We start from the raw sequence: 57,671 nt of genomic DNA, 5'->3' as shown, positions 1-57,671 counted from the left end.
TATTATAGTAATGATATTCAATGGGCACCGGATAGCCGGAAATTGGCTACAGTAAAAACACAAAAAATAGAGATCAGACAACTGACGCTGATCGAATCTTCCCCTAAAGATCAATTGCAGCCAAAGATTCAGACACGCGATTATGTCAAACCTGGTGATGAATTAGCGCAAAAACTACCCGTTTTATATGATCTCGAAAAAGATAAACTGTGGGTATTTGATGCAGAGCTTATACCGAATCAATTTTATGTTTCGGATTTATCCTGGCGAGATGACAGTAGGGCATTTACTTTTGAGTATAACAAACGCGGGCATCAAGTCTATGGCGTCATGCAAATGGATGCCAATAGCGGTATGTCCAGTTATTTGATCCGAGAACAAAATAAGACCTTTATCGATTATAGCGGTAAGAAATATCGGGAGGATCTAGCCGATGGAAAGGAAATTGTGTGGGCTTCTGAACGCGATGGATGGAACCACCTGTATCTTTATGATGGATCTACCGGAAAAGTGAAAAATCAAATAACGAAAGGAAATTGGGTTGTCCGGAAAGTTGTACATGTCGACGCTGATAAACGAACCGTCATTTTTGAGGGTAGTGGCATGAATGCTGTGGAAGATCCCTATTTGATCCATTATTATTCAATCGGTTTAGATGGAAAGGGCTTAAAACTGCTGACAGAAGAAAATGCAAATCATCAAGCTTTTTTCAATAAAGACTATTCCCAATTTGTGGATATATATTCCCGAGTCGATCAGCCGCCAATTTCAGTATTGCGCGACAACACTGGTCGTCTTATGATGGAACTGGAGAAAACAAACAGTAGTCAATTAGAAACGGTAGGCTGGCGTGCTCCGGAAGTCTTTAAAGCCAAGGGACGTGATGGTGCAACGGATATCTGGGGTATTATTATTCGACCGACCAATTTTGATCCAGCGAAAAGTTATCCTGTCATCGAATATATTTACGCGGGCCCGCATAGCTCTTTCGTGCCCAAATCATTCTACAGCAACCCGAGCGGGATGTATGAATTAGCAGAATTGGGCTTTATCGTGGTGCAGATCGATGGAATGGGGACGTCAAATCGTTCAAAGGCTTTTCATGATATCTGTTGGAAAAATCTGAAAGATGCGGGTTTTCCCGATCGGATAGCCTGGATGCAGGCTGCTTCAAAACAATACAAATACATGGATATCGGTAGGGTAGGGATCTATGGTACGTCGGCTGGCGGTCAAAGCTCGACGGGCGCGCTGTTATTCCATCCGGAGTTTTACAAAGTTGGCGTTTCCTCCTGTGGCTGTCACGATAATCGAATGGATAAAATATGGTGGAACGAGCAATGGATGGGTTGGCCTGTAGGACCTGAATATGCAGCGAGCTCCAATATTGAAAATGCCGCTAAACTGGAAGGAAATCTTTTATTGATTGTAGGTGAATTGGATGATAATGTGGATCCTTCATCCACTTTCCAATTGGTTGATGCCTTAATCAAAGCACGTAAGAACCATGATTTTATTATGGTTCCCGGGATGGGACATTCCTCTGGGGGAGATTATGGTGAACGAAAAAGAAGGGACTATTTTGTCAAACATCTACTTGGCGTAGACCCGCCTGCCTGGAATCAGTATTGATCTTTTCAATAGGATAATGATCCTATAAGGTAGGCCTAACGCCTGTTTTTCTGACAGTGTCCGATCTTATTGGTTAGAAAGAACCTTCAGTTTGCTTTCATTGCTGTTCGTGTATGCGAAGTCATAAAAGTTTTATTCCAATTGGGAATACAGATGAAGTGATAGGAATGCTTCAATAAATACAGCGCCCCGGAANNTTCCGGGGCGCTGTATTTATTTTATGTCTGTAACCTTGAAACCGTTTTTATTCGACCAATACGCCGACATAATAGTTGAACGTATCGATATCAATATTATCTTTCGTTAAACCGGCTATTTTAATCGGTCTGAAACGTTGATCCAATTGGATAAGTTCTCTTTTTTGACCTTTTACCCCAATATGTATAGGCATATGGAAGCCTTTGACTTCACTGATCCATCGGCCCAAGACTCTCCCTGAAGGATCTTGCTTGATTTCCAGTGTAGGAATGGCGCTATGCTGTACATACTGCTCAAATACTTTTAAAAGGTCTAAACCGGATTGCTGGTTTACGTAGTTGACAATATCATTATAATCGACTTGCTGATGATAAAACTTGCTGTTTAATCCCCGGAGAATATTTCGCCACTTTTCATCATTGTCCATCATCGTACGGATCATGTTGAGCATAACACCGCCTTTAGGGTACATATCGCCAGATCCTTCTTTATTGACGTGGTAGGGGCCCTGAATGGGGCTGTCATTTTGGATTCCACTTCGGATACCATGAGCGTACGCTTGGCTAGCTTCTTTGCCATAGAAATAGTCGATAAATAAACCTTCAGAATAATTCGTGAAGCTTTCATGGATCCACATATCGGCCAGATCAGCGGAGGTTATATTGTTGCCAAACCATTCGTGGCCAGATTCGTGGACCACAATAAAATCCCATTTATGTCCCCAGCCAGTTCCCGACGCATCCCCGCCACGATAGCCATTTTGATAATGGTTTCCATAGGCGATGGCACTTTGGTGTTCCATGCCTGTATGGTAGGTTTCAACAAGCTTATAGCCATCTTCATAGAACGGATATGGACCAAACCAATGTTCAAAAGCCTCTAAGGTCTGGTTGGCATTTTTTTGAAGATGAGCTTTCTTTTCTGCCGTATCATTTTCGCGCAAGATATAGTAATCTATATCCAATGGTCCTTTTTCACCTTTATATTTTTCTTTAAAATGAACATAATCGCCGATATTGATGGCGACATTGTAGTTGTTGATCGGATTGGCGACTTTCCAATGGTATTTGGTATAACCATCCTTCATTTTTTCTACTTTGACCAGGCGACCATTGGATACATTCATCACCTCTTTTGGGACGGCAATGGAAATCATCATACTATCCACTTCATCGGATTGATGGTCTTTGTTTGGCCACCAGACACTCGCGCCCATACCCTGGCATGCGGTTGCTACCCACGGTTTGCCCTTGCTGTCTTTTTTCCAGTCAAAGCCACCATCCCATGGAGCTTTAACCGCCTCTGTAGGATGACCTTCATAAAACACGGTAAATTCATCCTGTGTCCCTTTCTTGATCGCAGTAGGAAATTCGACAAAGACCGCATTGTGCTCTCTGGTAAAGGAAAGTTCTTTCCCTTTATAAATGACTTTATTTACTTTTAAATTTGCAAAAAGATCAAATTGCAGGCGGTTAAAATCAGTCGTGGCCTTGAAACGGAAAAGGTTTGAACCTGAAATATATTTATTATCTATATCCACCTTAACATCCAGATGATAGTATTGGATGTCGTAGCAGGTGCGTAGTGGTGTTAGGTATCCGCGCAGTGAATCCGCTCTGGTGAATTCATTTTTTTCTTTCATCAGCTGCGCTGCCGATTGCTGTATACCTGCGGTCAATAGACCGCAGGTACCCAATGCATATAACAGTATTTTTTTCATTTTTAAATAATAACGATTCAGTCTATCTTCCTCCCGGAGGACAATGTAATTTTAGATAGTTTGTAAATAATGTCCTTAAATGCTCATGTGTGCCCTGTCCCTCGCTAATTGAATGGCTGCGGTTTGGATAAGACATCAGCTGGAACTGCACGTTATTTTTGATCAGTTCATTGATCAGGACTTCGGCATTTTGATAGTGCACATTGTCGTCTCCAGTTCCATGGATGTAGAGTAGGTTGCCTTTGATATTTTTTGCATATTTCAGTGGCGAGCCGTTTTCAAAGTCCGCCAGATTTTCTTGCGGAAGGCCCATGTAGCGTTCCTGATATACATTGTCGTAAAGTAACTGATTGGCTACCGCGGCAATGGCAATACCGGTTTTATAGATCTGCGGATATTGCCCCAATAGGTTAAGCGTACTCGATCCGCCACCGCTCCAGCCCCAAACGGCCACGCGTGAATTGTCGACAAACGGCCATTTCAGTATTTCTTGCGTTGCTAAAGCCTGATCGCGAATATTGAGCTGTCCGATATTGCGGTAGATGCTTTTTCGCCAAGAGCTGCCTTTAGGAGCAGGCGTTCCGCGATTATCCAACGAAATATAAATATAACCGTCCTGTGCCATATTTCCTTTATATAGACTGTTATAACCTGCACCAAAATTGTCTATCACAGTTTGCGATGCGGGTTCGCCATAAACCATAAAGACAACAGGATACTTTTTATTGGGATCGAAATCCAGGGGCTTTACCATCCAGCCATCTAATTCAATGCCGTCGGTGGTTTTAACTTTAAAAAATTCCGCAATGCCGTCGCTGACTTTCTTTTCACGTTTCAGTTCAAAGTCGACGCGTATTTTGTGGGTCGGTAATTCAATAACGGCATTGTGCTGTAATGTTGTCCGGTTGCTAAAGTTGAAGATGGCGATTTTACCGTCTTTTGAAATATCATAATCGCAGGTTCCTTCGTATGAGGCTGGTGTAAGTCGTTTTGGAACGCCACCTTTTGTAGACACGCTGTAAAGATATTTTTGTGTCGCATTGCTTGGCGAGGCCGTAAAATAAATGGTTTCATTTTTCGGATCGAAAAAATCAAGATTGATCATATCATAATCGGCTTTCATAACCAGCTTCTCATTTCCTGCTAGATCGATCTGGTAAATTTTGCGCCAGCCGTCCTTTTCAGATACCCAGATGAAGGCCTTGCCGCCTTGAACCCAGTCCCATCCGGAAGGATCGTTGTTGTTCCACCGTGCTTTGATATCAATCCACGAATCGCTTTGCTCCTGATGTATGTTCTGCGCTTTATTATCGGAGAGTGCAATAGTGTAGATCTTGCTCTCATTCTGTTTTCTATTGAGCTGCTCCAGAATAAGTTGTTTGCTATCAAGGCACCACTCCATACGTGGGATGTAATGCTGGTTGGGATCTCCCGGGATATTGATCTGTGTGTTCTTGCTATTTGCAAGTTCATAAGTCCATATGGAGCAGGAACTCGGTGATTGTCCAACTTTAGGATACTCTACGGGAATGGTGTAGGAGTAGAGGCTATCGGTATTGTTGATCATTAGAAAATTGCGGATGTTGCGGGCGTCAAGTTTCCAATAAGCAAGGGAAGTGCCATCTGGAGACCAACGGAAACCATCTTTACAGCCAAATTCTTCCTCATACACCCAGTCGAAAGTACCATTGATTAAACGGTCTGTTCCATCGTTGGTAACCGAAACAATGCTGCCATTGGCGAGATCCTCGAGGTAAATATTATGGTCAGCTTTGTTCACGTAAGCTACTTTATCTGCTTGCGGGTTAAACTTCGCAAACATCAGTTGCGAGGCTGGGAATTTCTTGCCTAGTTGCTGCAATTGATTGGTCTTCTTGTTGTAAACCCAATAATCACCGCGCGTATTCTCTCGCCATACTCTTTTGCTATTGGTATAGATCAAAATAAGCTCCTTATTTTTGGAGATGGAAAAATTTTCGACCTTTAAGGCCGCCGTCGCGCCTTTTGGAATAAGTAATTGTTGCGAAAGGAAGACTGTCCGCATGCCATTTAGCGGATTTACCGTTTCTATTCCCTTGTCGGAAAATTCATAATACTGGTCACCCTGATCTGTCCACAATCGCTGTGCAACAAGTAAATTTGGCGCATAAAAAACCAGTATAAGGATAATAAAGATTAACTGTTTAATTCTGTTCATTTGTTTATCTGTTTTTTTTAAGAATCCCCAAGAAAGATTTCAGTTCACTTTCAAGGTTTTATCACGAGTTTATTTAGTCAATTGGATTGTCTTTAAGCTGATAGATTTCCTGGATTTCACGTTCAAGGTATTGTCCGAGACGTCGGTATCCATTCTGCTCGATCAAGTAATTGTCTTCAATACGAACCCCACCAAAATCAAGGTGTTTATTTAAGAAATCATAGTTGATAAATTCTTTGTGTAAATTTTGTTGCTCCCAAAGCTGCGTTAGTTCTGGAATAATATAGATGCCAGGTTCAACGGTTAGCACATTACCAGCTTCCAGTTTCTTACCGAGCCGCAGCGATTTAATGCCAAAAGTTTGGGTATCCTTTGGTTCTGCTTCGGTATATCCAACATATTGCTCGCCGAGATCTTCCATATCATGTACATCGAGGCCGAGCATATGGCCGAGTCCACATTGGAAGAAAAGTGCATGGGCATGGTTCGCGACAGCATCTTGCGTATTCCCTTTCATAAATCCTGTTTGTATAAGTCCGTCTACAAGCGCTTCACAAGCTTTTAAATGAATTTCTTTAAAGTGGATTCCGGCAGTCAGGAGCTGCTCTGCCGTTTTAAACGCATGTAAAACAATCTGGTATATTTCCTCTTGTAACGCAGTGAAACGTTTTCCTACAGGAAAGGTTCTGGTCAAGTCTGACGCATAGCCCATAGCGGTTTCGACGCCCGAATCATTGAGAAGCAGATCACCTGCATAAAGTTGGTGAAATTGCATATGATTGTGTAGGATTTCACCACGTTTTGTAACTATCGGTGGATAGGAGAAGGAGGTACCCTGATCTTGCGCAAAATGCTGCATGGCATTACTGATCTGATATTCGTAACAATCAGGTTTTGTCATACGCATAGCGATACGATGCATCTCAACGGCAATATCTACCGCTTTCTCCAGTTCGAGGATTTCTTCTGCCGATTTAATGCTTCTTTGTGCGACGACTGCTTTAATCAAAGCCACAGAGGGGGTGAGCTGATTTGCAGTACGGCCGGTTAGCTGCTCAAGTAATAATTTATTATGCGACTGATAAGGAGGAAGATAGTGAATATCCTCCTGTTTTCCTTTGCTAAGGTAGTCGAAAAGTTGATTGAAAGGCAGGATTTTGTCGATACCCGACAGGTCTGCCTTTTCAGCTAAAGTTTGCTGTTGACCCATCCACACAATATCATCGATTGTCATTTCGTCGCCAAATAATATGGTCTCGTTTTTTTCAGCATCCAATACGGCCGCCAAACGTGGACTTTTGATACCTATATAATATAAAAAGCTGCTGTCTTGACGAAATGGATAGGTATTGTGCTCAAAATTGATCGGATTTTCAATGTTACCTAGCAAAAGAATTTTGCCGGTTGTGAACTTTGATAATAGATTATTTCGGCGATTAAGATATACTTCTTTTTTGAACATAAGTTTTGGGAATTATTTGAAGTTGGATTGTCTAATTAGGTGCCTATTGTGTAATACGAATATCGTAAAATTTATGCGCTTCAAAATGATTTATTTAAAAGGTCTTTCTTTAATGTGTAGTGTTTGTTCTTGTTACAAATGATATGTTCTCCGTTTTTTATACTAAAAAGTGCTAAAAACGAAATTTAATAAAGTTCAATCTTTCTATTGAATAATAATTATCACAATTTATCAAAGTCTAATTGTATTTTAACCCATTTTTCCAATATAAATGGGTTTTTATTGTCAATTCGTTGTTTTGTGCGTGGTATTATTAGAGGATTATTAAATATTGTCGAATACTAAACATATTTTAGTATAGTATTTTTATGTTTTATTTCCAAGTCGTGTTGTTGCTTTGGAGTTGTTATATTTATGTTACTAAACAGTAAACATAAAACTAAACAAACCTATATGAAAACGCTCCAATTTAATGTGCCGACCATGCGAGGACAGAGTCTAACAATTCAAGAAGATATATTGGAAACTTTTTATCCTCATTTCCATCGACATCAAGAAGCTCAATTAATGTGGATAAAAAAAGGTAAGGGAGTTTTGATTGTGGAAGATACCTTACATCCCTTTAAAGAAAATGATATTTTCTTTTTGGGCGCGAATCAACCACACGTATTTAAGTCCGCTTCTCAGGACGGGTTTTCAAATGAGTCGCGCTCTGTTTCCATTTTTTTTGATCCAAATGGTAAGCTTAAATCCCTGTTTTCTTTGGACGAATTTGAATCGCTGAATCAGTTTATCTATAATAACTCTAGAGGATTTAAGGTGCCGGAAACGTATTTTGAGCAGATATCGGGACGGGTTTGTCAATTGAAGTCCGCTGATCAGATGGATAAGTTAATGCACTTTTTCTATTTATTAAGAGCATTGGCAAATATTTCACGGGAGGCGGAAGCACTTTGTAACGAACGGGTGGAAGTTGCCTTTGATACGATGCACGGATCAAATCGCATTAATTTCATCTGCAACTATATTAAGGAGCACTATAAAGACGAAATTACGTTGGAAGATGTTGCTGATCATGCCAATCTTACTCCGCAGGCATTTTGCCGTTATTTTAAAAAGCATTGCGGTGTTACTTTTGTTACCTATCTCAATAGAATACGCGTCAAGGAAGTATGCAACCAGTTAAATGAGGATCACTTGGATAGTGTTTCTTTTATTGCTTATAACTGTGGATTCAACAGCATCACTAATTTTAATCGGGTTTTTAAACAAATCGTAGGCTGCAATCCTAAGGAATATGTGCAGCAGTATAAACAAACACTCTATTCTGTTATTTAGTTCAAGAAATTCCGATGGAGAATTAGATTGTTCCGGAATAAGTAATACGAGTAAATAAGTCTAGATTTCTTAATTAATCTCGCTAGCGGCTCGGTTGGCTAGACTTTTAAACTATATGAATTCGGAAGTAAAATTCTGCTAAGAATGGAACGCATATGGCTATTCTTGGCAGAATTTATTCTTTTTTATTTAGATGTCTTTTTTCTTTCCTATGTACCTAAACTTTTTTAAAAGCTATTTATTTTAAGTTTTTTTGAAATATCTTGTGAAAAATGCAGGTAATTCTCTTTTTTTTTGGTTTTTATTTTGGTTTTTTAAAGTTCTTTCCAATAAAATTCCCAAAAAATGTAGTAAAATAAATTAGATTAATATATTTCTGTGGTTTTACTTGTAAATCGGTGTGTGGGGGGTGGATAGGTAGGCTATTGTTGTGAAGATGGGATTATGTGAAATTTCTTTTTGTGGAGATTTGGATGTTGATTTCAATTATTTAACACTTAGGGTTAATAATTGGGCAATACTGGTCAAAATTCGGTTAACAATGAAAGCGTTGTGCTTATAACTTAGTTATTACAAAAAGCACTATAAACTAATACATCTGAAACTAAACTTATGAACAGAAAAAGTATTGCTATGCTAGCTGCTACCTTCTTGGTAAGCTCGGCAGTATACGCACAGACAGTTTTGAAGGGGAAGGTGGTCGACCAAGACGGGAAACCTATCCCTGGAGTTACAATCACGCTAAGAGATGGAACAGCAACCCAGAGTGGACAAAATGGTGAATTTACGATTAATTATAAGCAGGCGGGGACATTAAGTGTTTCGGCAGTGGGTTATGACCGTAAAGTGGTAAATTTGACCAATCAGACTACGCTTCAGGTCACGCTTTTATCGGATGAGACAAATTTGGACGAAGTTGTTGTAACGGCAATGGGAATCACGAGAGACAAAAAATCCCTGGGGTCTGCGGTTCAAGAGGTAAAAGCTAAGGAACTAACGGATGCTGGTCAATTGAGCTTAACAGGTGCACTTTCCGGAAAAGTTGCAGGGGTACAGGTTAATCAATTTGGTGGTGCTGTTGGGGCCTCCGCTAGGATATCGATTCGTGGTAATTCCTCGCTTCTTTCAGATCAACAGCCCTTAATTGTTGTTGATGGTGTACCGATTTCCAACAATGCCGTTCGTTCAGGTGACAATACATATTCTGGTGTAGATTATGGATCCGGATTAAATGATATTAATCCGGAAGATATCGAAAGTGTTGTTACCTTGAAAGGAGGTTCAGCTGCCCTGTATGGTATGCGAGCTGGTAAAGGTGTTATTTTAATTACGACAAAATCTGGGAAAAGAGCCAAGGATGGTGTTCTTTTGTCGTATGATGGGAATTTTTCAATAGATCGAGCGTCCACTATTCCAAAATATCAAAACTCATATGGTCAAGGGACCCGAGGAGACGAATATCATTATAATTCGTTAGGCAGCGGTTTAACCTATCAGCAATATGCACAGCAAAAATCTTTTAGTTATAAAAATGGAGCAGGAGGCGGTGTTAACGATGGCTTTGACGAATCATGGGGACCTCGGTTGGATATAGGATTACAATTGCCTCAATTCAATAGTCCTGTGGTGAATGGCGTTCGACAAGCGACTCCATGGATATCACATCCCAATAACGTGAAAGATTTTTTCCAAACTGGATACTCTCAGAATCACAACCTTTCCTTGTTAGCGAAAAATGAAAGATCCTCTACTCGTGCTTCGTTGTCTTTTCGTGATCAAAAAGGAACCGTGCCAAACACGGATCAAAAAAAGTATTCAGCTCAATTGAATAATGAGTACAAGATCAACGATAAATTTTCTTATGATATCATGTCCAATTTTACCAGAACAGAAAGTGGTAATTTAATTACGCAAGGATATGATGGCGCAAATCCGATGAATGGTTTGATTTGGTTTGGTCGCCAGGTGGATATGCAAGATCTGAAGAAAAATTGGAATGAAAGGGATGCTCAAGGAAATTATACCTATTATAATTGGAATTCTAATTATCATATGAATCCTTTTTATACCATGCATAATTCTTTGAATTCATTGAAGACCAATCGGATTTTTGGAAAATCATCCCTATACTATCAACCGTATGAATTTTTAAAATTTGAAGGAAGAGTAGGATTGGATTATTACCATACGAATATCTTCGAACGGAACTATTATAATTTTGATCACCCACTAGGAAGTTTCAATGAAATTAAAAGCAGTAATTCCGAGTTCAATGCGGACTTCTTGGCCAACTTTAATAAACAATTTGGTGATTTCAATATATTAGCGATAGTAGGTGCCAATTACCGAGATAATCAGTATGAATCAAATAGTTTGGGAGCCAGTGGACTAAATGTTTTAGGTGTTTATACAATTACTAACAAAATAGGAGATGCGGTAACAAATATGGATCATGCACATAATCGTTCCAATTCCGTTTATAGTCAGGCTTCGATTGGATGGAAAGACCAGCTTTATCTTGATGCGACGGCGCGTAATGATTGGTCTTCAACAATTACAAAATCGTTTTTCTATCCTTCAGCAAGTTTAAGTTGGATTCCAACAACGTCCTTTTCTAATTTAAAGGGAAGCGCGTTGTCGTTCTGGAAACTTAGATTGAATGTCGCTAAAGTTGGAAATGCAACAACTCCGTATAGAAATGGGAATTACTACTATGCGCAACCAAATGCTTTTAACGGTATTGCGCAGATGTATAAAAGTATGACCTATGCAATTAATAACTTGGAACCTGAAGCAATTTATTCTTGGGAAACTGGTACGGAGATCGGATTTTTAAATGACCGTATTCATGCTGATTTCACGTATTACCATAAGAATGCGAAGAAGCAAATTCTTCCCGTAACAACGTCCAATGTGGTCGGATTTAGTAGTATGGTATTAAACGCTGGTAACATCGAAAGTAAGGGAGTCGAACTGCAGTTGAGGGGGGATATCCTAAAAAATGAAAATGGCCTGAATTGGACCACAACCATAAACTATTCAAGAGATCGCAATAAAATTTTGGAATTGTATCCTCAGTTAAATTTAACAACCTATCAGTTAGGTTGGACTTGGGGTATCGCAAATACAGCAACTGTTGGAGAAGCTTGGGGTGCGTTGAGAAGTACTGGATATGACCGTGTGGAAGATGGAGCGATGAAAGGTGCGATCAAGGTCAATGAAAGTGGATTAGTTATGTCTAAACCGAATCAGATTATTGGAAATGTTACGCCAGACTATCTAGCAAGTATGCGGAATGATTTCAGATATAAGGATTTTAGCTTTGGTTTTATGCTTGATTTTCGAAAAGGTGGAGATATTTGGTCACAAACAATGAGCCATGCATATACAACCGGGGTTGCTGAAATCACGGCTGCCAACGGAATCCGTGAACGGGCTATTGTCGCTGGAAAAGACGTCATGAGTAATGAACGGTTTGCAATGTCGGATGGTAAAGGTGGTTGGATTGCCAATACCATTGAAACAAATGCACAAGATTGGTTCGAATCCGGAGGTATTGCAGAAAGCTATGTGTTTGATGGCTCATTTCTAAAATTGCGTGAAGCCTATTTGACTTATACGATTCCTTCACATCTTTATAGCAAAATTAAAGGAATTAAACGGGCAAATGTCTCATTAATTGGTTCCAATTTGGCATTGTTGTGGGTACATAAATCAAATACAATGCGTTTAGACCCTGAAACCAGTGGAGTCTCAAGCGATAGCCGCGGTGTTGGTTTTGAACAGGCTACAGTGCCTTCTTCAAGAAGTATTGGATTTAAATTAGGATTTTCATTTTAGTGTAATTAAAAAGTAACTCGTATAGAATTACTCTGGATAAGATAGAAACTATGAAAAGTTTATTTATAAAATTAAGTATACCTGCCTTGGCATCAATGATGTTTTTTTCGGGGTGTACCAAGAGTTTTGATGAGATCAATGTTGATCCAGATGCATTGCCAAATGTACCCCCAGGAAATATGTTGACCAATGTATTAAGAAATACAGCGGAATCCTTCGGAGGGGATGTGGATGGTTATGGAACGTTTGCTGGCTATATTGTGAAAATTCAATATATGGACTATATGTCCGGCTTAATCCCAACGAATAACACCTACGGGAATCGTTGGTATAGTTGTTATTATAATAATACCCAAATCAAAGATTTGCTGGCCAAAACCGAAGATAAGGCCGAAGCATTTAAAAACGTGCGGACCATTGGCAGAATTTGGCAGAATTACATGTGGTTTTTGTTGACAGAAGGCTGGCGCGATGTTCCTTATTCCGAGGCACTTAAAGGTCTTCCAAATGAAGGAAGTATCTTGCTCGCAAAATATGATAAACAAGAAGATATCTACCCTGCCATCATGGCTGACCTGAAAAAGATTTCAGATGAAATGGCTGCAGGAATAGGGACTGACGATGTTGGTGATTTTGACGTTATTTATGGTGGGGATATGGCAATGTGGAAAAAATTCTGTAATTCATTGCGATTGAGAATGGCAATCCGTATCTCTGGGGTTTCTTCCAGTTTAGCTAAATCTACAGTAGAAGAAATCGCAGGCAATCCAACTAAGTATCCATTAATCGTGAGTAACGATGAAAATTGTTATGTTGATTTTCCTGGTACATTACCTTATTTTGAACCGTGGTATAATTCGGGTATCTATGGAAAGCGAATTGATAACTGGGCATTGTCAGATATTTTTATAGATCATATGGTTACCACAAAAGATCCACGGATAGCTGCTATCGCTCAGAAGACCGATGCAGATACTTATAAAGGATATCCAAATGGGGCGAAATCAGGACCAGAGGTATTACGGTCTGTTTCATGGATTGGAGAGAAATATATGGGTGATCCTGCCGGGTTTATTCCTTTCTATAAATCTTGTGAAACGTATTATAGTTTGGCTGAAGCAGCAATGTTAGGTTATAATGTGGGTATCACAGCAAAAGATGCTTATGAAAAAGCAGTAAATCTTTCTATGAAAGAAAATGGGGTCTCTCAGACTGGAATAGATACCTACCTAGCCGGTGCTGGAAAATGGAATAATACAAAAGAACGTATTTGGTGGGATGAATGGGTAGCACTTTTTAAAGAAAATTATGAGGCTTGGAGTTTATATCGAAGAACAGGTGTGCCGACAACAAATTACCCTTCGTTGAATTCGGTATATGGTTCAGCGCATAATGATCAGCCATGGAGGGCACCTTATCCTAATAGCGAATATCAAAATAATAAACTCAATGTGGAAGCGGCAGCCACTAAAGTAAAAGATTTTGTTTGGGGTGAACAGATGTGGTGGGATAAACGGACAGGAAAATTTTAGTTTCATATGTTTATTTTTACGCAGCGAGGCAACTTCAGTTGTCTCGCTGTTTTTTTATAGCCCTTAAATCACATCTGTAAATCGATATTTTGTTGACTACATTTTGAATTCAAATGTGCGTTTAAGACAGTTAAAATGTCTTCTCTTTGATAATGACCAATTGTGAATCGCCTTCTATACACTGCAGACCTTTTACGGATAACTAACCACGGGTTCCCCCCAAAACTAAGCTTAGGAATACCAAGGGGATGCCGTAAAATGCAACAATGGGTAGAACTGAAATCATGGGATTTTTTTAAGCAAATACGGTTCAAGTAGAAATCAAATTATCTCTTTAGACAGTACTTGTTCAGTGATCGTTCAGTGCTTGTTCAGTGATCACTCAGTAGAAACTGAATAACGAGTGACGAATCACTGTCTAAAAATTGATTGAAAATTGTGATTAGCTATAAGTTGATATGCAGATGTGATGCTAATTCTATACCCATTCGACTCCTGGAAATAAACCTAAAGACCTTCAAACAGGAATAACGATTCAAAAAAGCAGATCTATACGTGCAATTGATGAAAAAAATAGGCGAAAAAAAAAGGTTTTCAAACGGGGAGAATGAAAACCTTAAATAACCAATTATAAACCTAAATTATGATGCTACAAAGATAGTGTGTTTATTACACTTTGTCAAGATTTATTTCAAAAAAAATTAAATCTTTTTGAAGACGATACTCGAATTGTGTCCTCCAAAGCCAAAGGCATTGCTCATTGCGGTCTGAACTGTTTTTTCCAGGGGCTGATTGACGACAATATGAATTCCTTTGGGAATATCGGGATCGATATTTTCGATATTAATTGTTGCAGGAATTACATTATTGTTGATGGATTTTATGGCAATGATTGCTTCGATAGCGCCGGCAGCTCCTAGTAAGTGGCCTGTCATTGATTTGGTAGAACTGACCCAAAGATTGCCTGAGTTGCCAAAAGCCCGTTGCACGGCTTTAAGTTCGGCAATATCACCAACAGGCGTTGAAGTCGCGTGGAGATTTAAATAGTCAAGCTGGCTCGCATTGATTTTTGCTTCGTCCAAAGCTAATGACATGGCTTTGGCTGCCGCTATCCCTTCAGGGTGGGGCGAGGTCATATGGTAAGCATCGGCGGTCATTGAAGCTCCAACAAGCTCCGCGTAAATTTTTGCGCCTCTTTTCTTGGCATGTTCATATTCTTCTAAGATGAGTGCTCCGGCACCTTCTCCCATGACAAAACCGTCACGATCGCGGTCAAAGGGCCTGCTTGCAGTCTGTGGACTATCATGTCGGCTCGACATGGCTTTCATGGCAGAAAAGCCGCCAACTGAAGCCGGGGTGATGGGGGCTTCTGAACCGCCGCTGATGAAGACTTTGGCTTTGCCGAGCCTAATGTAATTAAAAGCGTCCATAAAGGCCGTATTGGATGTGGCACAAGCTGATACGGTGGTGTAATTGATTCCTTTTAAGCCATACTTCATTGAAATCATGCCTGAAGCCATATTCACAATAAGTCTAGGAACAAAGAAAGGACTGAATCTCGGTTTATAATCTCCCGTTACGTAAGCCTCAACTTCGTTTTCGAAAGTTTCCATTCCACCCTGACCAACACCCCAGATTACACCGATATCAAATGGATCCATGGTATCGAGATCTAGTCCCGAATCTTCCACCGCCTGCGCTGCACTGTACAAAGCATATTGCGTAAAGAGATCACTTCGTTTAATCTCATTTCTATCTAAGTATTTTTCGGGTTGAAAATGCTTAATTTCACTTGCAATCTGTGTTCGAAACAACGAGGCATCAAAACGGCTAATAAGCGTTGTGTGGTTCTCGCCCCGTAAAATGTTGTCCCAAAATATGTCTATATTTTCTCCCAGCGGGTTAATCGTTCCCATGCCAGTTATTACTACTCTTTTCATCTCTTTTTTTTGATATAAATCTATTAATATACCAATTGGTATTTGTTTTTGTAAAAAAAATTACGCCTTGATCTCCCGATCCACCATATCCTTCATTTTATCCAATACAATGGCAAGATCTTTGGCTCGGCCGGAAATCTTGGAAAGCAGGATTCCGCCTTCAACCATAGCCATAAACGTAATGGCATAATTTTCGGTAGAAATATGCTGTTTAAATTCGCCGCTGGCAACTCCTTCTTCAAGGATTAGAATTAACCGCTGTTTCCAAAGGTCAAAAGAGCGTTTGACTTTAGGTGTTAGAAAAGACAGCGAGTCATCGGCCTCTACGGCCGCGTTCATCATAGGACAGCCTCCTGAAGCTGCGATATTTTTGAAATTTTCCTTGTAGAAATCTAGAAAAGACAAGAGTTTTTTTAACGCTGTTTTTTGCTGTATAATCTGCTGATTAACGGCTTCGGCGATTTTTTTGCTCTGATAGGTATACACATGAGTACCCAGGTCATCTTTGTCCTTGAAATTACCATAGATACTTCCTTTTGTTAATCCTGTCGCTGTCGTGATGTCCGAGAGCGAAGTCGCAAAATAGCCTTTCTTATTAAAAATGGGCGCAGTTTTTTCAATGATATATTGCCGTGTCTGTTCTGCTTTTGACATGTTATTCCTGTTCTTTTAATGCAAATATAAAAAATACTTTTTGGTATATTAGTAATTTGTGCAGGAATGTCTTAGAAATTGGTTTTATTTCGCCTTTGAAATGCGATAGGTACAGCGAGGCGCGTTTTCGATGATGTATTCTGTTCTGCAGATGCGAAAGGCCGGACCGATGAGTTGCTGGAAATTATTCAGTTCTGACCGGCAAAATCCCTGACATTCGGTCGCTGCGGCACATATGGGGCAGTGATTTTCAATGAGAAGATAATCGTCGGCTTCTTTCCTCCATTCAGCCATATAGCCTTCCTCTGTTCTTTTTGCGGCTATAATTTCAAGTTTTTTTTCGATGGATTCGATACCTGATAGCGCTTCAGTATATTTCTGATATACCTTAGACTCCCGGTCACTAATCAGTAGATCCAACGCATTCTCGCCAAGCACCTGTTTGATCGACTGCAACAATTGTACTGTAATGTCGGCATGACTATCTGGGAATCTTGCCATACCCTGTGGCGACAGACTGTAATAAGTCGAGGGGCGGCCTATACCTTCGCTACGGGCATTGGATACGATCAGGTTTTGATTCGCGAGGTTCAATAAATGTTTACGGGCGCCTTCTTTTGTTATTGCCAACGCTGATGCAATCAAAGCTGCAGTGGCTTCTCGGCGCATTTTTAATAACATTAATATTCGATCAGCTGGACTTTTCTGCATTTGACAATAAAAAAGTTGTTTTATAAACTATTAGCAAAGGTAGTATTTTTAATTTTTGTTCTAAAATTTGTTTTAAACAGATGTTTAGTCTTTTTGAATTAGTTTTATGACTTTAATAAAACAACTATTAAGTTGTTTTATTAAAATTGATTCTCTAGTTTTGACTTATCATAAAAACAATAATACTATGCATAAATTTCAATTACCCCAGTTACCATATGCCTATGCGGCACTTGAACCCTATTTTGATCGCGAGACCATGACGATTCATCATCAAAAGCATCATCAAGCTTATGTTGACAACCTAAATAAAGCATTGGAAGGCACGGAAAGCGAAGCTAGCACGCTATTGGATATCCTCACAAGCGTCAGTACATATAGCCCGGCAATCCGCAATAATGGCGGTGGTCACTTTAACCATACGTTATTTTGGGAAATCTTATCGCCCAATCCAAAAACGGTACCCACAGGGAAGTTAGCAGATGAGATAAATGCAGCCTTTGGTTCTTTGGAGGAACTCAAAGCCAAGATTAAAAATGCGGGGCTTGGGCAGTTCGGTTCGGGCTGGTCCTGGCTTTATGTCAAGCATTCCGGTGCCTTAGATGTCGTCGCAACCGCCAATCAGGATAATCCGCTAATGGATACACAATCCATCAGCAGGGGTTTCCCTATTTTGGGTGTCGATGTTTGGGAGCATGCCTATTATTTGAAATATCAGAATAAAAGGGCCGATTATTTAGATGCATTTTGGGCGCTTTTGGATTGGTCTGTTGTTGAACAAAAATACGATGCTGTGATTGCAGGTTTGGTTTGATATGTTTATAAATAAAGTTGAAAACACGGGTATATTGGCTTTAGATCTGATTGATTTTAAGCCCAAACTCGCTATCCTAAGTTTGGACATCAAAACATTGTTGTATCAGGAAGCAATCGTTAAAGAAAAGGAATTCAGAGAAGCTTTGACCGCGGTTGACTGGTCTACTTTCCAAAATAGGGCCGTTGCCATTAGCTGTTCTGTCGATGCAATTATCCCGCCTTGGGTCTATATGGCCCTGGCGGAAAAACTTCATCCTGTTGCAGTGTATTACGATTTTAAGACGGTAGAGGCTTTGGAAATAGACCTGTGGATGCAGGCTTTGCAAGCAATGGATCTGTCGCATTTTCAGCAGCAAAAAGTTGTCATACGGGCCCGTCCGAATATTCCAGCGTCACTTTATATGTTGGCGACGGAACGTTTGATTCCTATTGTGCAGACCTTGATGTATGGTGAGGTTGGTATGCCAAAAGTTATTTTTAAAAAAGGGAAAGTATAATGAAAGCATTAATATTCAATGGCGCCTTGGAAAGAAGGCAAGAATCTACTTCGGGAAAATTGTCACACTATTTTTCCGACCAACTAAACCAACGAGGTGTTGAAAATACGATTTTTAATCTGGCCGATAGCGGAATACCCTTATTTGATTTGAGTCTCAATCGGGTACCCAATGCCGTCAAGATTATGAATACTCAGTTTCTAGAAGCAGATGTACATTTTTGGTTGTCTCCGCTTTATCATGGAAGTATTCCCGGTGTGATGAAAAATTGTTTGGATTGGCTTGAAGTCAGTGCTAAAAATAAACCGGCTTATCTGACGGATAAACATATCGGACTGGTGTGTTGGGCCGATGGTGTACACGCACTACAGGGCATTAATGCAATGGATGCTATCGCGAAGTCGCTCCGCGCCTGGACATTGCCTTTTAGTGTGCCTATGATGAAATCTATGCTTTTTGAGCCGGATAATCCACATGTGGTATCTTCGGCTTACCAATGTAAGCTTGACTTGCTGATCGATATTGCTACGAAAAAGAGCAGGGAATATCGTTGATAAAAAAGCCTCTCGAGCGATCGAGAGGCTTTTTTATCAACGGAAGATGTTTTAGCCTATATTTAAATAGACTGGCCAAATCCTGTATGGAAAATTAATTTCAAAAAAGTAGAAGAATATCTTTAGCAATTCATCGCGGAGATATATCTTTGTTTTTTGGATCCGCTAATTGACTATGCGGTTTTCCGACCTACGTTTTCTACTGTCGACTTTGACAAAGCCGGATCGACCGCAAATTTAGACGTAGGGAGAAGTCTTGAACCACCATCAGACTTTCTTGTTGCATATTATGAAACCATTGGCTGAAAAGGCCCCATTTAGTTTAATTGTTGAAATGATTAAGAAATTGGATTAATAATGTTTCAGTTGAAAGAGTTAACGAAGATAATTGCCTTTTTTATAGTATACTTTACTGTGCATCTTGTAAGTGCACAGAGTTTTCTGCCATTGGATGAAAATAGATATCGATCTGATGCGGAAAGGTTATTGCTGTCGAGTTCGGATGACAGTGTGAAGGCAATGCAGTATTTTTATTTGGCAGATTACTATCGATTTAGGGATACGACCAAATTTTGGGATCATATGCGGGCGGGGGAGCGTTTCGCCAAACCATTCCGGAGTTTACAGGCGATGGGGGCACTCTACAAAAGCTTTTATTATGGACAATTTCTGGATAGTAAAAATGCCGGAGTTGAAGCCCAACGATGTGTAGACCTCCTTGGAAATGCGCAAAAACCTTTTCAGCAGGGCCTTTTGGCCAAAGCTTGGTATAATCTGGGCTTGATTCGATTTCCTAAAAAAGGATTTGCTGATTTTCTGGATATCCTAAACGGGAAGTGCCTGCCTTATGCCAAAGCACATGACCCCATCATGGAAGGTAGTATAAATACGATGATCGGCATGACCTTTATGTCGTCCAATCAGCTTGCAAAAGCTGATGAATATCATCAATTGGCCATCAAGCAACTCGAGCAGCAACCGCCGAGTACAGCACTTGTGGTGGCTTATCTCAATACAGTCAGCAATTATTGCTATCAGGTGAAATCTAAAGAAGCAAGAGTGCTACTGGATAAAGTCAAACAGCTCTTGAAAGATTATCCAAATTCTTCGCAATTACCCAATTACTATTACAATGAGGCGCTTTATTTTACCACAAAGCAACAGACTGATGAAGCCCTTCGTCTGCTGGATATCGGGTTGGATTGGTCGGTGAAAATGAACAATTGGAAATTATTCCAGATGATGCGGTTCAGAAAGTTTAATGTGTATCTCCTGCAGAAAAAGTATGCTGATGCTAAACTACAGTTGGAGGAAATCGTAAAAAATGGATTATTAACGCGAGATCTTTACAACAGTAAAATTGTGTACAGTCAACTGGCGGCTGTAAATGAGCTGATGGGTAATTATCAGGATGCGCTGAAAATGTCCAATAAGGCAAATCAGCTATCCGACAGTATTCAGAAGGTCCAATTGTTGGAGAAAATGAATGAGATGGAAGCAAAATATAAAACCGTAGAAAAAGAAAAAGAGATTCTGAATCTGCGCGCAGAAAAGGAACGCAACCAATTTCGGATTTTCCTCGTTTTGGGTATTGCCGTTTTGCTTTTCTTTATTGTGCTATTTGTTACTTTTTCCTATCGAAAACAACGGAAGCTTAATACACAGATACAGCTCAATCACGAAATCGCATTGGACAAAATGGAAAAGGAAAAGCAGTTGCAAATTTCGGAATCGATGCTAAAAGGAGAGGAGCAGGAGCGTCAGCGTATTGCCCAAGATCTGCACGATAGCATAGGTGGCATGTTGACAGGTTTAAAATTTAAGATTGCCGGCGATGTGGCAAAGAGTACGCTCTTGAGAGATGAAGTGCCGCAGAAGTTGAACGACATCTTAGGCGAAGTAAGGCGGATATCCCACAATCTGATGCCCGAATCGTTGCGTCAGTTTGGACTGATAGCAGCATTGGAGCAATTGTGTATGGCGATGAAAAATAGTAACGTTTCGATCCAGTTTGAGAACTACGAGCCTGAATTGAATGTGGACTTTCAAAAGGGGTTGGCCCTGTATCGAATTGTTCAAGAAGCTATTTCAAATGCACTAAAGTATGCAAATGCAGATTCAATTATCGTTCAGGTAAGTAAATCGGAGGAAGTACTCCATATCCTCGTTGAGGATAATGGCAAAGGCTTTGATTCTGCTGTGTTAAATTATGGATTGGGTTTAAATAATATGGTCAACAGGGTGAAATGGATCAATGGATCAATTGATATTCAGAGTAAGCTTGGATCTGGAACGCAGATCGAAATTGGTGTAACGGTTTAAATAAGCGGAGTCATGAAGATAATTGCAGTGTTAGACGATCATCCCTTATTGTTGGAAGGTGTCGCTTCTTTTCTCAATAATCAGGATGGGTATCTCGTATACCCCTTTTTGGAAGAGATTGCGTTAATTGAATTTTTAAAGATCACGGGGGCCGATCTCATCCTGATGGATATGCAGCTGTTAAAGACAAATGGGGTGGATGTCTGTACACAGGTGAGGAAACTGTTTCCGATGATTCCCATTGTTGCATTGAGCAATTTAGCCGATGGAAACCTTATTTTTCAGTTTATGCAGGCTGGTGGAAATGGCTATATCTTAAAGGATGTTACCAACGAAGAATTCCTGCGCTGCGTAGAGCTCGGGCTCGATGGGAAAGAGGCCGTTTGTGATCGGGCAAAAGAACTTTATCGTGGTGCAATTTCGACGATCAGCGGTCTACCTCGGCTTACACAGCGTGAAAAAGAGATTTTGACGTTGATCTCCAAGGGACTTACGACGAACCAAATTGCTGAACAGTTGTTTTTAAGTCCAGTTACGGTTGAAACGCATCGGCGCAATCTCCTGACTAAATTCAAAGTTAAAAATATGATTGAGCTCGTACAGCTGGCAATGAAACATAAGTTGTTGGGACTCGAATAGAGACCGCTCTCAATGTTCGCCGTAACCCACGTCATCCAACTTACCTTTGAAGACCCTAAATTGGATGATAAAATAGGCAATCACCAGAATTGCGGCAAACATAAACCAGCCTAAACCTACGGAAAGACCATATTCATGCGCCGCCGCATTTTGAATCGTCAAGGAGGGGTTTACGTCATTCGTTGAAGGCAATACTATCGGGAACATGGAAGCAACGGTCGTCGCAAAGCTCCCCAGGATAAAAAGGGATGAAAATAGGAAGCCTATACCATCTTTTTTAAAGGTTTTGATCCAAAATTGTCCAAGTAATCCAACGGCAGCTATCAAAGGGAATATCCATAGCCAATAATGATTTTGAAGATTGTTAAGGGAGATGGGCTTCACATAATGCCATACATAGGCCGATAGTATGACAAGAATAAGCAAGACAAAGTTGAGCTTAAAAACAATGTTCTTTAGTCTCGTGTTCAATGTACTGGATGTTTTCAGAATGACCCAGCCTGCGCCGTGGATGGTTAATGTAACGACGGCAACTAAACCTAATATGATAGTGAACCAGTCTATGATGCCTTGATGTTGGGCTAATGGGTCAAATGTCGGGTTCCAAAGTGCCAAGAAGAAATAGTGCGGCTCTTGGGTAGATACACCATTCTCTACCATACCCAGGTTTACTCCGCGAACGACATTGCCCAGCGCGGCGCCAAAGAAAAGTGCCAGCAACAGGCTTGCTAGGCCGAAAGCCTTATCCCATAAAGCTTCCCAAAGACGATGGTGAACCTGACCTCTGAGTTCAAGACTTATTGCTCTAAAAATAAGTAACCAAAGTACAAGCATTAGGGGAAGGTAGAAACCACTGAAGGAGGAGGCGTAGAGTGTGGGGAAAGCAAAAAATAGGACACCACCAGAAGCGATGAGCCAGACTTCATTGGCATCCCAAAACGGCCCAATTGAGTTGGTAACAGCTTTTTTCTCCTGTTCGGTTTTAGCAAAGAATAGATGGACAATTCCCGCTCCAAAATCGTACCCATCGAGTACGATATAAATTCCCAGCATAAAAGTTAATACGATAAACCAGAATATTTCCATAGCTAATTAGGTTAATGCAACTGTCGTTTCAGGACCTTTTCTAATGATCTTCAAGACTAACATCAGAAATAACAAGCCCAAAAGAATGTATAAACCGACGAAGCCGAGAAAGGTAAATAATGTATTTCCGGAAGATACGGTAGGGGATACACCGTCTACCATTCGCATGAGATTATAAACAAGCCAAGGTTGCCGCCCCAATTCAGCTGTATACCAACCTGCAGTATTCGCGATGTATGGAAATGGAATCATAAACATGATGATCCACAATAACCATTTGGTTTGATACAATTTGTTCCGCCAAAGCAGTAGCGCTCCAAGAACCATAATGCCGATGAATATGGTACCCAGCCCTACCATGATGTGATAGCTGTAATACAGTCCGGGTACGTTGGTTGGATGTAAGGACTGGTCAAATTCATTTAATCCTTTGATTTCTGCATCCCAGCGCTGGTAGGTGAGGAAGCTCAAGACATTCGGCACCGCTATTTTATTGTCCAGCTTTTTGTTTTCCATGTCGGGTTGGCCGACCAGGATAATCTCGGATCCGCCTTGCTCCGTTTTGAAAATGCCCTCCATGCCGGCAAAGGCTGCGGGCTGATATTTGACTACGTTTTTGGCGGCAAGGTCTCCCGTAGGAAATGCCAACATAACCGATGAAATGGCGCCGAAGATGACGCCACTTTTAACGAATATCTTTCCAAACTTACTATGCCGGTCGCTTAGGAGATAGAAAGCTCCAATAGAGGCCACAAAAAAGGAACTGGTCACCAACGAAGCGGCTTGATTATGTAAATAAGATGGCCATAACCATGGATTATTGAATAATGCACTAAAATTGTTCAGTACAAATTTGCCATTTTCAAGAATCTCATACCCAACAGGGTGCTGCATCCAGGAATGTGTGGCGATAATCAGGAAACCACTGGCCCAAGATCCGATAAAGACCATGAGTCCGGATAAAAAATGGAGCTTATGCCCCAGCAACTTCTCTCCAAAAAGAAACATCCCCAGAAATGATGACTCCAGGAAAAAGGAAAACATACCTTCCATGGCTAAGGTCTGTCCGATAATACCACCCGTAAGTTCAGAAAATTTAGCCCAGTTGGTACCAAATTGAAACTCCATGGGGATACCTGTTACAACGCCCATGGTGAAGTTAAGCGCAAAGATTTTCATCCAAAATTTGGATGCATGGTTGTAATCTTCGTTTTGTGTCCGCAGAAATTTCCATTTGAAATAGACGATCATGAGGGATAAACCCATGGTCAATTGAGGGAATAAATAATGGAATGTAATCGTAAATGCGAACTGAAGTCGATTATAGAGAATCATATCTTCCATGTAGCCGAAGTTTTGGTTAAAAGACAGCTAAATATAACCTTTTATTTGCGTATATATCCATGAAGCCGTTTTATTTTTTGATAAAATAACGGGATTTTTATTGTTTCTGTACGCATTGTAAAATCTGAACCTCAATAGCAGATATCAATCAGCGTAATCTCTTTTTTATCTTATCTTCGCCCGAATTTAAAACGGACTTGAACGGTAGAAAAGAGCATTAGGGAAATGAAGAAAGTGCTGATTTTGATGGGTATTTTATTGATACCTATATTTTTTATTGTATTGAATAATACGGGGCGGGGTACAATCGCTAAAGATAATATTGTGTTTCGAGATAAATTATCTGATTACAATTTATTCAAAGGCAAAATTGCTGATCTTGTTCCAAACGACCAGGGAATTTCCTATGAATTAGCCTCGACCTTATTTACAGACTATACCGATAAAAAGCGCGTCATCTTTCTTCCCAGGGGAAAAAAAATGATCGCCTCGGATGATGGTTTGCCCAGCTTCCCCGATGGTACCCTAATTGCCAAAACATTTTTTTATCCGCAAAAAGATGCGGCCGGAGATGTGCGACAGCAATTGCTTGAAACACGGCTGTTGATTTATAAAGACGGACAGTGGAATGCAGCAACCTATCAATGGAATGTAGCCCAAGATGAAGCTTTGTTGTTGATGGACAGTGCTTCAGTGCATGTTTCGTTTTTGGACAGCAAAGGTGACGAACGACAAACAAATTATATTATTCCTTCACGAAACGATTGTATGGCATGCCATCGACAAGGAAATCAGCTGTTTCCGATAGGTCCAAAGATCAGAAATCTGAACCGGATAATCGGTCACGATGGTGACAGCATCCAGCAACTGGTGCAGTTGACCAAACAGGGGGCTCTCGAACTGAAGTCCTTGAAAAGCTTCACGAATTTACCGAGTTATGATGACCTTGCGCAATCAACTGCAAGTCGTGCGCGAGCTTATTTGGAAATCAACTGTGCCCATTGTCACAATCCGAAAGGGACAGCCTACATGACCATGCTGGATCTTCGTTATGAAAGCCCCATGCATGAAACTGGAATTTGGTTGAAACAAGCGAAGATTATTGGACGGATGTCTACATTGGGAGAGATGCATATGCCTCAAAAGGGAACCACCGTACTGCATGATGAAGGCATCCTGCTGATTAAAACCTATCTAAAAACTTTAAAATAAGCGTTCATTGCTTATCCTTAATCGGTAACCTTTTACGGCTACCAGTCTGCTTATATAGTCCCTCTGCAGGTCTCGTATATTTATTTTAAGAAAATCTATAGAATTAGTAGATTATATTAAATTTACTCCTATATTTGTGAAAAGATAACAGATCGCTGTTGAAAATATGCATTACTTTTCAGCGTGGCGTATTAACACATTATTATGGAACATATCAATATTAGTAAAAGCACATTTTTCGTAAGTATTACTGCAAAGTCTCTGAAGGCTAAATCCCCTGATGTAAGAAAGATGCGAATGTGTCATATAGGATAATTTCCCTTATCTTTTCTCAAACTGACAGCAGGGGAGGCGCTCGCTTCCCCTCATGTCTTCAAAATAAAAACAAGTTTTCGATTGGCGTTGGCACTTGTTCGTATTCACCATTAATACTTTATCTATGAAAAATCTTAGGGTACTCCGGTATTCTACCTTGTCGCTATGTTTATTGTTATCTGGCGTTGGGCATCAGGTATATGCGCAAACAGATGTTAAACCGATTGTCAATGCTTCCTTATCAGGCTATGTATATGATAGTCAACGTAAGCAGTCTCTTGAAGGCGTAACCATTCAACTCGAAGCTGTAACGCATGTTGTTACAACAGATCAAAAAGGTTTTTTTCAAATTGTAACGGGACAGAAATTACCATTTTCCATTACACTCTCGCGCATTGGCTATAAGAAAAAGTCCTTGTTAGTTTCCGAATCTCCCACAAAAATTGAATTAGAGCCAGTTACACAGGACCTGGATGAGGTGGTGGTTGTTGGCTATGGAACTCAGAAAAAAATCTCGTTGACCAATTCAATCGCCAGTATTGATGGTGATAAATTGACGAAAAGACCAGTTTCTAATACGCAGCAGGCTTTGCAGGGCTTATTACCGGGGGTGACTGTTCAAGACCTTGGTGGAAAACCAGGGCAATCGGCTGCCAATATTCGAATTAGAGGATTGACGACATTTAATACCAATTCGAGCAGCACCAGTGGATATGATCTCAGCAAGAATAATGCTTTGGTCATTGTGGACGGAATTGAACAACCCTGGTCCAAGTTAAACCCCAATGATATCGCTTCAATTTCAGTCCTGAAGGATGCGGCTTCCACGGCGATATATGGATCACGTGCGACCAACGGTGTAATTATTGTAACTACCAAAAGTGCAAAATCTGGACATGTTGTGATTGATTATAATGGCTACTACGCCTTACAAAAATCAATCAACACCCCAAAGCAGATGGACGCCGTATCCTACCTCCAATTGCAACAGGACGCCTACCGTAACGCGGGGCTGGCGGTGCCGGCGCGATTTACTGACGAATCAATAACGGCTTATCGGACTGCGACCGATCGCGAAAAATATCCTTTACCGAATACATGGTTTGATACACTGTTGAAAACAGCTCCTCAACAAGACCATGCCTTGTCATTCGCAGGTGGAAATGACATTCTACGTTCTAGATTGGCGGTTCGTTATAATAAACAGGATGGTATTATTGATTATTATGGCGCTGAACTGGCGGATATTAGGCTAAACAACGATTATAAAGCAAGCTCTTGGCTTAATTTTACAGGAAGTATAAACTACCGATATAGCAAAGCCGCTGAGCCTGGACGTGATCCGATCAACAACTTTCTCCACGGCTCCATGTGGGTGGTCCCCAAATATGATGATGGTACCTACGGATTAAGTACACAAGGAAATAATCCTTTAATGTTGATTGAGAAAAGTGGTTTTAAAAAGGTTAATGAAAACTACTTAAGCTCCATCGTTAAAACCGACATTCAATTGTGGAGAAATTTGTTATTTACGTCCCAATTTGGTGTAAGAGTGAACCTAAATAATACCAAAACCTTTTTGAACGCTTTTGACAATAAGGACCGAAATACAGGTATTGTAAAAAGTTTTCCGATCAATTCATTAAACGAAATTCGTGATAATAGCAGCGAGTATACATGGAACAATCTGTTGACCTATCAATTGGCGGCTGGGCCAAATCATATTAAGGCACTTGTTGGCTATTCACAGATTCACAATTATCAAAATTACTTAACGGCTTATCGCGAAAGATTCTACAATAATGATATCACCTCTATCGGACAAGGAGCTGATGATGCGACCAAAAACAATAATGGATATGATGTGCAGTATGGCTTGCGTTCGTTTTTTGGTCGGGTAAATTACGATTGGGATGGCAAGTATCTGCTCGAAGTGAATGGGCGTTACGATGGTTCATCCCGTTTTACGGGCGACAAGCAATATGGTTTTTTCCCTTCGGCATCAGCAGGATGGCTCTTATCCAAGGAAAACTTTTGGGAACCTATTCGAAATTCGTTGAACGAATTCAAATTGCGTGCTTCCTGGGGCAAGACAGGAAACCAATCGGTAGATTTGTATAGTTATTATTCTGCCCTCATTGCGGCAGGATATGATTTTGGGGGTAAATCTGTACAGGGGTATCGACTGGACAGTTATGCCAATCAGCAATTGGGCTGGGAGTCTACGATGCAGTATGATTTGGGCTTGGATGCCGCTTTCCTAAACAATCGCTTGACTTTTACCCTGGATTACTATAAAAAGGTAACTGACGATATTCTACTAAATCTGGATATTCCTGCCGTTTTGGGATTAAAGCCTTCACCCCAAAATGCGGGAACAGTACTGAATCGCGGTTGGGAATTCAGCGCAAATTATCAGAAAAGACCAAGTGCGCCTGGGGCTTTTGCTTACCAGCTGAATGGAAATTTAAGTATCAACCATAATGAAGTAACCGATCTAAAAGGTACTGGACCCTACATTGCCGGATCGGATATTGACCCAAGGTATATTATTGCTAAAGGACTTCCGATCAACACACTTTGGGGATATAAGACCGATGGTCTCTTTCAGTCTGCGGAGGAAATTCAAGCTTATGGCGCTACGTATGCTACAAATACGAAGCCCGGAGATGTGAAATATGTGGATTTGAACGGCGACGGGGTGATCAATGCAAATGACATGGCCGCTATTGGCAACTCTTTCCCCAAATATACCTTCGGAATAAATGGGAGTTTCACCTTTAAGAATTTTGATCTTGATCTGCTCTTTCAAGGTGCAGCAAAAGTCGATACCCGATTGTCAGGAGCATTGGCTGAGATGGGAAATCAGGAAGGCTTTACACACGAAATATTTACAAACAATTATTGGACACCAACACATACGGATGCACGCTTTCCGCGCGTGGTCAAATATGATTTGCGTAATGTCGCAACCTCGGACCGTTTAGTGGTTAACGGTTCTTACCTGCGGTTGAAAAACATACAGGTTGGATATACAGTGCCACTACATGCTATCGGAAAGACAGCAATCAACAAACTTCGGGTATACCTATCCGCGACGAATTTATGGACAATTTCAAAATTGAATGAATGGAACCTGGATCCTGAAGCGGAATCTGGACGAGCGGTATATTATCCGCAAACCGGCCTTTATACACTGGGCGTCAATTTGACGCTGTAGTGTGATTGTTAATAATATATAATTGAAAACGAATGAAATTTTACAACTATCTATATCAAAAAAGAAACCTGATTTTCAGTTTCGGACTGTTTTCGCTTATGCTGATTAGCTGTGATAAGAATCTGTTAGATGCTGTACCTACCGACCGCCTGTCGGAAAATATATTTTGGAAGAGCCAAGCCGATGCGGAGCTAGCTGTAAATGCGCTCTACAACGACCTGGATGGAGCAGAAATCTTCTATTCCGATGCATTGACGGATATAGCCCATGTCAATCAGCCTTTCGCTGTGGATGCCTATATTGAATTGGGTACCTATGATGCTTCAAGTTCTCGGTTGTACAACACCTGGAGCAGTGCCTATAAAGGAATCGGTGCAGCCAATTACTTTTTGGCGAATGTTGGTAAAATCGAGGGCAGCAAAGATGAAACATTGATTGCTCGATATATCGGCGAAGCGCGCGTGTTAAGAGCCTATCAATATATCAAATTGGCCTATTTATTCGGTGCAGTTCCTCTGGTAAAGGCACCATTGACACTACAGGAAGGAAGAGAAGTACAACAAGCGACGCTATCTGAAATCTATGATTTTATCGACAGCGAATTGGAACTGGCTGCGGCAAGTTTGCCTGAAAGCTACTCCAGTAACGATATCGGACGCATAACCCGTTGGGCCGCATTGGGCCTGAAAGCCCGGTCGGATTTATATGCAGGACGTTTTGCAGCAGCAGCAAAGGCAGCAAAAACGATTATCGATGGCAAACGATTCGAGCTTTACCCTTCGTACGCAAATCTGTTTACGTATGCAGCTGAAAATAACAAAGAGGTATTGTTGGATAAGCAATTTCTGGAGAATATATACACGCAAAGTGTCTTTAACCTCTTAGCCTCCTATAGCCAACAAAATGGGCAGAGTACCTATGTGCCTACCAAAGCCTTGGTCGATAGCTATACCACATCCAAAGGTGATTTAATTACGGATGCCAATAGTGGTTATGATCCCAAAAATCCCTATAAAAATCGTGACCCGAGGCTTGCTTTTTCAATTTTTTTGGATGGCGATCCACTTCCAAATGGAGCAATTTTTCATCCAGCACCAAATAGTGGGACTGCCGATGCTGTGGGGAGCACCTATATTGCTTCTACAACAGGTTTCAATATAAAGAAGTATATCGATAAAAAGGATTTGGCAAACCCTTCTAAAAGTGGCTTGAATATTATACTATTACGTTATGCTGAGATATTATTGACCTATGCGGAAGCAAAAATTGAGCTCGGCGAAATTGATGGCAGTGTTTACGATGCCATCAACCAAATTAGAAATTCACGAACGGATGTAAAACTTCCAATAACAAGTAATCAAGCAAATCAGGAGCAACTTCGCCAGTTGGTTCGTCGCGAGCGTACGGTGGAACTGGCATTTGAGGGGTTGCATCTCGCGGATATAAGACGATGGAAAACTGCTGAAAAGGTTGTTCCTGGTAAAGTGTATGGCATCACCTATCAAAATAATAACGGAGAGGCAGTTGTCGTTGAAGCAGCCTCCGAAAGCCGTGTTTTTGATGCGAAAAAGCATTATCTCTGGCCCATTCCACAACGGGAAATTAACCTCAATCCGAATTTAAAACAGAATCCAAATTGGTAAAAATTGTTATCTTGTGGCACGAATCCAATTAACTCATACAACTATGATGCGATACACTAAATTTATGACCGCTATGGCTTTATTTTTACTGGTGGCTTTTGCCAATGCCCAGCAAAAAAAGCCTAATATTATCTTAATTTTGACCGATGATCTCGGATATAGCGACCTTGGCTGTTATGGAAGTCCGAATATTTCAACCCCCTTTTTGGATTCGATCGCCAGTAAGGGCGTGAGAGCAACAAACTTTATGGTTTCTACGCCCTCGTGTACACCTTCAAGAGCTTCTTTATTAACCGGGAGATATGCTTCACGTTGTAATCTTCCAGCACCAATCGGTCCAGGCTCAGATTTAGGCTTGCCTGATGAAGAGGAAACGATTGCCGAATTATTAAAAAAGGTAGGCTATCGGACAGCATTGGTCGGAAAATGGCATTTAGGAGATAAACAAACTTACCATCATCCTAATCAGCAAGGCTTCGATTCTTTTTATGGCATGCTGTATAGCCACGATTACCGCGATCCTTATGTAAAGACCGACTCTGTCATTAAGATCTTCCGGAATCGGAAACCTGAAGTCGTGGCACCCGACGATTCGGATCTGAGCGCACTTTATCACAAAGAAACAGTGAAGTTTATCGAAGATCAAGATAAAGATCATCCATTCTTTTTATACTATGCGCATAATTTTCCGCATCTTCCTTTGGCATTTGCCAACAAAAAGAACCGATTTGCAGATCAGCAAAATGCAGGCCCTCTGGGTGCGGTGATGCAGGAGCTGGATCATAATTTTTCGGAGCTCTGGAAAACGGTTGAGCGAAAAGGCCTCGCCGATAACACCATTTTAATTTTTTCAAGTGATAATGGTCCCTGGATAGCTTATCCATCGCGAATGTCTGACGATCACGCTACAAAGAACTGGCATGTGGGTACTGCAGGTGTCTTCAAAGGTTCTAAAGCCGAAACAACAGAAGGTGGCGTCCGTGTACCGTTCATTGTTTATGGAAAGGGCTATGCCCAAGAAGGGAAAGTTCTTCGACAGGCAATTAGCAACTTGGATGTGTTGCCGACCATCGCCAAATGGACCGGTGCATCATTGCCGAAGAAATCTATCGATGGTCAAGCGATCGATTCTTTATTGAACGGCAAATCGGAAGATTTAAAAACAGCACATAGACCAATATTTTTAGTGAATTATGGACATGTTGAGGCGGTTCGGTCAGGTGACTGGAAGTATCGTCGGATAGCGGGTGGAGTCAATCAGATTTCGGGTAAACCTTATGATGCTATTGAAGAACTACATAACATTGCCTGGGATCCGAGTGAAAGAACCAATATTTTAACGGAATATCCAGAAAAAGCGGCGGAATTGCGTTTATTGTTTGAAAGCTTTGATGGGAATATGGAGTAGCTAGAAATAGCAATGACTAAACATAGACATCGTTAAACATAGACAAGGCGGCACTTATTTTCGAAGTGTCGCCTTGTTTTTTTATAGAGATGCAATAGATTTAAAGCAATTCAAACTCTTTTTCTTTGACATCACGGCTGTTGGGACCAATGTAGACTTTGAAAGTTCCTGGTTCGGCAACGTAATTCAGATTGTTGTCAAAAAATTTGAGATCATCTACTTTGATGTTAAAGTTTACCGTTTTTTGCTCTCCTTTTTTGAGGAATATTTTTTGAAAGCCTTTTAATTCTTTTACAGGACGCGTGACAGGACCAACAACATCCTGGATATAGAGCTGCACGGTTTCTTCCGCATCATAGTTTCCTGTATTGCAGATGTCGATACTTGCTAGCAGCGTACCTTTATCGTCAATTGTGTTGCGGTCAAGACGAATTTCACCATAGGTAAACGTCGTATAACTTAATCCATAACCAAAAGGGTAGAGTGGGGAATTGCTTACATCGAGATAATTTGATTTGAATTTTTCAAAATCGCCCGAGTTTCCGTAGGGTCTACCGGTGTTTTTGTGCGCATAATAGATCGGAATCTGACCAACATTGCGTGGGAAGGTGGCGGTAATCTTACCTGAAGGAACGACGTCCCCAAATAAGACATCGGCTACTGCTTTTCCTGTTTCCGTTCCGCCAAACCACACATTTAATATGGCTGGTACGTGAGCATCTTCCCAAGTAAGCGTAAGTGGTCTACCCGTAAATAACACCAATACAACTGGTTTTCCTGTTGCCAGTAATGCTTTTAACAGGTTCTGTTGATTTTTCGGAATATCCAATTCGGAGCGACTGGAGCTTTCACCCGACATTTCTGATGATTCACCAAGGGCAGCCACGACCACATCGGATTGTTGAGCAACTTTTACAGCGTCTGCGATGATCTCCTCTTCTTTTCGGGAATCGCGTGTTATGGTACGGCCAAACATGGTTGCATGCTTTTGGTAAATTGGATCTTCCAACAGATTGCTGCCCAGGTGTGTGAGGATATTGACTTGATTACCCAACACGGCTTTCATTCCCTCCACTAAAGAGGCTGTTTTGTCCAATTCAGCACTGACACTCCACGTTCCGGGCATATTTGGACCTGAATTGGCTAATGGACCAATGACAGCAATTGTACCTGTTTTTTTTAAAGGAAGTGCTTGGTTTTCATTTTTCAGCAAGACAAAAGATTTTGCTGCAATTTCCCGGGCTTTTGCATGATTGGCAGCCGATCCGATTACAGTTTTTGCCCGTTTTTCGTCACAATAGCGGTAGGGATCGTCAAATAAGCCTAATTTATACTTGGCTTCCAAAACAAACCGGCAGGCCCTATCGATGTCTGCTATTTTGACCTTGCCCGCATCTAAAGATTTTTTTAATGTCGTCAGAAACCCTTCACCGACCATATCCATATCAACGCCAGCATTCAGGCTTAAGGCCGAGACCTGTTGGAGGTCACCGAGGCCATGTGCTGTTAATTCGTTTACAGCAGTGTAATCAGTTACGACTAATCCTTTAAAGCCCCATTGCTTACGTAACACATCCGTCATTAACCATTTATTTGCCGAGGCAGGGACACCATTGATATCGTTAAAAGAAGTCATGATACTTCCTGCTCCCGCATCTATCGCTGCTTTATAAGGAGGTAGATATTCGTTGTACATGCGGTGAAGGCTCATATCCGTGCTATTGTAATCACGACCACCTTCTGCTGCACCATATAAGGCGAAATGTTTGACACAGGCCATCATGGTGTTATGTGCTGCCAGGTTATCCCCTTGGAAGCCATGGACGATGGCTTCTGCAACTCGCGAGCTTAGATAGGTATCTTCACCCGCACCTTCGGAAATACGGCCCCAGCGTGGATCGCGCGAGATATCGACCATGGGCGAAAATGCCCAATTAATTCCATCAGCGGTAGCTTCTTCGGCGGCAATACGTGCCGATTGTTGAATCAAGTTCATATCCCAGGTAGCAGCAAGACCTAAGGGAATTGGGAATACCGTACGATAACCGTGAATGACATCCATCCCAAAAATGATGGGTATTTTTAAGCGGGATTGCTTGACGGCTATTTCTTGCGTTTTGCGAATTTTCGCTGGTGTGCTCATGCTGAAAATACCACCGATTTGGCCGTTTCTAATTTTGGTATCCACATCGGTGGATACAGTGGTTCCAGTTGTCGCTTCGCCACCGGTTACCAAATTAAGTTGTCCAATCTTTTCTTCGACAGTCATCTTAGCCATAAGCTGATCAATGAATGTGTCCATTTTCGGATTGGATTGCGCTGGACTTGTATGCCAGGCGAGCAATGCAAGAAGGAAAGTACCTACTACTTTTTTCATCGTATTATTTTTTTTGTGCGCGTGGATTTTGCTTTCCGCGCAATAGGGTAAGTTTATGTCAAGTGCTCAAGATGATCCCTGAGTTTTCTTGATCAGATGTCCTGTTATTTTCGTGGAAGGAACCATTTTCAACGTGTGACGGATTGAAAATGATTCCATAGGCCACTACTTTAAATAAGGACTGGTAAAACCGAGTTTCTTTAGTCCTTGTTGAATTTCTGGAGCCTGCATAAATAGGTCCCAGATTTTTCCGGTTCTGTAGTTTTCGATCATGACAATAATAGGCCCCTGATCGATGGCTAAATAACGTTGTGGATACCAATTTGCCGTTTCACTGTAGGCATCATAGTAGCCATATTTACCCCAGATTTTATTGCCGAGCTGATTGTTTAAGTATTGTGCAAACTGTATGCTTTCATGTGGGGCGTAGGGCATAGACGATAAAGCCGCTGTAGGGGAGATCACACCAGGATCGTTGTCTGGATGATGTGCATCGTAACCGTTGATGGAATAGCTGGCCGTCCAGCCCCAACCTTTCGTTGAACCATAGCCTTTGTACCCTTTTGGGTTCAGATCGGCGTATGCCAAATTGATCTTAACATGATTGCTTGTCGCCTCCCAATAATCTGCGTATTGGTCTTTTAATCCTTTGGGGCTCAATCCTAGATAGGAGTAATGTTCCCAGAAGAGCGGGCCCACTTCACCTTCTTTGGCATTGTGCTTTAGCACGAGTGGAATGTCATATTTTTTAGCGGAGCTTTTAATTGCACCAGATCTTGCCCATCCCTCGTGATACACCTGGGGTGCAATCGGATAAGTAGGGGATGAGGCTGCCAAAATATAGGTAATAAGACACTCGTCATATCCTCTGACGGGATGATTTTGCTGGAAGTTAAATTTAGGGCTCCAATGCCAATAAATAACATTTTGTCCGTTTGTATAGTGATTCCAATTGATTTCTTTCCATAGCTTATCTGCTTTTTGAGCGATTAGTTGGGCGGAATCACCTTTATCTTTTAGATACTCCCGAATTGCGATTAATCCCTGCGCTAAGAATGCCGTTTCAACAATGTCGCCACCGTTATCTTTTTCACTGAACGGTTTCGCTGTACCCAGTTCACCATCGTACCAGTGTGCCCAGGCTCCTTTAAACCGTTCGATTTTGCCAAGATAATCCATGATGTGATTCAACTTTTGAATGCCTTGTTCCTGGCTGATAAAACCACGTTCCATCGCGACGATCATACCCATGAGTCCGAAGCCACTACCACCTATGGTCACGACATTACGATCATTTTGGGTGTAAACACCATCCATATGAATGCGTTCTCTAGCGAGACCAGAAGTTGGTTCGGCGCCCTCCCAAAAATATTGAAATGTATGTTGCTGAATAGTGGTCAATAGCGAATCTTCATTGATCTTGCTTCCACTTGTTGAATCAATTTTTGAGGAACTTTCTGGACTGCTCGTCGTTGTATTTTGGCACGAACTGCTGAGAATAAGCGCCAAAGCTATACCGCTAAACGCTGGATATGCTATTCGTTTTCTCATGGATATCTTGTTTAATTCTTGAAAAAATGTTCAAACGACCATAGGTCGTTTGAACGGAGTTATTTTGTATAAATGATTACCAACCGGTATTTTGCGGCATTTCTGGTGTTTGAATACGTTGATTCTCTGGAATTGGAAAAAGTAACATTTTATCCTGGAAAGTTTTTCCATTGGCAGCCATGGCTGTTTTTGCCTGTTTTGTACGCACCAGATCAAACCAACGGTCGTGTTCAAATGCCAATTCAAGACGCCTTTCTTTCCAGATCAATTGACGGAGCTGCGTTTGGTCGGTTGTTGTTACATTGGCTAATTTTACGCGTGTGCGTACGGTATTTAATGCATTCAGCGCTTCACTGCTATTGCCAACCTCATTTGCGGCTTCGGCCAGGATAAGATAAATTTCACCCAGACGGAGGTAACGTACGTTTTTATCACCGTCAGCGGCACCTCCATTTGCTGAGGAATACGCTTTTTCATTATACATTGGGTTTTCTACACCATTGTCAATCAGACGGCCATCGTAAAGGGTTTCACCCCTGAAAATAATTGTGGCATCCCGGCGGATATTGTCTTTTTCGGCATTGAAGGCATCCAATAAGTTTTGGCTTGGGATATTAAAACCCCAGCCTAAGTTGACCGCTCCTCCACGAGGTGCCTGTACTTGACTATATTGTTGGATACCATGTGCGATAGAGGTGCCCCTTGCTTGAAATTCAAATAATGATTCGGGACCATTTTCACCAGCCAAACGCCAAATTGTTGCGTAATCCGGTTCGAGACTATATCCTCCAGATGTGATGACAGTTTTCGCCATGTCGGCAGCTTGTTGCCATTTGCTTTGATACAAATAGACTTTCGACAATAACCCTTGTGCGGCACCTTTGGTCGCTCTACCTAAATCTTTTGCAGCATAAGCAGATTTGAGTGGAAGATTGTTGATAGCAAATTGTAAATCCGCTTCAATATAGGCGTAAACTTCAGCTGCGGGTTCTCTTTTTATTAAATCACGTTCTTGGATAGGAACATCGCCCCATCCGCGGACAAGATAGAAATAGTTCAATGCACGCAGAAAACGAGCTTCGGCAATCAATCTGTTTTTATAAGCTTCGTCTGTCAGTCCAAATTTTTCTGTGTATGCAATAGCTTGTGTAGCCCGCCCTATGGATTTATACCAACGTGTCCACATGGAAAGAAAGGAACCCGTTGTTGAAGTGTAAGTCAACTCGTCTAAACTTAACTTGTCACCACCGGCATCTGTCGCTGAACTACCTTTATCCGCATTATCGGAAAGCATGTCCGTGATACCGATGTAAGAGAAAGAATAATCCCAATCAGTAAACATTCCATATACACCATTGACAAATTGCTCGGGTGTGTAGATTTCTTCACTGTCTTCGGCTTCAACATATTCTTTAGAAGGTACATCTAAGAAGTTGTTGTCTTTACAGCCTTGCAATGCAATGCCCCCACTAAGAAGAATTGCTATATAAAGTTTGTTAATTTTCATTGTCTTCAAAACTAAGGTGATTAAAATTGCATGTTAAGTCCAAATAAGAAATTACGTGTCGTTGGATAAGCTGAAAGCTCAATACCAGAAGTTAAATTTGGACTACCGTCGCCGGCAAGTTCAGGAGAGAAACCACTATAATTCGTAAATATAAATGGATTCTGAGCAGTAACATATAATCTTAATTTAGATCTCGAGCTATATAAGTTATTGAAAGTGTATCCTACAGTGATATTATTGATACGGAAATAAGCGCCCGATTCGAGGAAATAACTCGAAGCCCAATATGCTCTTTCTGCACCGGGATGTTCATTGGTTGAACCTGCGCCAGTCCAGCGATTTTCAAAAGTTGATAACGCGATGTTCTCACCTGCATTGGAACGAACGCTATTTAAACCATTGTAAACCTTATTGCCTGCGACACCATATCCGGAAACATTAAAATCAATAGCTTTATAATTAACACCAACATTGATACCATATGTTGAAGTCGGTAAAAATGATCCAAAGAAAACCTTGTCGCGGGAATCGATGACACCATCTTCATTTTGATCCTTGTACTTCAGATAGCCAGGTTTTGCAGCACCAAACGATGGGTAATTTTTTACATCTTCCGCATCTTGAAAGACACCATTTGCCTCAAACATCCACCAGCCATAGATCGGTTGTCCAACGCGAAGCTGTTTGGTAATCTCCCCATTATTTAAACTGCCTCCAGTAGCACGGTCATAAGCCGGGACCACTTCCGTTACTTTATTTTTATTGTATGAATAATTAACACCGAATGTATAACTGAACTCCGGACTTATACTTTTGTTCCAATTTAAGGCCACTTCCACACCTTGGTTTAATACTTTAGCACCATGCGCATAGAAGTTTTTTTCGGATGGAGAGGTGTAAGTCGGTGTGACATCAAGAATAGTATTGGTATTCAGCTTATGATAGTAGTCAATGGATCCTGAAAGCTGATTGTTTAGAAACGCAAAGTCTACGCCAGCGCCCGTTTCTCTGGTTACTTCCCAGGTTAGATTTACGGCTGGAGTGCCATATGCGCTTCCATAAACCATATTCTGTTCAGGACCAAAAACGTAGTTGTAATTTGAACTTTCTGGACTTGTTAAAATTGTGGAAACATTTAGCGGGATATCTTGGTTACCTAATTTACCCCAGTTTCCGCGCACTTTCAATAAATTAATCCAGCTGGCATCTTTCATAAAGCTTTCGTTGGTTACCGTCCAACCTAATCCCACCGATGGGAATGTACCCCAGTATTTTCCTGTATTACGGAAAACACTTGATCCATCTCTACGCAATGTTGCCGTTAAATAATATTTGCTATCGTAATTGTACTGCAAACGTCCAAAATACGAAGCTAAGGCCCTCGGAGTATAAGAGGTTTGTAGCGCAACAATACCATAATTGGTTGTTCCTTTTGCAAGATTGATATTCCAGTATTGCTCTTGTTCAGGTACATTATAACCCGTTTGGCTACTCATGCTGTTTATGTCGTATTTCTCACGCGACATCCCCACAACCGCCTCAATATGATGCTTGTCAAAATTCTTGTTAAATGTTAAGAAATTCTCGATAGACCAGCGGAATTGTTCTAGATTTTCATATTTCAAGCTGTTGTCTACATAATCAAGCGCTTTTGGATTGTTTTCCTTTAATTTGATGAAATCAGATTCATTCAATAAAGTATTAGCATTTAACCATTGATCTTTTACATTATTAAAAATCCGTTGTTTCGAATAAAATTTATTCCCGCCAATACGCGAATTGATTTTCAGATAATCTGTAATCTTAAATTCTCCCTCAAAACTTCCTTGTAAGCGTAGCGTATTTGTTCTTTCATTTTGGCGTAAAACCTCATACACTGGATTTCCAATAGAATTTAGATTTCCGATGGCTTGGCCTGGTGCGGCCTCAATGCCAGCGACACCTGTTGTTGTATTTACACGACCTAAACCGTAACGGCCATTATCAAACATAACGGGCGCAAGTGGCGACTGACGGTAAGCCGTGGTGAAAGCACTATAAGGCTTAGGTGTTGCATTTGTTAATGTAAGATTTAAATTTTGGCTGAACTTTAGGCGGTTGTTTAAAAATTTATATACGTTGTTATTGCGTATGGTATTTCTTACAAATTTGGAGCCTTCAAGAATACCATTTTCGGTATAATTGTTTGCTGATACGAAGTAATCAACTTTCTCAGTTCCACCAGAAATATTAACAGCATTATTAAATACAGAACCTGTACGTAATAATTCGTCATACCAATCTGTATTATATTTTTGATTCTCAGCTAAACGGTAAGACCCATTGGTCGAGGTGAGGTATTCATTTGCAAATATTCTAAACTGATCAGCGTTGGCCATTTTCACGCGGTTCAATACGTTTTTTATACCCGCAAAGCTTTCATAATTGATGTTTGTTGTTCCGGTTTTACCTTTCTTCGTCGTCACGATAATAACGCCATTAGCCGCCCGAAGACCGTAAATAGATGCGGAGGATGCATCTTTTAAAACATCCATAGATTCAATATCGGATGGGTTGATATTATTAATATCTGTTTGTGCAATTCCGTCGACAATATAGAGTGGATTCCGTCCTGATAAGGCAGTTCCTAAGCCCCTGATAATGACATTGGGTGATGACCCCGGAGCTTCATTTGCAATAATATTGATACCTGCAGCTTTACCTTGGATGGATTGCATGGCCGACATGGCAGGTTGCTTCGTGATATCGGATGATTTCAAGGAGCTGATCGATCCGGTCAGATCTGCTTTCTTTTGTGTACCATAACCGATAACAACAACCTCTTCCAATGCTTGATTTTGATTTTCTAAGAATACATTGAGTTGCGTTTGATTACCAATGTATACCGTTTGTGTGCGATAACCCAGAAAGTTAAAGACCAGTGAGTCGGTAGGAGAGGCATTGATTTGAAATTTCCCCGTTGCGTCGGTTTTTGTAGATACTGCTTTCCCTTTGATACTAATGGTGACGCCAGGCATGGATATCATGCTTGTGCCATCTTTGACCACTCCTTGTACCGAAGTTTGTCCATAGGCAACCGATACGACCATGGATGTCAAAAATAATGCGGATAGATTCCTCATATCGTTAATTTTTGGTGTTTGTTTAAAATACGTTGGTTATTTCCCTGAAGCAAATATGTTGATGTAGTACAACTTTGCCAAAATTTAACATATTCACATCACTACTACATGAAATTTCGGCTTGCTCAGGCTACCTTTTGTTGTATTTTATATTTTTCATAATCAGTATTTTGTGTTGTTGTTTTTACTGAAATAACACGAGCTTTAGTGTGTTTTATACACTAAAGCTCGTGTGTGGTAATGATGTAGTGTCTGTGATGAAAATTTAACGTTCCATCAGGAATTCAGAAAGGTTTTTGTCTGTTGGAATGCCTAACTTTTTGCGTAATCGATAGCGTCTAATCTCGACACCGCGTGTACTAATGTTGAGTAATGAGGCAATTTCCTTACTCGACATATTGAGCCTTAAATAGGCACATAGTTTCAGATCATTGGGGACGAGATCAGGAAACTCTTGTTTCAATTTCTTGAAAAAATTCTCATGTGATTCGTTAAAGCTTCTTTCAAAAATATGCCAGTCACGATCGTCGTTATGGGCATCATCGATAAGCTTGTTTATCTTTTTCAATTCATCCGAACTCAGCTTGTTGCCATCAGCATCTTTAAGCTGTTTGAGCTCGGCGTGTAAATTGTTCAACATCTCATTTTTGTAAACGATATTGAGTGCCGCATTGGCAAGTTCTTTATTTTTTAATTGAAGCTGATCTTCTAATTGCTGGTTTTTAAGTTTAATCCAGTCCTTTTCTTTTTGCTCTGTTTCGCGTTCCAAGGCAATCTTTTTCTCTTCTAGCCATTTTCGCCGTATTTGAAACTGACGCTTGCGCTCCCGTTGAAGATTAAACCTGTAAGCTAAATAGATGAGCGTTATCAGGACGAGTGTATAAAATAACTTCGCCCACCAAGAAAGAAACCATGGATGCCGAATGGTAAATGAAAATGTCTGGACTTCCGAAACTGACCCCATATTGTCCTTCGCCCTGATTTTAATTTGAAACTCTCCATAAGGTAGATTTGTGAAATCTTGATAGGCAGTTTCACTCCATTCGGACCAATTGTCTGAGTAACCTTCGAGATAATATTGGTATTGAAGTGGCGAAGTCGAATAATATGGACTTGAAAAGCTAATTCTAAGATTATTGTCCGATGATGATAGTTTAAACGCTGAATCTGGGATAATAGCCTGGCCTGTTGTCAAGTTGACAAGTTGCGCTATTTGCGGAAGTGGCAACCTGTATTTTTGTGATTTATCGGCATGACGGTAGATCGCAAATCCATCATCTAAACCGATGAGATAGTATTGGTTTTCAATCGGGAGAATGTTTTCATAGTTATTCATCATTCGATCCTGTAAGGGACTGAGCAGATTGGAGTCAATATGCAATTTGCCCTTACTGTCAAAATCTACTTTAGCAATTTTAGTCTTCTGAATAAACCAGTAGCTGTTTGTATTGATCGGTATGACCTTATTTGAATTTTTATAGCTGCCTAACGCTGTGTTTAATTCATTGGCATAGCTGAATTTTTTCACAATATTGTCGAATTGGAGAAATCCGCTGTCTGTAGCAAATACAAGATTATTTTCTAAGGTATAAATCCCCGTAAATTGCCTCTTTGAAGCGATACTATCCTGTTTGGAGGAAAATAAAATCTTTGCCTGCTGGAAATTCGCATCAAGTCCGAGTAGTTGTATCTGTCCCCAATCGCCAATCCAAAAGGCATGGTTATCTTTTTGCGCCAAGAATCGAACCGGTTCTTTAACGCCTGTGAACTGCTGAACGAACGCTAGGTGTATACCATCGAACGTGAATTTCGATAAGCCTGTATAGTTCCCCTGAAGAATATTTTTTGTTCCAAAAATAGGTTTGAAAACCCATCCTCCGGTAATCTGAGAGATCTTTTCAAGCTTCCCGTTATCTAATTTGAAGGTTCCGTCATTATGTCCACAGATCAACTCATCACCAAATTGTGCTAATGTCCAAACCTGACCATTTGAATTTGGAATCTGAGAGAAATTTAATGAATTGTAATTGGTCAATCCCTTCCATTCACTTGAAAATAAGCCTTTATTAGTCCCAAGATAGATTTTTCCCTGATAGATTATCGATGTATAAACGGTACCTATTTTTCCGACAAAATCAGTGTAGAATGATAATGGGGAATTGATTTCAATGCGGTCAATACCATTATCCAGTCCCACCCAGATATTCTTCTGATTGTCCTTGACAATACTGAGTACAGTATTGTTTTGGAGACCATTGTTTTTATTGATATGTTGAATGACCTGCCCATTTTTATTGATGATAATAACACCGTTTTGGATGGTGCCAAAAGCATATTGTCCATCGTAGAGGTATAAGCCATTGTTTATTTGTGACTGGCTTAAGAGCTGATTTGCCGGAGCAGCCCAGGGTAGGATTGTTCCATCGGCTTTCATCAGGTAGAGGCCGTTTCGCGAGGTGGCAATAAGTGATGTCGTTGCGTCGAAAGGTAAGATGGCAAGTACATTTTTGTCTTTCAAGACATCTTTTCCTTTTACAGGAATTAATTTATCCTGTTTAAATTCATGCAGGCCACTTGGCAGCTGTTCAAAAAATAATTTATTGTTGAGCTGATGTGGAAATAAAAAAGGCTCACCTTTAGCAGTTAATTGCCGTATACGATTGTTTTCCCAGATATAGGATTTCGAAAATGTATGAAAAAATACCCGTTGGTCTTCTACAATGATTTTCCAGATTTCTTCGTTTGGAAAGTAGGTTTTGTCCTGTACCAGCTTAGAGAGACTTTGATAAGTCAAGTTTCCAAAGGGTTTGGAAGTCCAATAGCCAAATTCACCTCTTCCACCGGTGTAAATCTTGCCATCTTTACCGATTGCGACACTTCGTACCGTGGAATGATTAGGAAGCGGAAAGATGCGCCAATATTGTCCGTCGAACTGCAATAGACCTTCGGTATTGGCACTATAAATACGACCATCTTTGTCGACTGCCAAAGACCAGTTTTGATTTCCAGCCTTGTATTGGTCTTTTTTGTATTGTTTGACAAAAGGCGTACCTGTGGGTATGATTGTTTGACAGTAACCCTCGGGCAGTAAAAAAAATAACATGCTGCAAAACCAAAAGATATAGACGTTCCTATATTTTTTTGTTGTCATCGACTCCCTCACTTTAAATTGATTTGTGGGCAATATATCGATTTTATTGCAAAATTGATAATCTCTAGCGTTGTAGGATGCTCTGGCAGATCGATAGCTTATTTTGAAGATCAACCGATCGATTGTTGGAAGAAAAATTAGCAGCTGCCAAGGGGGGGGGATTTTTCTTTTTTTTTAAACCATTTAATTGTGTTGAAAATCAGGAATGAAGCCATTTATTCCACTAATTTGAACAAAAAATACTCCTTTTGCTGTAAACGATTTTTGATATTTGAGTTCATTTACTTCGTTAAATAACCAAATAAACCAAAACAACTATGATAACACCGATGACCAAAACGGTAGGTAAGGGGTTGCTTTTATTTTCGTTGATGAGCATGTCTGCACCGGCGGTGCTTGCCCAGTCGCAAATAAAGATATCCGGAAAAGTAAGCTCCTCAACAGGCGAGCCTCTTGCGGGGGTTACCGTACAAATAAAGGGGGTGAAAAACGGCACTGTAACCGATGGGGCCGGCAATTATCAGATTCTTGCGCGAGATATTGATGTCCTGATATTTTCGCTGGTAGGCAAAGAGAAAACCGAAGTGCAGGTCGATAAGAAAGATCACATTAATCTTGTACTGCAGGAGTCCAGTAGCCTGATTGACGAAGTGGTTGTAGTAGGCTATGGTACCCAGAAAAAAAGTAATCTAACGGGTGCTGTTGCTGCTGTCGATGGAAAGGTGCTTAACAAACGTATCGCTACAAATCCAACGCAGTTACTTCAAGGTCGCATGCCCGGACTTCGTGTTACCCAAGGATCGGGAGAAGCGGGGAATGAAAATGTGAATCTCCAGGTACGGGGATTGGGTTCCTACGGCGCCTCTTCTGCTCCACTGGTTATCGTAGATGGTATCCCCGGTAGTTTGGAAAATTTGAATCCCCAAGCAATCGAGAATATCACCGTATTGAAAGATGCCGCTTCAGCTGCTATCTATGGGGCAAGAGCAGCAAATGGAGTCATTCTTGTGACGACAAAACAGGGTAAAGCTGGAAAAACACAACTGAGCTACGATTATAATGTCGGAATTACCAAGGCCTCAGCTCTTCCAGACCTCGTATATAATTCCGTTGATTACATGACCTTGTATAATCAGGCAAATAAAAACTCGGGTGTCACAAATCCAAATGCTTCCTTTAGCCAGGAGATGATTGATGCCTACAAAAATGCAACAGATAAAAGATTATATCCCGATTTTAACTGGTTAGATGCTGTCTTTAGAACTGTCCCGGTGCAAACGCACAATTTAAGCTTAAGCGGTGGTGCCGGAGGAACAAATTACAACGTTATATTGGGCTACGTCAATCAGCCTGATATTATGATCGGGACTTCTTTTAAAAAGTATAATCTACAGCTTAACCTAGGTTCTAAAATAAATGATCGGATAAGTTTTGGTTCAAGTATCACCTTGAATTATGGGGATCGGAAATATCCTAGAAACGGTAGTGAAGATCAGTTTTTGTCTACCATTAGTCAATCACCACTTTATGGACCTGTATTACCAGATGGTAGTGGTCGTTATTCGTCTAGGGCATATCCTTTTCAATCCCCAAATAAAAACCCTGTTGCAGTTGCTGAAAATGCATTTACAAGACTGAACAATTATTTTATGCAAGGCAATATTTTTTTAAATGTGAAAATATTGGATGGACTGGATTGGAAGACAAGCGGCGGGTTGACGTATGGCTTTACAAAAAACTATACCAACAAACCTGTGATTAATCAATACATGTGGTTCGCCAAACCGGATGACCTACCTGCCAGACAACTTGATGTAGGTGGTCAGGGCTTAGAAGTAACGGACGACAACAATGTATATCCAGTCGGGTATACGCAATTGACTTACGATAAGTCTTTTGGAAATCATAACATGAAAGTACTGGCAGGAACCCAGGCAGAATATAATAAAACACAAAAATTGTTCGGAAGTAGGTTGCAATTTCCCAACAATGACCTGCTTGAGCTCGATGGTGGCGGAGCTGGACAACAATCAAATAATGGTGTCACCAATGAGTGGTCATTGAGGTCTTATTATGGTCGGTTAAACTATGACTACAAAGGCAAGTATCTACTCGAAGGGAATGCACGTTATGACGCCTCTTCACGTTTCCCTGAAAATAGAAAATGGGCGTTTTTCCCTTCATTATCTGGAGGTTGGAAAGTCTCGGATGAGAACTTTTTTGGTCCGAAATTGAAAGAAGTTGTTAATGAACTAAAGTTAAGAGCCTCCATTGGAACATTGGGTAATCAAAATATTGGTAACTACCCATATCAGATTGTTTACAATTCCTCTTTTGCTTATCCTTTTGATGAAACGCTCCAACAGGGAGCTCGTCAGGTAGCCATGGCCAATGACCGGATCAAATGGGAAAGTACCAAAGTCTTGGATTTCGGTGTAGATATCGGTTTATGGAAAAACAAATTGACCGCTTCTTTCGATTGGTATAACAAAGTAACATCCGATATTTTATCTGCATCTACAGCTTTCCCTTCTTATATTGGATTGACTGCACCGACCGTAAATTATGGTGAATTGCGTAACAGAGGTATAGAACTAGGTCTGCAATACCGTGATAAAATTGGAGCGGTATCCTTGACCCTCAATGGAAATATTCAGGCCAATCGCAACAAGGTGATGAAATATGGGGCCGAACGTATCTCGGGCAATACCATTATCCGGGAAGGTTTACCTTATGGTAGTTTTTACCTTTTGGAGAACACGGGCATATTCCGTTCGAAGGAAGAGGTGGCAGCTTCTCCAGTGCAACAGATTCCAGCACAACCGGGCTATCTGAAATTTGCTGACGTTAATGGAGATAAAGTTGTGGACAATAATGATCGAATTGTCGTGCCCGGAGCGTATCCAGATTTCGATTACTCCTTTAATGCGACGGCTGTTTGGAAGAACTTTGATTTTACAGCCTTTTTCTTTGGTTCCCAGGGACAAAAAATATTTGTGAGTGAGTGGGGAATCGTGCCCTTTAGGCAAGGCGGAACGTTCACTCGCGACTGGATGAACGCTTGGACTCCAGAGAATCCGAATGCATCGCTTCCAATAGTGGGTGCTGAAAATACCCCTGCGGCAAATAATGTACGGACTGCATCGACTTTCTTTTTAAAAGATGGATCCTTCTTGCGCCTTAAAAATATTCAGGTAGGCTATGCTATTCCACAGAGCACCTTGTCCAAAGCTGGTATTTCTGGCCTTCGCATTTATTTTGCGGCGGATAACCTGCTCACATTCTCCAAGTTCCCTGGTTTAGATCCCGAACGTGGTGTTTCATCAAGCGGTGGTGCAACATCAGGACGTTATGTGACTCATCCGCAGAATAAAGTATTCGCATTTGGGGCGAGCATCACATTCTAATCGAGTGGTAAAAAAAAAAAATTACAGATGAAAAAGAGCGTAAAAAAAACATATCTATATTTAAGCTTAGCAGCCTTAGCTGCATTGGGTAGCTGTACAAAAGATTTTTTAAATAAAAATCCAACGGATAAAATTTCGGAGTCAACCTTCTGGAAAACGCAGACTGATGCTGATTTGGCACTCTCGGGCTGTTATGAATTTCTTTGCCGAGGATACAATTCGACGTCTTCATCCAATGCACGTGGTGGTTGGGGTGGAGCAAGTATGTTTTGGGATGGGCTTTCAGACGATGCTTTTGTGTCCAGTACCTCCAATAACTTCAATATTATTTCGCGATCCGGAATCACCTCGACAACGGGTGGCATGCAATCTGAGGGCTATGAGATTTCGTATCAGGCCATTGCAGCATGCAATAAATTGATTGCCAATATTGACCGTATTACAAGCATGAGCCAGCAGGACCGTGACCGATATAAAGCAGAGGCTCGTTTTATCCGCGCCCATTACTACTTTTTGTTGACCAATCTGTACGGTGATGTGCCATTGACTTTAGAACCTCTGGGCATGGACGATGCGAGTATTCGGCTCGGTAGAACACCTAAAACCAACATTATCGAAGCGATTTTGGCAGATTTAGATTATGCGAGTGAAAAACTGCCTAATACAGGGTATAAAGGACATGCTGTGCGGGGATCTGCACTGGGGTACAAAACAAAGGTGTTGTTGACGGTGAAGAAATGGGCGGAGGCAGCTGCAACAGCGAAGATTGTTATGGATGAAAACAAGTTTTCGATCTATCAGGGTGGATACCGCGATCTGTTCCGAAAGCCGGGACAAAATAATAATCCCGAAATCATGTTTTCCGCTCGATTTTTACCACCCAATATGTATAGTCCGGCAGATATGATGTATTCTTATCTGAAGACCATACAACCGCTGGGTTATCTGGTTGATTCTTATTATGCCATCGATGGAAAGGATATTAAAGAATCGACAGTTTACGATGCTAAAAATCCTTACGAAAATAGAGATCCACGGTTGAAGTCAACAATTATGTACCGCGGTGTATGGCGCGGAACTACAGCATCTTCCGCTTTTGATCCCGTTGCCGAGGGCGTGTTGGGTGGTTTTTTACCGAGAAAGTATATCAACGAATCGAAATGGCCAACAAGTTACGCGACACAAAGCGATCAGGATTGGGTATTCTTGCGCTATGCCGATATTTTATTGATGTATGCAGAAGCGAAGAATGAAAGTGCAGGGCCTGATCAAACAGCTGTGGATGCATTAAATAAGGTAAGATCCAGAGCTGATGTGAAAATGCCGCTCGTACAGTTTAGCGGTTCGCTGACAAAAAATGAATTCCGCGATATTATCCGTCATGAACGGCGGATTGAATTGGCTTTGGAAGGTCAACGTTATTTTGACTTGAAACGTTGGGGGATGATCAAAGAGGTGATGGATAAAACCAAAGATCCGGATGGAGCTTCACGGTTATTTATGGCAAGAGATACCTTATGGCCAGTACCGCAATCTGAGGTAGACATGGCCAAGAGTTTAGGTAATGACAATTTTAAGCAAACACCGGGTTTCTAAATTAAGAAAAAGAAAGATTTAGGTATGAGAGCTATATATAAGATGTTTTTGTCAATTGTCCTCATCACGGTGATAGGGAGGGGATCATTGAATGCGCAAGTAAATCGCTTACCAGATAGTGTACGCACGAAATGGTGGGAGGAAGCCCGGTTTGGTATGTTTATCCATTGGGGAGTATATGCACAGTTCGGCGGTGTTTATAAGGGACACGAACAGGCACGTGGTGGAGCAGAATGGATTATGAACCGATCAAAAATTCCAGTTGATGAATATCAGGCCATGGCGAAACAATTTAATCCCATCGCCTATAATCCAGACGAATGGGTACTCATGGCGAAAGATGCGGGCATGAAATATTTGATTATCACAGCCAAACACCACGATGGTTTTGCACTCTTTGAAACAAAAGCGAGTAAGTGGAATATGGTGGACGCTACGCCCTATGGCAAAGACGTCTTGAAACCTTTGGCCGAAGCCTGCCGAAAATATGGACTGAAGCTTGGCTTTTATTACTCACAGGCGCAGGATTGGAATAACCCTGGTGGGTCGGCTGCTCGTAAGTTAATGCGAGAAGGCTGGCCTAATCCAGATTCAACCCGTATCGATGACTACACGCTAGCACATCATGGCCATTGGGACCCCAAACAAGAAACAGCGAGTTTTAGTGACTATATCAAAAACGTATCCGTACCTCAGGTCAAAGAATTGTTGAGTAACTATGGCGATATTGCTGTACTATGGTGGGATACGCCAACCAATATGACCGACGAAGCTGCAAATATGCTTCAGGACCAATTGGCATTACAACCCAATATTATCACGAATGATCGATTGAAACGGCCTAATTTCCCCGGCGATACCAAAACGCCGGAGCAAAAAATTCCAGATTGGAGTGAACTCGAAGGCAAACATTGGGAAACCTGTATGACCATGAACGGTACTTGGGGCTACCGCACATCGGATCATAAATGGAAGTCTGCCGAAACCTTGATCCGCAATCTCGTTGATATTGCTTCCAAAGGTGGAAATTACCTGTTGAACGTTGGCCCAAAACCCGACGGATCCTTCCCGCAGGAGAGTATAGAACGTTTGGCTGTAATTGGCAAATGGATGAAAGTCAATAGTGAAGCGATCTACGCAACCAAGAGTAGTCCTTTACAGCCATTTGAATGGGGGCGGTGTACCCTAAAGGAAGATGGAAAGCGGACTTATTTGTATGTCTCTGTATTTGACTGGCCAAAAAATGGAATAGTTGAACTTCCGATTGAAAATAAAGTTTTAAAAGCTAGTCTTTTAGCCAATAATCAAGTGTTAAAGGTAAAATCGAATGCCAATGGTATTCAGATTGCCGTGCCTGAGCAGGCCATTGATTCTGTTGCTACGGTGATTAAGATCGAAGTGGCTGGCAAATTTAAGCGCGAAAAAGAGCCCGGAGCAAAGAACATGAAAACTGGAGCTTTGGACGAGTAAGGCCGATAAAATGGAAAGCAGATACTAAAATAGCATAATGAAGAAAAGTAGATTGAATAAAATAGTTGCGTTGTTGTTGACTTTTGGAGTTGCTCAGCTCCACGCTCAGGAAGTTAAGCGGATTGATCATGGCTGGGATTTCTTAAAGAGCGATCTGGGTGGAATCTGGGAAGCTGTAAGGCCGGTGGGAGCCGGTAATCCCGAATCTGTTCCATTGTGGCAGCAGGTAGATCTACCGCATTGTTATAATGCGCTGGACGCTGTTGATCCAGCTATCAATTATTATCAGGGACCCAGTTGGTATAGAAAATCGCTGGAGATCGACAACCCCTATTTAAATGGTCACACCCTCCTTCATTTTGAAGGAGCCGGACAAAAGACAGCTGTTTATATCCATACCGTTAAAGTTGGGGAGCACGTTGGTGGATACGACGAATGGACTGTGGATATTACGGATGCGGTTGAAAAGTTTAAAAAAACAGCTGCTTTTAAAAAACAGTTTAAGGGTAAAATACCGCTTTCAATTCGTGTGGATAATTCGCGTGATTTAGAAATGATCCCCTCCAATCTGTCTGATTTTAACGTCTATGGCGGTATTTACAGACATCTAAACCTGAAATATGTTCCGCAGACAGCCTTGGAACGTGTATTTGTTGAGGCGTCAGTAGGGGCTGATGGCAGGCAGGGGGTAGCCAACGTCCGTGGACGACTGATGCCATTTTCGGCTCAGACTAATTTTGAAGTCGAAATGCAGCTCTACGACCCCGCTGGAAAAATCGTGCAAACCCAGCAACCACAGGTTAATAAGGGCGTATTAAATCTTGAATTTGGACAATTCATGGTCAAGAAGCCACAGCTTTGGAGCCCTGATCAACCGGCCTTGTACCGTTTGGTTACCACGGTTAAAAGCAATGAGCAAATATTTAAAGAAGAGACTGCCTTTGGCTTTAGACAGGTAGAATTTAAGGAGAATGGTCCTTTTCTGCTAAATGGGAAAAGGCTTTTGCTGCGCGGTACCCATCGTCATGAAGACCATGCCGGAGTTGCTGCAGCAATGACTGACGATCAGATCTTACAGGAGATGACCCTGATGAAAGAGATGGGTGTAAACTTTATACGCTTGGGACATTATCAGCAGAGTCGTAAAGTGCTTGAGGCCTGCGATAGTCTGGGTATTTTGGTTTGGGAAGAGATTCCATGGTGCAGAGGTGGATTGGGTGGAGAGGTCTATCAGCTTCAGGGAAAACGGATGTTAACCAATATGATTGAACAGCATTATAATCATCCATCGGTCATTATTTGGGGCCTCGGCAACGAAAATGATTGGCCCGGTGATTTTACGGAGTTTGATCAGGCGAAGATAAGAGCTTATATGAGTGAACTCAATGGCTTAGCTCATCAATTGGACCCAAGCCGGAAAACAGCGATACGACGTTGTGATTTCTGTAAAGATATTGTTGATGTTTATTCTCCGTCCATTTGGGCGGGTTGGTATAGAGGCGTTTATACCGACTATAAAGCAGCCTCCGAGGAAGAAATGAAAAAGGTAAAGCATTTCCTTCATGTGGAGTGGGGCGGGGATAGTCATGCAAGACGACATGCAGAGGACCCTGACCGTGCTCTAGCTAAAATCAAAGGTGATGGTACAACAGATGAACGGGCAGGCGATGCGTCGCTCATTGGTGGAGCAGCACGCGTTTCTAAAGATGGCGATTGGAGTGAAAGCTACATCTGTAATCTCATCGATTGGCACTTAAAGGAACAGGAAACCATGCCTTGGCTCACGGGAACAGCCTACTGGCCATTTAAAGATTTTTCAACTCCGGTCCGGCCAGACAATCCTGTGCCTTATGTCAATCAGAAGGGTGTTGTTGAACGGGATTTTACCAAAAAAGAATCGTACTACGTATTCCAGTCGTATTGGACCGAGAAGCCAATGTTGCATATTTATGGCCATAGCTGGCTGGTCCGTTGGGGTGAAAAAGACGAGTCGAAAATGATCAAGGTGTATTCCAATGCCAAGGAGGTTGAGCTTTTTGTCAATGGCAAAAGTCAAGGACTAAAGAAAAGAAATAGCCAAGATTTTCCAGCGGCAGGTTTGCGCTGGATGGTGAAACTAAACGAAGGAAGCAATCAGATTAAAGCTGTCGCGAAAAACGGCCGGGAAATTCTCATGGATGAAATTGAACAGCAGTATCAGACAAAAAAGTGGGGTAAACCGGCAAAACTTCTTGTGGAAAAAATTGCCACGGAAGGCGATATGATCACTGTGCAAGCTCAAATTGTGGATAATACCAATACCCCCTGTCTCGATGCAAAGGATTGGATCTATTTTGGTTCGACCGGCGATGGTCAGTTGATCGTCGACCAAGGCACTTCTACGGGGTCGAAAAAAGTGCAGGCCTACAATGGTCGTGCATTGATTAAGCTTCGACTGCCTTCGGGAAGCGCTGTGGTATCAGGCCGGATGGAAGGATCAAAAAGTACCTTGTTAACGATAGAAAAATAACACAAGATGTTAAAAGCAACGAATCATTTGAACTTCTTTTTACTGCTCGGCCTTATGGGGTCGCTTGCGCCATGCCGTGCACAAGGCAATTCGCCGCAGCTCAAGCTTTGGTATGATCAACCGGCCGCGCTCTGGGAGGAGGCACTACCGCTAGGCAATGGCACTACAGGAGCGATGGTCTTTGGTGGGCTAAGTAAAGATAGGTTTCAAATTAACGATAATACCCTATGGTCGGGTGAACCCGATGCGGGCAATAATGCAAACGGCCCGCAGGTTTTACCCCAGGTGCGCCAAGCCATCTTTGCTGGAAAATATGAAGAGGCAGCAGTTCTTTGGAAGAAAATGCAAGGACCTTATTCTGCCCGGTATTTACCTATGGGCGATTTATGGTTGGATTTTCACCAGGACGAAAAAAAGATAAAAGATTACAAACGGGAGCTGGATCTGGAGCGAGCGATCAATCTGGTCAGTTATTCCTATCAAGGTGTTCAATACCTAAGAGAAAGTTTTGTCAGCTTTCCGGATAAAGCATTGGTTGTTCGACTGAAGGCCGACAAGAAAAAATCAATTACATTCGACCTTTCCTTAACCAGTAAGCTAAAATACAGTGTTTCAGCGCAAGGGAATAATCAGCTGACCTTGCAGGGTAAAGCACCAAGTTTTGTCGCCAATAGGGATTATGAACCCCAACAAATCGTGTACGACATTATTGGCGGAAAAGGGATGGCTTTTGCGATGCAGGTAAGCGTAAAGAATATCGGTGGTGTGGTAAAAAAAGAGGGGGATAAGCTTAAGATCATAGGCGCCGATGAGGTGATTTTATTTTTGACGGAAGCGACAAGCTTTAACGGTTTTGATAAGTCGCCGAGTCAGGAAGGTAAAGATGCCACGCTGCTCGCAAAAAACCGCATGAATAATGTCTCCAAAAAGAATTTTCAGACCATACTCTCCGATCATCAAAAAGATTATCAAGCACTATTCAATCGAGTAGCCTTTGAGCTGGCTGGTACCTCTGCGCATGATAAATTGCCTACAGATCAACGTATCATACAGTTTTCCAAAGGACCGGCCGATTTGGGGCTGCTGACACTGTATTATCATTTTGGACGGTACTTGTTGATTGCCAGTTCCAGAGAAGGGGGGAGACCCGCCAATTTACAGGGGATTTGGAATGATCATGTGCAGCCGCCCTGGGGAAGTAATTACACGACCAATATCAATACAGAAATGAATTATTGGCTTGCGGAAAATACCAATCTTGCAGAATGTCATCAACCCTTGTTTGATTTTATGGATGAGCTGGCTATCAATGGGGCCAAAACAGCATCGATAAATTACAATATCGATAAGGGCTGGGTTGTTCATCATAATTCCGATCTATGGGCCAAAACTTCCCCTCCGGGCGGCTACGATTGGGATCCCAAAGGAATGCCGCGCTGGTCGGCATGGCCTATGGCCGGTGCCTGGTTGAGCACACATCTATGGGAACACTACCGTTTTACGGGTGACAAAACGTTCTTGAAGGAGAAGGCCTACCCCTTGATGAAAGGGGCTGCCCAATTTATGTTGCAATGGCTGATTGCGGATTCCGGAAATAAATATCTCGTCACCAATCCGTCCACTTCACCTGAAAATACAATTAAAATAGCAGGTAAGGAATATCAATTGACCATGGCCTCTACCATGGACATGGCGATCATTCGGGAGCTTTTCACAGCTGTTATTCACTCCTGTACTATACTGAACGTTGATTCTGAATTTAAATCAGCACTAGAACAAGCGAAGGAAAAGCTTTATCCCTATCAGGTGGGGCAATATGGACAATTGCAGGAATGGTTTAAAGATTGGGATGATCCAAAGGACCAGCATCGGCATATTTCCCACCTATTTGGATTATACCCGGGCAATCAGATCAGCCTTGCAGAAAACAAGGCTTTGGCTGCGGCCTCCAAGCGTTCATTGCTTTTAAGGGGCGATGTGAGTACCGGCTGGTCGATGGCCTGGAAGACAAATTGGTGGGCGAGGCTTCAGGATGGAAATCATGCCTATAAAATCCTCAAGGATGCCTTAAATTTTATTGATCCCAAATTGGACCGTGCGCAGATGAGCGGTGGCGGAGCCTATCCGAATCTATTTGATGCACATCCACCTTTTCAAATAGATGGGAATTTTGGTGCTACGGCGGGAATGACTGAAATGTTGCTGCAGAGTCATGATGGAGCCGTCCACTTGTTACCGGCCCTACCTGATGAATGGTCTGCTGGGACGATAAAAGGAATTAAGGCCAGGGGAAACTTTACCGTAGATATTGCCTGGAAAAATAACGTATTGACCGAAGCAATGATCGTGTCCAATATTGGTGGTGTTTGTCGTTTGCGTACACCTTTACCCGTTAAAGTTGTCGGTGTCGAATCAAATCAGGCAGCTGTCACAGACAATGCGCTATTATATAAACCGGAACAACTTCCGTATACGGTAGCGGATTCTTCCAAACTGCCCCTTTTAGCTGGTCCAAAAACGTTTGAAGTTCAATTTGAGACCATAAAAGGTAAACGGTACCGTATTGTTCCAATGTAATTCAAAATCCAGGAAAAATGAAATTTACATCAATTGTTCGCGTCATGGGCTGTCTCCTTGGGATCGCAATTTTCCCTTTATTCTTGAGGGCAAAAATGAAGGAAGGTATTTTTGAGCAGGAGATCATCCAGACGCTGCGCCCTGTTATCCTAAAGCAGTCCAAGTGGGCGATGAAGCAGAAACCATTGACTGTGACAGCTTATAAGGCAGTTCGGAGTACCGGGGGTATTCATGATTTTTATTCTGAAGGCGATTATTGGTGGCCCGATCCCAAAGATCCCGCTGCGCCCTATATTCAACGGGATGGGATGACTAATCCAGCCAATTTCGTTGAACATCGTAAAGCGATGATCCGCTTCAGCCGAATCGTGGGGGCACTGGCCTCAGCCTATCGTTTGAATCCAGATAAAAAATACGTACAGCAGGCCCTTCGCCATTTAAAGGCTTGGTTCGTGGATGCAGAGACGATGATGAATCCGAATCTTCTTTATGCTCAGGCTATACAAGGGCGTTTTACAGGGCGAGGAATAGGCATTATTGATACCATTCATCTGATGGAAGTTGCACAGGGCGTAAAGATATTTGAAAACGACCCCAATTTTCCACAGGCTGCTAAGGATGCCATACATCGCTGGTTTGCAATCTATTTACGCTGGCTTACAACGCATCAATATGGAATCGATGAAATGAATGCTGCCAATAACCATGGTACCTGTTGGGTGGTGCAGGTCGCTGCATTTTCGAGTTTGGTGCAAGACACGGTATTACTCAACAGATGTGCAGATCGCTATGCGCACGTGTTATTGCCGAATCAAATGGAGTCTAATGGCAGTTTTCCGAGAGAATTGCAGCGGACAAAACCTTATGGATACGCGTTGTTTAATCTGGATGCGATGACCATGATCTGCCAGATTTTGTCCAAGACCAACACCTCCCTTTGGCAGTATACATTGTCAGATGGGCGGACAATAAAAACGGGTGTTGATTTTATGGTCCCTTATATTGCAGATAAAGAAAAATGGCCGTATCCGAAAGATGTCATGTATTGGGATCAGTGGCCAGTTGCGCATCCGGCACTCGTATTTTCGGCAGAAGCTTACCAGAATAAAGACTATCTGCAGCTTTGGAAAAAGCTTGATCATGCACCTGAACAAGAAGAGGTTGTTCGAAATTTGCCCATTCGCAACCCGATTATATGGCTTTGATTTTCCTGGCTCTTTATAAAATAACTTAACCATTTCACCTTAAAAACCTACAGATAACATGAATGTTAATGCGACGTCTTTGCGAAGATATACCCTCTTTTTGCGCTTTCGAAATTTAAAAAGGCCATCCATTGCCAAAGCACTATTTTTGACGGGAATTCTGTGCGCTTTTCAACACGTTGAGGCACAGAGTACCAGGCAGCTGCAAAAAGCGTGGGGCCTTGCAGATCAACAAGCTCAACTACTTTATAAAGAATTGCAGCTCTTGAAAAAAAAGGATTCATCCTTGGTTTCGCCACGTACGCTTTCCACAGATAACGAACTGGTTGCCGTGAAAAGGGGGGACTGGACCAGTGGTTTTTTTCCTGGCGTCCTATGGTTTCTCTACGAAAAGTCGGGAAAACAACAATGGAAGGATCTCGCTTCAGAAACAACAAGGTCGATCGAAGCGGAGCAATTTAATGGTAAGACCCATGATATGGGCTTTAAGATCTACTGTAGTGTTGGAAATGGTTATCGATTAACTGCAAATCCACTGTACCGGGAGGTGCTTGTACAGGCAGCCAAAACGCTGGCAACCCGCTTCAATCCAACAGTCGGCTGTATACGTTCGTGGGACCACAATAGCCACCGCTGGGACTTTCCGGTTATCATTGATAACATGCTCAATCTAGAATTGCTGTTTGAAGCAACCAAACTCACTGGAGACTCTACTTATTATCAGATCGCGGTGAGCCACGCCAACACAACGCTAAAAAATCATTTTAGACCGGATTACAGTACCTATCATGTGATAGACTACAACCCGAAAACAGGAGCAGTGCAGCATAAAAACACCCATCAGGGCTTAAGTGACGAATCGACCTGGTCGCGGGGTGAAGCCTGGGCACTGTATGGCTATACGATGTGTTACAGAGAA

Annotated in this window: 33 protein-coding genes (2 of these 33 cut by a window edge); 20 read left to right on the top strand and 13 right to left on the bottom strand. The window is 41.5% G+C overall.

The window, feature by feature from the left end; genetic code table 11:
- Positions 1-1,632, top strand: partial view of a S9 family peptidase gene (locus B3P16_RS22195; protein ID WP_286844360.1) — the 3' portion only. It extends 600 nt beyond the left edge of the window; 1,632 of the gene's 2,232 nt are visible here — the last part of the coding sequence; its start codon lies off the left edge, out of view; its stop codon occupies positions 1,630-1,632.
- Between the two features lie 244 nt (positions 1,633-1,876).
- Here B3P16_RS22195 and B3P16_RS22190 read toward each other — a convergent pair whose 3' ends face one another.
- The 3 genes from B3P16_RS22190 to B3P16_RS22180 form a co-directional block, all read right to left on the bottom strand.
- Positions 1,877-3,550, bottom strand: coding sequence for a M1 family metallopeptidase (locus tag B3P16_RS22190; RefSeq protein ID WP_115047954.1), 1,674 nt, complete (start codon positions 3,548-3,550; stop codon positions 1,877-1,879).
- 22 nt (positions 3,551-3,572) lie between these two features.
- A complete protein-coding gene (locus B3P16_RS22185; RefSeq protein ID WP_286844358.1) occupies positions 3,573-5,747 on the bottom strand; it encodes a S9 family peptidase in 2,175 nt (724 codons plus the stop codon).
- Between the two features lie 73 nt (positions 5,748-5,820).
- Positions 5,821-7,209: an aminopeptidase P family protein gene (locus B3P16_RS22180; protein ID WP_286844356.1), complete on the bottom strand. Its 1,389-nt coding sequence runs from the start codon at positions 7,207-7,209 to the stop codon at positions 5,821-5,823.
- Between the two features lie 453 nt (positions 7,210-7,662).
- Between B3P16_RS22180 and B3P16_RS22175 the strand changes: the two genes are divergently transcribed.
- The 3 genes from B3P16_RS22175 (at position 7,663) to B3P16_RS22165 (ending at position 13,919) form a co-directional block, all read left to right on the top strand.
- Positions 7,663-8,547 carry an AraC family transcriptional regulator gene (locus B3P16_RS22175; protein ID WP_286844355.1) on the top strand — a complete coding sequence of 295 codons (885 nt, stop codon included), beginning with the start codon at positions 7,663-7,665 and terminating at the stop codon, positions 8,545-8,547.
- A gap of 612 nt (positions 8,548-9,159) precedes the next feature.
- Positions 9,160-12,387: a SusC/RagA family TonB-linked outer membrane protein gene (locus tag B3P16_RS22170; protein ID WP_286844354.1), complete on the top strand. Its 3,228-nt coding sequence runs from the start codon at positions 9,160-9,162 to the stop codon at positions 12,385-12,387.
- Positions 12,388-12,437: 50 nt separating this feature from the next.
- Positions 12,438-13,919: a SusD/RagB family nutrient-binding outer membrane lipoprotein gene (locus B3P16_RS22165; RefSeq protein WP_286844352.1), complete on the top strand. Its 1,482-nt coding sequence runs from the start codon at positions 12,438-12,440 to the stop codon at positions 13,917-13,919.
- Positions 13,920-14,620: 701 nt separating this feature from the next.
- Here B3P16_RS22165 and fabF read toward each other — a convergent pair.
- The 3 genes from fabF to B3P16_RS22150 form a co-directional block, all read right to left on the bottom strand.
- The gene (gene fabF / locus B3P16_RS22160) at positions 14,621-15,859 is read right to left on the bottom strand and encodes a beta-ketoacyl-ACP synthase II (protein ID WP_286801519.1); all 1,239 of its coding nucleotides are present in this window, start codon (positions 15,857-15,859) and stop codon (positions 14,621-14,623) included.
- Between the two features lie 60 nt (positions 15,860-15,919).
- Positions 15,920-16,513 carry a TetR/AcrR family transcriptional regulator gene (locus B3P16_RS22155; protein WP_286844351.1) on the bottom strand — a complete coding sequence of 198 codons (594 nt, stop codon included), beginning with the start codon at positions 16,511-16,513 and terminating at the stop codon, positions 15,920-15,922.
- Positions 16,514-16,597: 84 nt separating this feature from the next.
- Positions 16,598-17,182 (bottom strand): helix-turn-helix transcriptional regulator, encoded by a 585-nt coding sequence (locus B3P16_RS22150; RefSeq protein ID WP_286801522.1) that lies wholly within the window; start codon positions 17,180-17,182, stop codon positions 16,598-16,600.
- Between the two features lie 229 nt (positions 17,183-17,411).
- On the opposite strand from B3P16_RS22150, the gene B3P16_RS22145 reads away from it, so the two are divergent.
- The 5 genes from B3P16_RS22145 to B3P16_RS22125 all read left to right on the top strand — a co-directional run bounded on the left by B3P16_RS22145 (position 17,412) and on the right by B3P16_RS22125 (position 22,052).
- Positions 17,412-18,038, top strand: coding sequence for a superoxide dismutase (locus B3P16_RS22145; protein ID WP_286801523.1), 627 nt, complete (start codon positions 17,412-17,414; stop codon positions 18,036-18,038).
- Position 18,039: 1 nt separating this feature from the next.
- Positions 18,040-18,537, top strand: a complete 498-nt coding sequence (locus B3P16_RS22140) for a DUF2480 family protein (protein ID WP_286801524.1) — start codon at positions 18,040-18,042, stop codon at positions 18,535-18,537.
- Positions 18,537-19,091 (top strand): NADPH-dependent FMN reductase, encoded by a 555-nt coding sequence (locus tag B3P16_RS22135; RefSeq protein ID WP_286844350.1) that lies wholly within the window; start codon positions 18,537-18,539, stop codon positions 19,089-19,091. The genes B3P16_RS22140 and B3P16_RS22135 overlap by 1 nt, the downstream gene beginning before the upstream one ends.
- 357 nt (positions 19,092-19,448) lie before the next feature.
- Entirely contained in the window at positions 19,449-21,413 is a 1,965-nt protein-coding gene (locus B3P16_RS22130) for a sensor histidine kinase (RefSeq protein WP_286844348.1), read from the top strand.
- Positions 21,414-21,425: 12 nt separating this feature from the next.
- Entirely contained in the window at positions 21,426-22,052 is a 627-nt protein-coding gene (locus tag B3P16_RS22125; protein ID WP_070569509.1) for a LuxR C-terminal-related transcriptional regulator, read from the top strand.
- A 9-nt stretch (positions 22,053-22,061) separates the two neighbouring features.
- Here the strand turns inward: B3P16_RS22125 and cydB are convergent, their stop codons facing one another.
- Both cydB and B3P16_RS22115 read right to left on the bottom strand, forming a co-directional pair.
- On the bottom strand, positions 22,062-23,138 hold the full coding sequence (gene cydB / locus B3P16_RS22120; protein ID WP_286844346.1) for a cytochrome d ubiquinol oxidase subunit II: 1,077 nt from the start codon (positions 23,136-23,138) through the stop codon (positions 22,062-22,064).
- Between the two features lie 6 nt (positions 23,139-23,144).
- Positions 23,145-24,482 (bottom strand): cytochrome ubiquinol oxidase subunit I, encoded by a 1,338-nt coding sequence (locus B3P16_RS22115; protein ID WP_112374156.1) that lies wholly within the window; start codon positions 24,480-24,482, stop codon positions 23,145-23,147.
- 225 nt (positions 24,483-24,707) lie between these two features.
- Between B3P16_RS22115 and B3P16_RS22110 the strand changes: the two genes are divergently transcribed.
- The 4 genes from B3P16_RS22110 (at position 24,708) to B3P16_RS22095 (ending at position 32,280) form a co-directional block, all read left to right on the top strand.
- On the top strand, positions 24,708-25,694 hold the full coding sequence (locus tag B3P16_RS22110; RefSeq protein ID WP_286844345.1) for a hypothetical protein: 987 nt from the start codon (positions 24,708-24,710) through the stop codon (positions 25,692-25,694).
- Between the two features lie 439 nt (positions 25,695-26,133).
- Entirely contained in the window at positions 26,134-29,229 is a 3,096-nt protein-coding gene (locus B3P16_RS22105) for a SusC/RagA family TonB-linked outer membrane protein (protein ID WP_286844343.1), read from the top strand.
- 32 nt (positions 29,230-29,261) lie between these two features.
- Positions 29,262-30,872 (top strand): RagB/SusD family nutrient uptake outer membrane protein, encoded by a 1,611-nt coding sequence (locus B3P16_RS22100; RefSeq protein ID WP_115047983.1) that lies wholly within the window; start codon positions 29,262-29,264, stop codon positions 30,870-30,872.
- 73 nt (positions 30,873-30,945) lie between these two features.
- A complete protein-coding gene (locus B3P16_RS22095; RefSeq protein WP_286844341.1) occupies positions 30,946-32,280 on the top strand; it encodes a sulfatase-like hydrolase/transferase in 1,335 nt (444 codons plus the stop codon).
- A gap of 100 nt (positions 32,281-32,380) precedes the next feature.
- Here the strand turns inward: B3P16_RS22095 and bglX are convergent, their stop codons facing one another.
- From bglX to B3P16_RS22070, 5 genes are all read right to left on the bottom strand, one after another.
- Positions 32,381-34,657 (bottom strand): beta-glucosidase BglX, encoded by a 2,277-nt coding sequence (bglX, locus tag B3P16_RS22090; RefSeq protein ID WP_286844340.1) that lies wholly within the window; start codon positions 34,655-34,657, stop codon positions 32,381-32,383.
- Positions 34,658-34,822: 165 nt separating this feature from the next.
- Positions 34,823-36,208, bottom strand: coding sequence for a glucoamylase family protein (locus B3P16_RS22085; RefSeq protein WP_286844339.1), 1,386 nt, complete (start codon positions 36,206-36,208; stop codon positions 34,823-34,825).
- Positions 36,209-36,284: 76 nt separating this feature from the next.
- Positions 36,285-37,715, bottom strand: coding sequence for a RagB/SusD family nutrient uptake outer membrane protein (locus B3P16_RS22080; RefSeq protein ID WP_112374162.1), 1,431 nt, complete (start codon positions 37,713-37,715; stop codon positions 36,285-36,287).
- 20 nt (positions 37,716-37,735) lie between these two features.
- The gene (locus tag B3P16_RS22075) at positions 37,736-40,837 is read right to left on the bottom strand and encodes a SusC/RagA family TonB-linked outer membrane protein (protein ID WP_112374163.1); all 3,102 of its coding nucleotides are present in this window, start codon (positions 40,835-40,837) and stop codon (positions 37,736-37,738) included.
- A 265-nt stretch (positions 40,838-41,102) separates the two neighbouring features.
- Positions 41,103-43,940 (bottom strand): helix-turn-helix and ligand-binding sensor domain-containing protein, encoded by a 2,838-nt coding sequence (locus tag B3P16_RS22070; RefSeq protein ID WP_286844337.1) that lies wholly within the window; start codon positions 43,938-43,940, stop codon positions 41,103-41,105.
- A gap of 365 nt (positions 43,941-44,305) precedes the next feature.
- Here B3P16_RS22070 and B3P16_RS22065 point away from each other — a divergent pair, with 365 nt between their 5' ends.
- The 7 genes in view from B3P16_RS22065 to B3P16_RS24285 are tightly spaced (at most 58 nt apart) and all read left to right on the top strand, a layout consistent with a single transcriptional unit that may run on beyond the window.
- Positions 44,306-47,395, top strand: a complete 3,090-nt coding sequence (locus B3P16_RS22065) for a SusC/RagA family TonB-linked outer membrane protein (protein ID WP_286844335.1) — start codon at positions 44,306-44,308, stop codon at positions 47,393-47,395.
- A 27-nt stretch (positions 47,396-47,422) separates the two neighbouring features.
- Positions 47,423-48,991 carry a RagB/SusD family nutrient uptake outer membrane protein gene (locus B3P16_RS22060; RefSeq protein ID WP_286801540.1) on the top strand — a complete coding sequence of 523 codons (1,569 nt, stop codon included), beginning with the start codon at positions 47,423-47,425 and terminating at the stop codon, positions 48,989-48,991.
- A 24-nt stretch (positions 48,992-49,015) separates the two neighbouring features.
- Positions 49,016-50,461: an alpha-L-fucosidase gene (locus tag B3P16_RS22055; RefSeq protein ID WP_286844333.1), complete on the top strand. Its 1,446-nt coding sequence runs from the start codon at positions 49,016-49,018 to the stop codon at positions 50,459-50,461.
- Between the two features lie 37 nt (positions 50,462-50,498).
- Complete coding sequence (locus B3P16_RS22050; protein ID WP_286844332.1) at positions 50,499-52,970, top strand: glycoside hydrolase family 2 TIM barrel-domain containing protein; 2,472 nt, start codon at positions 50,499-50,501, stop codon at positions 52,968-52,970.
- Between the two features lie 6 nt (positions 52,971-52,976).
- Positions 52,977-55,547, top strand: coding sequence for a glycoside hydrolase family 95 protein (locus tag B3P16_RS22045; RefSeq protein WP_286844331.1), 2,571 nt, complete (start codon positions 52,977-52,979; stop codon positions 55,545-55,547).
- A gap of 17 nt (positions 55,548-55,564) precedes the next feature.
- Positions 55,565-56,752, top strand: coding sequence for an alginate lyase family protein (locus tag B3P16_RS22040; RefSeq protein WP_286844330.1), 1,188 nt, complete (start codon positions 55,565-55,567; stop codon positions 56,750-56,752).
- A 58-nt stretch (positions 56,753-56,810) separates the two neighbouring features.
- Positions 56,811-57,671: the 5' portion of a glycoside hydrolase family 88 protein gene (locus B3P16_RS24285; protein WP_313159087.1), read on the top strand. 1,839 nt of this gene lie beyond the right edge of the window; 861 of the gene's 2,700 nt are visible here — the first part of the coding sequence; the start codon lies at positions 56,811-56,813; its stop codon lies off the right edge, out of view.

The organism is Sphingobacterium sp. UBA7631 (assembly GCF_002483935.1).
Classification (GTDB): domain Bacteria; phylum Bacteroidota; class Bacteroidia; order Sphingobacteriales; family Sphingobacteriaceae; genus Sphingobacterium; species Sphingobacterium multivorum.
The sequence above is the reverse complement of the archived record's forward strand: the minus strand, read 5'-3'. Positions and strand labels throughout refer to the sequence as shown.

Coding starts and splice junctions, on each gene's coding strand:
- B3P16_RS22190 (WP_115047954.1), bottom strand. CDS start 3,550: ATGAAAAAAATACTGTTATATGCATTGGGTACCTGCGGTCTATTGACC.
- B3P16_RS22075 (WP_112374163.1), bottom strand. CDS start 40,837: ATGAGGAATCTATCCGCATTATTTTTGACATCCATGGTCGTATCGGTT.
- B3P16_RS22150 (WP_286801522.1), bottom strand. CDS start 17,182: ATGCGCCGAGAAGCCACTGCAGCTTTGATTGCATCAGCGTTGGCAATA.
- B3P16_RS22140 (WP_286801524.1), top strand. CDS start 18,040: ATGTTTATAAATAAAGTTGAAAACACGGGTATATTGGCTTTAGATCTG.
- B3P16_RS22055 (WP_286844333.1), top strand. CDS start 49,016: ATGAGAGCTATATATAAGATGTTTTTGTCAATTGTCCTCATCACGGTG.
- B3P16_RS22155 (WP_286844351.1), bottom strand. CDS start 16,513: ATGTCAAAAGCAGAACAGACACGGCAATATATCATTGAAAAAACTGCG.
- bglX (WP_286844340.1), bottom strand. CDS start 34,657: ATGAAAAAAGTAGTAGGTACTTTCCTTCTTGCATTGCTCGCCTGGCAT.
- B3P16_RS22145 (WP_286801523.1), top strand. CDS start 17,412: ATGCATAAATTTCAATTACCCCAGTTACCATATGCCTATGCGGCACTT.
- B3P16_RS22115 (WP_112374156.1), bottom strand. CDS start 24,482: ATGGAAGATATGATTCTCTATAATCGACTTCAGTTCGCATTTACGATT.
- B3P16_RS22095 (WP_286844341.1), top strand. CDS start 30,946: ATGGCTTTATTTTTACTGGTGGCTTTTGCCAATGCCCAGCAAAAAAAG.
- B3P16_RS22105 (WP_286844343.1), top strand. CDS start 26,134: ATGAAAAATCTTAGGGTACTCCGGTATTCTACCTTGTCGCTATGTTTA.
- B3P16_RS22065 (WP_286844335.1), top strand. CDS start 44,306: ATGATAACACCGATGACCAAAACGGTAGGTAAGGGGTTGCTTTTATTT.
- B3P16_RS22045 (WP_286844331.1), top strand. CDS start 52,977: ATGTTAAAAGCAACGAATCATTTGAACTTCTTTTTACTGCTCGGCCTT.
- B3P16_RS22060 (WP_286801540.1), top strand. CDS start 47,423: ATGAAAAAGAGCGTAAAAAAAACATATCTATATTTAAGCTTAGCAGCC.
- B3P16_RS22080 (WP_112374162.1), bottom strand. CDS start 37,715: ATGAAAATTAACAAACTTTATATAGCAATTCTTCTTAGTGGGGGCATT.
- B3P16_RS22125 (WP_070569509.1), top strand. CDS start 21,426: ATGAAGATAATTGCAGTGTTAGACGATCATCCCTTATTGTTGGAAGGT.
- B3P16_RS22170 (WP_286844354.1), top strand. CDS start 9,160: ATGAACAGAAAAAGTATTGCTATGCTAGCTGCTACCTTCTTGGTAAGC.
- cydB (WP_286844346.1), bottom strand. CDS start 23,138: ATGGAAATATTCTGGTTTATCGTATTAACTTTTATGCTGGGAATTTAT.
- B3P16_RS22100 (WP_115047983.1), top strand. CDS start 29,262: ATGAAATTTTACAACTATCTATATCAAAAAAGAAACCTGATTTTCAGT.
- B3P16_RS22130 (WP_286844348.1), top strand. CDS start 19,449: ATGTTTCAGTTGAAAGAGTTAACGAAGATAATTGCCTTTTTTATAGTA.
- B3P16_RS22185 (WP_286844358.1), bottom strand. CDS start 5,747: ATGAACAGAATTAAACAGTTAATCTTTATTATCCTTATACTGGTTTTT.
- B3P16_RS22110 (WP_286844345.1), top strand. CDS start 24,708: ATGAAGAAAGTGCTGATTTTGATGGGTATTTTATTGATACCTATATTT.
- B3P16_RS22085 (WP_286844339.1), bottom strand. CDS start 36,208: ATGAGAAAACGAATAGCATATCCAGCGTTTAGCGGTATAGCTTTGGCG.
- B3P16_RS22165 (WP_286844352.1), top strand. CDS start 12,438: ATGAAAAGTTTATTTATAAAATTAAGTATACCTGCCTTGGCATCAATG.
- B3P16_RS22040 (WP_286844330.1), top strand. CDS start 55,565: ATGAAATTTACATCAATTGTTCGCGTCATGGGCTGTCTCCTTGGGATC.
- B3P16_RS22175 (WP_286844355.1), top strand. CDS start 7,663: ATGAAAACGCTCCAATTTAATGTGCCGACCATGCGAGGACAGAGTCTA.
- B3P16_RS22050 (WP_286844332.1), top strand. CDS start 50,499: ATGAAGAAAAGTAGATTGAATAAAATAGTTGCGTTGTTGTTGACTTTT.
- B3P16_RS22180 (WP_286844356.1), bottom strand. CDS start 7,209: ATGTTCAAAAAAGAAGTATATCTTAATCGCCGAAATAATCTATTATCA.
- fabF (WP_286801519.1), bottom strand. CDS start 15,859: ATGAAAAGAGTAGTAATAACTGGCATGGGAACGATTAACCCGCTGGGA.
- B3P16_RS22070 (WP_286844337.1), bottom strand. CDS start 43,940: ATGTTATTTTTTTTACTGCCCGAGGGTTACTGTCAAACAATCATACCC.
- B3P16_RS22135 (WP_286844350.1), top strand. CDS start 18,537: ATGAAAGCATTAATATTCAATGGCGCCTTGGAAAGAAGGCAAGAATCT.